The organism is Nostoc sp. (assembly GCF_036917675.1).
GTDB lineage: Bacteria > Cyanobacteriota > Cyanobacteriia > Cyanobacteriales > Nostocaceae > Nostoc.
Window position 1 is genome coordinate 1 of the sequence record NZ_JBALCT010000030.1, and the last position, 57,671, is coordinate 57,671.

General features: G+C 43.1%; 46 protein-coding genes and 1 pseudogene (1 of these 47 running past the window's edge). 21 read left to right on the top strand and 26 right to left on the bottom strand.

Going from position 1 to position 57,671, the window contains the following annotated elements; all coding sequences use genetic code 11:
- Window positions 1-159 precede the first annotated feature (159 nt).
- The 6 genes from V7K31_RS10130 (at window position 160) to V7K31_RS10155 (ending at window position 5,596) form a co-directional block, all read left to right on the top strand.
- Window positions 160-1,629 (top strand): aminotransferase class I/II-fold pyridoxal phosphate-dependent enzyme, encoded by a 1,470-nt coding sequence (locus V7K31_RS10130; protein ID WP_335094127.1) that lies wholly within the window; start codon window positions 160-162, stop codon window positions 1,627-1,629.
- 233 nt (window positions 1,630-1,862) lie between these two features.
- A complete protein-coding gene (locus V7K31_RS10135) occupies window positions 1,863-2,606 on the top strand; it encodes a hypothetical protein (protein WP_335094129.1) in 744 nt (247 codons plus the stop codon).
- Between the two features lie 407 nt (window positions 2,607-3,013).
- Window positions 3,014-4,033, top strand: coding sequence for an ABC transporter ATP-binding protein (locus V7K31_RS10140; RefSeq protein ID WP_335094131.1), 1,020 nt, complete (start codon window positions 3,014-3,016; stop codon window positions 4,031-4,033).
- 112 nt (window positions 4,034-4,145) lie between these two features.
- Entirely contained in the window at window positions 4,146-4,277 is a 132-nt protein-coding gene (locus V7K31_RS10145; RefSeq protein ID WP_335094133.1) for a hypothetical protein, read from the top strand.
- Window positions 4,274-5,161, top strand: coding sequence for an ABC transporter permease (locus V7K31_RS10150; protein WP_335094135.1), 888 nt, complete (start codon window positions 4,274-4,276; stop codon window positions 5,159-5,161). Before V7K31_RS10145 ends, V7K31_RS10150 begins: the two co-directional genes overlap by 4 nt.
- A gap of 33 nt (window positions 5,162-5,194) precedes the next feature.
- Window positions 5,195-5,596, top strand: coding sequence for a hypothetical protein (locus tag V7K31_RS10155; RefSeq protein ID WP_335094137.1), 402 nt, complete (start codon window positions 5,195-5,197; stop codon window positions 5,594-5,596).
- 77 nt (window positions 5,597-5,673) lie between these two features.
- Here V7K31_RS10155 and V7K31_RS10160 read toward each other — a convergent pair whose 3' ends face one another.
- Complete coding sequence (locus V7K31_RS10160) at window positions 5,674-6,111, bottom strand: peroxiredoxin (RefSeq protein WP_335094139.1); 438 nt, start codon at window positions 6,109-6,111, stop codon at window positions 5,674-5,676.
- Between the two features lie 214 nt (window positions 6,112-6,325).
- On the opposite strand from V7K31_RS10160, the gene V7K31_RS10165 reads away from it, so the two are divergent.
- The 3 genes from V7K31_RS10165 (at window position 6,326) to V7K31_RS10175 (ending at window position 8,838) form a co-directional block, all read left to right on the top strand.
- Window positions 6,326-6,730, top strand: a complete 405-nt coding sequence (locus V7K31_RS10165) for an Npun_F0494 family protein (protein ID WP_335094141.1) — start codon at window positions 6,326-6,328, stop codon at window positions 6,728-6,730.
- Window positions 6,731-6,991: 261 nt separating this feature from the next.
- A complete protein-coding gene (gene cobQ / locus V7K31_RS10170) occupies window positions 6,992-8,476 on the top strand; it encodes a cobyric acid synthase CobQ (protein WP_335094143.1) in 1,485 nt (494 codons plus the stop codon).
- A 125-nt stretch (window positions 8,477-8,601) separates the two neighbouring features.
- Window positions 8,602-8,838, top strand: a complete 237-nt coding sequence (locus V7K31_RS10175) for a 2Fe-2S iron-sulfur cluster-binding protein (RefSeq protein WP_334823399.1) — start codon at window positions 8,602-8,604, stop codon at window positions 8,836-8,838.
- Window positions 8,839-8,848: 10 nt separating this feature from the next.
- Here the strand turns inward: V7K31_RS10175 and V7K31_RS10180 are convergent, their stop codons facing one another.
- From V7K31_RS10180 to V7K31_RS10225, 10 genes are all read right to left on the bottom strand, one after another.
- Entirely contained in the window at window positions 8,849-10,462 is a 1,614-nt protein-coding gene (locus V7K31_RS10180; protein ID WP_335094145.1) for an iron uptake porin, read from the bottom strand.
- Between the two features lie 336 nt (window positions 10,463-10,798).
- Window positions 10,799-11,845 carry a Gfo/Idh/MocA family oxidoreductase gene (locus V7K31_RS10185; protein WP_335094146.1) on the bottom strand — a complete coding sequence of 349 codons (1,047 nt, stop codon included), beginning with the start codon at window positions 11,843-11,845 and terminating at the stop codon, window positions 10,799-10,801.
- Between the two features lie 384 nt (window positions 11,846-12,229).
- Window positions 12,230-13,630, bottom strand: coding sequence for a sugar porter family MFS transporter (locus V7K31_RS10190; RefSeq protein ID WP_335094148.1), 1,401 nt, complete (start codon window positions 13,628-13,630; stop codon window positions 12,230-12,232).
- The gene (locus V7K31_RS10195) at window positions 13,605-13,730 is read right to left on the bottom strand and encodes a hypothetical protein (RefSeq protein WP_335094149.1); all 126 of its coding nucleotides are present in this window, start codon (window positions 13,728-13,730) and stop codon (window positions 13,605-13,607) included. The genes V7K31_RS10190 and V7K31_RS10195 overlap by 26 nt, the downstream gene beginning before the upstream one ends.
- A gap of 170 nt (window positions 13,731-13,900) precedes the next feature.
- The gene (locus V7K31_RS10200) at window positions 13,901-14,896 is read right to left on the bottom strand and encodes an ABC transporter permease subunit (RefSeq protein WP_335094151.1); all 996 of its coding nucleotides are present in this window, start codon (window positions 14,894-14,896) and stop codon (window positions 13,901-13,903) included.
- Window positions 14,893-16,449, bottom strand: a complete 1,557-nt coding sequence (locus tag V7K31_RS10205) for a sugar ABC transporter ATP-binding protein (protein WP_335094153.1) — start codon at window positions 16,447-16,449, stop codon at window positions 14,893-14,895. The genes V7K31_RS10200 and V7K31_RS10205 overlap by 4 nt, the downstream gene beginning before the upstream one ends.
- Window positions 16,450-16,882: 433 nt before the next feature.
- Entirely contained in the window at window positions 16,883-17,935 is a 1,053-nt protein-coding gene (locus V7K31_RS10210) for an ABC transporter substrate-binding protein (protein WP_335094154.1), read from the bottom strand.
- Window positions 17,936-18,066: 131 nt separating this feature from the next.
- On the bottom strand, window positions 18,067-19,053 hold the full coding sequence (locus tag V7K31_RS10215) for an ABC transporter substrate-binding protein (protein WP_335094156.1): 987 nt from the start codon (window positions 19,051-19,053) through the stop codon (window positions 18,067-18,069).
- A 619-nt stretch (window positions 19,054-19,672) separates the two neighbouring features.
- Window positions 19,673-20,569: an inositol oxygenase family protein gene (locus V7K31_RS10220; protein ID WP_335094158.1), complete on the bottom strand. Its 897-nt coding sequence runs from the start codon at window positions 20,567-20,569 to the stop codon at window positions 19,673-19,675.
- A gap of 181 nt (window positions 20,570-20,750) precedes the next feature.
- Window positions 20,751-21,239, bottom strand: a complete 489-nt coding sequence (locus V7K31_RS10225) for a gluconokinase (protein ID WP_335094160.1) — start codon at window positions 21,237-21,239, stop codon at window positions 20,751-20,753.
- Window positions 21,240-21,529: 290 nt separating this feature from the next.
- On the opposite strand from V7K31_RS10225, the gene V7K31_RS10230 reads away from it, so the two are divergent.
- The 4 genes from V7K31_RS10230 to V7K31_RS10245 all read left to right on the top strand — a co-directional run bounded on the left by V7K31_RS10230 (window position 21,530) and on the right by V7K31_RS10245 (window position 26,675).
- The gene (locus tag V7K31_RS10230; RefSeq protein ID WP_335094161.1) at window positions 21,530-22,558 is read left to right on the top strand and encodes a LacI family DNA-binding transcriptional regulator; all 1,029 of its coding nucleotides are present in this window, start codon (window positions 21,530-21,532) and stop codon (window positions 22,556-22,558) included.
- Window positions 22,559-22,650: 92 nt separating this feature from the next.
- On the top strand, window positions 22,651-24,072 hold the full coding sequence (gene uxaC / locus V7K31_RS10235) for a glucuronate isomerase (RefSeq protein WP_335094162.1): 1,422 nt from the start codon (window positions 22,651-22,653) through the stop codon (window positions 24,070-24,072).
- Between the two features lie 456 nt (window positions 24,073-24,528).
- Window positions 24,529-25,365 (top strand): SDR family oxidoreductase, encoded by an 837-nt coding sequence (locus V7K31_RS10240; RefSeq protein WP_335094163.1) that lies wholly within the window; start codon window positions 24,529-24,531, stop codon window positions 25,363-25,365.
- A 2-nt stretch (window positions 25,366-25,367) separates the two neighbouring features.
- Window positions 25,368-26,675, top strand: a complete 1,308-nt coding sequence (locus V7K31_RS10245) for a lactate racemase domain-containing protein (protein WP_335094164.1) — start codon at window positions 25,368-25,370, stop codon at window positions 26,673-26,675.
- Here V7K31_RS10245 and V7K31_RS10250 read toward each other — a convergent pair.
- From V7K31_RS10250 to V7K31_RS10260, 3 genes are all read right to left on the bottom strand, one after another.
- Window positions 26,617-29,136 (bottom strand): CHAT domain-containing protein, encoded by a 2,520-nt coding sequence (locus V7K31_RS10250; RefSeq protein ID WP_442941252.1) that lies wholly within the window; start codon window positions 29,134-29,136, stop codon window positions 26,617-26,619. The genes V7K31_RS10245 and V7K31_RS10250 overlap by 59 nt on opposite strands.
- A 306-nt stretch (window positions 29,137-29,442) precedes the next feature.
- On the bottom strand, window positions 29,443-29,844 hold the full coding sequence (locus V7K31_RS10255; protein WP_335094166.1) for an S-layer family protein: 402 nt from the start codon (window positions 29,842-29,844) through the stop codon (window positions 29,443-29,445).
- Window positions 29,822-30,073 (bottom strand): hypothetical protein, encoded by a 252-nt coding sequence (locus tag V7K31_RS10260; protein ID WP_335094167.1) that lies wholly within the window; start codon window positions 30,071-30,073, stop codon window positions 29,822-29,824. Before V7K31_RS10260 ends, V7K31_RS10255 begins: the two co-directional genes overlap by 23 nt.
- Before the next feature lie 48 nt (window positions 30,074-30,121).
- On the opposite strand from V7K31_RS10260, the gene V7K31_RS10265 reads away from it, so the two are divergent.
- From V7K31_RS10265 to V7K31_RS10275, 3 genes are all read left to right on the top strand, one after another.
- Complete coding sequence (locus tag V7K31_RS10265; RefSeq protein WP_335094168.1) at window positions 30,122-30,496, top strand: hypothetical protein; 375 nt, start codon at window positions 30,122-30,124, stop codon at window positions 30,494-30,496.
- Window positions 30,497-30,734: 238 nt separating this feature from the next.
- The gene (locus V7K31_RS10270; RefSeq protein WP_335094169.1) at window positions 30,735-31,163 is read left to right on the top strand and encodes a hypothetical protein; all 429 of its coding nucleotides are present in this window, start codon (window positions 30,735-30,737) and stop codon (window positions 31,161-31,163) included.
- A 381-nt stretch (window positions 31,164-31,544) separates the two neighbouring features.
- Window positions 31,545-32,999, top strand: coding sequence for an SIMPL domain-containing protein (locus V7K31_RS10275; protein WP_335094171.1), 1,455 nt, complete (start codon window positions 31,545-31,547; stop codon window positions 32,997-32,999).
- A 601-nt stretch (window positions 33,000-33,600) separates the two neighbouring features.
- On the opposite strand, the gene V7K31_RS10280 is transcribed toward V7K31_RS10275, so the two are convergent.
- The 5 genes from V7K31_RS10280 to V7K31_RS10300 all read right to left on the bottom strand — a co-directional run bounded on the left by V7K31_RS10280 (window position 33,601) and on the right by V7K31_RS10300 (window position 44,115).
- On the bottom strand, window positions 33,601-38,991 hold the full coding sequence (locus V7K31_RS10280) for a beta strand repeat-containing protein (RefSeq protein WP_335094173.1): 5,391 nt from the start codon (window positions 38,989-38,991) through the stop codon (window positions 33,601-33,603).
- 26 nt (window positions 38,992-39,017) lie between these two features.
- Window positions 39,018-39,416, bottom strand: coding sequence for a hypothetical protein (locus V7K31_RS10285; RefSeq protein WP_335094176.1), 399 nt, complete (start codon window positions 39,414-39,416; stop codon window positions 39,018-39,020).
- Between the two features lie 233 nt (window positions 39,417-39,649).
- Window positions 39,650-41,173: an HlyD family efflux transporter periplasmic adaptor subunit gene (locus tag V7K31_RS10290; protein WP_335094178.1), complete on the bottom strand. Its 1,524-nt coding sequence runs from the start codon at window positions 41,171-41,173 to the stop codon at window positions 39,650-39,652.
- A gap of 185 nt (window positions 41,174-41,358) precedes the next feature.
- Window positions 41,359-43,578, bottom strand: coding sequence for a peptidase domain-containing ABC transporter (locus V7K31_RS10295; RefSeq protein ID WP_335094179.1), 2,220 nt, complete (start codon window positions 43,576-43,578; stop codon window positions 41,359-41,361).
- A gap of 126 nt (window positions 43,579-43,704) precedes the next feature.
- Window positions 43,705-44,115, bottom strand: a complete 411-nt coding sequence (locus tag V7K31_RS10300; RefSeq protein WP_335094181.1) for a hypothetical protein — start codon at window positions 44,113-44,115, stop codon at window positions 43,705-43,707.
- 344 nt (window positions 44,116-44,459) lie between these two features.
- Between V7K31_RS10300 and V7K31_RS10305 the strand changes: the two genes are divergently transcribed.
- On the top strand, window positions 44,460-44,789 hold the full coding sequence (locus V7K31_RS10305) for a hypothetical protein (protein WP_335094182.1): 330 nt from the start codon (window positions 44,460-44,462) through the stop codon (window positions 44,787-44,789).
- Between the two features lie 184 nt (window positions 44,790-44,973).
- Here the strand turns inward: V7K31_RS10305 and V7K31_RS10310 are convergent, their stop codons facing one another.
- Entirely contained in the window at window positions 44,974-45,363 is a 390-nt protein-coding gene (locus V7K31_RS10310) for a hypothetical protein (protein ID WP_335094184.1), read from the bottom strand.
- Window positions 45,364-45,707: 344 nt separating this feature from the next.
- On the opposite strand from V7K31_RS10310, the gene V7K31_RS10315 reads away from it, so the two are divergent.
- The 4 genes from V7K31_RS10315 to V7K31_RS10330 all read left to right on the top strand — a co-directional run bounded on the left by V7K31_RS10315 (window position 45,708) and on the right by V7K31_RS10330 (window position 51,744).
- Window positions 45,708-46,895 carry a sigma-70 family RNA polymerase sigma factor gene (locus V7K31_RS10315; RefSeq protein WP_335094186.1) on the top strand — a complete coding sequence of 396 codons (1,188 nt, stop codon included), beginning with the start codon at window positions 45,708-45,710 and terminating at the stop codon, window positions 46,893-46,895.
- 69 nt (window positions 46,896-46,964) lie between these two features.
- Complete coding sequence (locus tag V7K31_RS10320) at window positions 46,965-48,116, top strand: DUF1822 family protein (RefSeq protein WP_335094187.1); 1,152 nt, start codon at window positions 46,965-46,967, stop codon at window positions 48,114-48,116.
- 273 nt (window positions 48,117-48,389) lie between these two features.
- Window positions 48,390-50,747, top strand: a complete 2,358-nt coding sequence (locus V7K31_RS10325; RefSeq protein WP_335094188.1) for a CHASE2 domain-containing protein — start codon at window positions 48,390-48,392, stop codon at window positions 50,745-50,747.
- A gap of 181 nt (window positions 50,748-50,928) precedes the next feature.
- Window positions 50,929-51,744, top strand: coding sequence for a DUF928 domain-containing protein (locus V7K31_RS10330; protein ID WP_335094190.1), 816 nt, complete (start codon window positions 50,929-50,931; stop codon window positions 51,742-51,744).
- Between the two features lie 169 nt (window positions 51,745-51,913).
- Here the strand turns inward: V7K31_RS10330 and V7K31_RS10335 are convergent, their stop codons facing one another.
- From V7K31_RS10335 to V7K31_RS10360, 6 genes and pseudogenes are all read right to left on the bottom strand, one after another.
- On the bottom strand, window positions 51,914-53,482 hold the full coding sequence (locus tag V7K31_RS10335; RefSeq protein WP_335094191.1) for a hydantoinase B/oxoprolinase family protein: 1,569 nt from the start codon (window positions 53,480-53,482) through the stop codon (window positions 51,914-51,916).
- A gap of 80 nt (window positions 53,483-53,562) precedes the next feature.
- Window positions 53,563-54,375 (bottom strand): alpha/beta fold hydrolase, encoded by an 813-nt coding sequence (locus V7K31_RS10340; RefSeq protein WP_335094221.1) that lies wholly within the window; start codon window positions 54,373-54,375, stop codon window positions 53,563-53,565.
- Between the two features lie 453 nt (window positions 54,376-54,828).
- Window positions 54,829-56,097, bottom strand: a complete 1,269-nt coding sequence (locus tag V7K31_RS10345; protein ID WP_335094193.1) for an MFS transporter — start codon at window positions 56,095-56,097, stop codon at window positions 54,829-54,831.
- Window positions 56,063-56,536 (bottom strand): MarR family winged helix-turn-helix transcriptional regulator, encoded by a 474-nt coding sequence (locus V7K31_RS10350; protein ID WP_335094195.1) that lies wholly within the window; start codon window positions 56,534-56,536, stop codon window positions 56,063-56,065. Before V7K31_RS10350 ends, V7K31_RS10345 begins: the two co-directional genes overlap by 35 nt.
- Window positions 56,537-56,555: 19 nt before the next feature.
- Window positions 56,556-56,672: pseudogene (locus V7K31_RS31840) on the bottom strand (ABC transporter permease); the annotation flags it as partial.
- 376 nt (window positions 56,673-57,048) lie between these two features.
- Window positions 57,049-57,671 carry the 3' portion of an ABC transporter permease gene (locus tag V7K31_RS10360; protein WP_335094197.1) on the bottom strand. It continues 232 nt past the right edge of the window, so 623 of the gene's 855 nt are visible here — the last part of the coding sequence; its start codon lies off the right edge, out of view — the gene reads right to left on this strand; its stop codon occupies window positions 57,049-57,051.

The window sequence follows — 57,671 nt, forward strand, 5'->3', positions numbered from 1 at the left end:
CCTCTGAGACTTTTATTTATATTGCGATGATACGTATTATGGTCAGGCGACTTGCATAATTTTTGACCCGCTTCAACTTTTAAAACATCCTCTTATAAAGGAGAGGGAAGCTAGAGATAGGATGAGGTTTTGTATTTTATTTAATCCGCGTTCCTTAGTATGCTCAATCAAAACCAAACACCTTTATTAAATGCTTTAAAAGCCAATGCAGCAAGACCCCATGCGCCTTTTTACACCCCAGGACATAAACAAGGTGAGGGAATTTCTCAACCTTTAACTGATTTACTTGGCAAAGCTGTCTTTCGCGCTGATTTAACCGAATTGGCAGATTTAGATAATCTCTTTGCACCCCAAGGCGTTATTCAAGAAGCACAACAACTGGCGGCTGAGGCTTTTGGCGCTTCGCAAACATGGTTTCTTGTCAATGGTTCTACCTGTGGTGTTGAAGCAGCAATTCTCGCTACCTGTGGCACGGGCGATAAAATCATTTTGCCTCGGAATGTGCATTCTTCGGCGATCGCTGGTTTAATTCTCTCCGGTGCAATACCGATTTTTCTCAATCCTGAATATGATCCAGTTTTAGATATTGCCCACAGCATCACGCCTAATGCTGTAGAATCTGCACTCCAACAGCATCCCGACGCTAAAGCAGTGTTGACAGTTTACCCCACATATTACGGCGTTTGTGGAAATTTGAATGCGATCGCCAACGTTACTCATCAATATAATATCCCTCTACTCGTAGATGAAGCACACGGCGCACACTTTGCCTTTCATCCAGAATTCCCCACTCCAGCTTTAGCCGCAGGTGCCGATTTAACTGTACAATCCATCCACAAAGTACTCGGTGCGATGACACAGGCATCAATGCTGCACGTCAAAGGTAATAGGATAGATGGCGATCGCATCAGTAAAGCTTTGCAACTTGTACAGTCTACTAGTCCTAGTTATTTACTTTTAGCTTCTTTAGATGCAGCGCGTCAGCAAATGGCACTCCACGGAAAAATGCTGATGTCTCGCACTTTGCAACTTGCTGAGGAAGCTAGAACCAGAATCGGCGAAATTCCGGGATTATCAGTTTTCCAAATGCCTCGGTTGGGCGAATCTCCCGGCTTTGTGGCTTTAGATAAAACGCGGCTAACTGTCACAGTTTATGGTTTAGGCTTAACCGGATTTGCAGCAGATGAAATTCTGGATCAGAAATTTGCTGTCACTGCTGAATTCGCCTCACTACAACATCTCACCTTGATCATTAGTTTGGGCAACACCCCAGCCGATATTGAGCAATTAGTCCAAGGTTTTACCACCCTTGCCAAAGAATATCGCCGAACCAACTTGACTATTAATAACAATATCTGGCAAAATATTTTAAGTAAAGTGAGTCATCCTTTACATTTTTCCCCCCGTGAAGCCTTTTTTGCTGTTAGTGAAACATTGCCTCTAGCACAAACAAGCGATCGCATCTGTGCCGAAATAGTCTGTCCCTATCCCCCAGGAATTCCCGTGTTAATGCCGGGAGAAGCGATCGCCAAACCCGTCCTTGACTATTTGCAACAAATTCAGGCGATGGGAGGATTTATCAGTGGTTGCAATGACACAAGCCTCAAAACCTTGAAAGTTGTGAAATAAGGTAATTATATAACATGACCGTTAGGCGCTGTTGCTCGGCACTGGTAGGTGACGCTAGCAACCACTTCCTTTAGTTTTATGAAAAACTTAAGTAATTTAATTATAGAAATTTTATCAATATTAATACGGTAATCTTCCCAAAATACTTAAATTTTAATAAGTAAAAATCACCAAGTAAACTGTTACTAATGTATACTATAGTACTAAATGGAGCTTAGGAATTATTTAGGAATATGTCAGATATCAGTAGCTCAGGTAAAAAGCTTTACAGCATTCTTAAAGAAGCTTGGAATGAAGATGGAGAGAAACATATAGTGAATGTCTGGGTTAAAGTGCTAGGAGGAGACGCTTCTAATCTTGCTGACATATCCGTGAAACTTGGACAATTAATAGTACTTTTGAATGAGGTAAGAAATGACATTAAGGATTTAGAAATTTCCAATATTGATAAATTTCTAAAGGCGCTTGATAAAATCCAAATAGTTATCTTAAGTAACCAAATATTTAGTGTTAAATGGGGAATTCTTAAAGCACAGATAACAGAAGAAACCTTAGACTTAATAGATGCTTGTGGAGATTTATTAGCAGCCACAGCTAAGGGTCTTAGAGAAGTTTCACCCATTGAATTAGAAGAACTGCAAGAAGAAATTAGAGATTTACAAGATGAGATTCGTGATTCAGATATAGAGAAAGAAACCAAAATCTTTCTTATTAATAAACTTAGAAAAATTGAAGAATTAATTCTCAACTATCGAATTAGAGGGTCAAGTGGTCTGGCAAAAGTCAGCGAAGAAGTAAGTGGAGGAATACTTATAAAGTGGGCTCAAATGTCAGAAAAAGCCAGAGAATGGGCAGGAAAAGTTATAACTGTGGCAATAAAAACTAATAGTATGATTAGTGTAGCTGAAAGATTCTCTAAGCTACCTGAAGGCTTAAAGGAAATTCTGCCACTTTTACTACCAGGAAATGGTAGATAAAGCTAACTTAAGTTGACAATACATAGATTTTTTTGAAGATAAGATTGTACTCAAACCCAAGATTAGTTTTAATCAATCCACTGTGTAAATACTTAGATTTACACAAAAATAAACTTAATGATGATCTGCCGAATCTCCCAACTCAGTACTGCACTAAGCCTCCCACTCATACTCAGGTTTCAGAGCCTGCAAATCTTTCAGGTTTAGGATTAATTGCTGTAGTATTTGGTTTATTTCGCCACAAATGTAATCAAGCAACTTGCTTAAAATAATCAGAAATTTTTGCCAGCATGGCGTATGACGCGAACTTGTTTACAGATTTTCGCTCATGCGCTCTTTCCTTACTTCCTACCTTCTACAATAAAGATAGACTTTATTGAGATTTGTATAGTTGGGGATTAGCTGTCATGGCTCCCGCCGTTTTAATTCAGAATCTGCAAAAACGTTACGGTACAGTGGTTGCCGTCCAGGATGTTTCTTTTCAGGTAGAATCAGGAGAAATCTTTGGTTTACTTGGCCCGAACGGTGCTGGTAAAACTACTACCTTGCGTGCTTTATGTACACTTACCACACCTGATGCTGGCAAAATCGAAGTATCTGGCATCTCTGTATTAGATAATCCGAGACGGGCAAGACAACGACTAGGTTATGTAGCTCAGGAAGTCGCTATAGATAAGGTGCTGACTGGAAAAGAACTTCTGCAATTACAAGCAGCACTTTATCACCTCCCAGGTGCGATCGCCAAACAGCGCATTCAGACGGTATTAGATTTACTCGGTTTGCAAGAATACGCTCACAAAAAGACAGGAACCTACTCTGGCGGTTTACGCAAGCGCCTAGACTTGGCTGCTGGGTTACTCCATTCGCCAGATGTTTTGGTGTTGGATGAACCAACTGTGGGACTTGACATAGAAACCCGTTTTGTGGTATGGGAATTCCTGAGAAAATTACGCGCCTCTGGGACGACGGTAGTAATTACCAGCCATTACTTAGAAGAGATTGACGCTTTAGCCGATCGCGTGGCAATTATAGATCGGGGCGTGGTAATTGCCTCTGGGACACCTTCACAATTAAAAGATCAAGTCGGGGGCGATCGCATCACCTTGCGAATTCGGGAATTTTCCCCCATAGAGGAAGCTGAAAAAGCTAAAAACCTGTTGCAACCTTTGCCATTTGTACAAGAAGCGATCGTCAACAGCGCTCAAGGTAATTCCCTCAACTTGGTGGTGACACCTCAGAATGATGTTCTGATTAACATACAGCAAGCGCTGAATGCTGCTGGCTTGCCCATATTTGGCATCGCCCAATCTCGCCCCAGCCTAGATGACGTTTATCTCGCCGCTACAGGACGCACACTGATGGATGCAGAACTCGCAGCTGTTGCCATCCGCGATCCCAAGGCTGAGAAAAAGCAGAATATGAGATAGGGGCATGGCGAATGGGGCATGGGGCATGGCGAATGAAAATAATTACAATGCCCCTCATCAGTGCTAAGTTTTGATTGCTGTTAACGGATAGCTATGGTTTAGCCCGTGGTGAGTGGGAAATCTCACTTCTTTACTGGGAAAAGAGGAACTCGGAACTGTTTTGCCCAATGCCCAATGCCCAATCCCCAATGCCCAATCCCCAATGCCCAATCCCCAATCCCCAATTAATCCCAAATTGCTATGAGTGTTACTCCTAAATCTGATCTAAATTGGCAGCCAGCGATATTACCACAAATTGACGCTAATACTGCACCTAACTTTTTCGGTGATTTGGTACAAGAGACGTTGGCTTTAACTCGTCGCTTGTTCATTCAATTGCAACGCCGTCCCTCATCTTTGATTGCTGGAATTATTCAGCCAGTGATGTGGTTAGTACTATTTGGGGCTTTGTTCCAAAATGCTCCCAAAGGTATATTTGGCAATACGACAAATTACGGGCAATTTTTGGCTGCCGGCATAATAGTGTTTACAGCCTTTGCTGGGGCGCTGAATGCTGGTTTACCCATAATGTTTGACCGCGAGTTCGGCTTTTTGAATCGTTTGCTAGTAGCACCCTTAGCATCGCGGTTTTCCATCGTCTTTGCTTCGGCAATCTTCATCATCAGCCAAAGTTTGCTGCAAGCAGCAGTGATTGTAGCGGCGGCGGCTTTCTTGGGCGCTGGACTACCAGATGCAGCTGGCTTGGGTGCGATCGCTCTAATTGTCTTTCTCTTAGCTTTGGGTGTAACAGCCATCTCCCTCGGTTTAGCTTTTACCCTACCCGGACACATTGAATTGATTGCAGTGATTTTTGTGACTAACCTGCCATTGTTGTTTGCTAGTACTGCTTTGGCACCTCTATCCTTCATGCCTCAGTGGTTGCAGGTTGTGGCTACCCTGAATCCTCTCAGCTATGCGATCGAACCAATTCGCTATCTCTATCTTCACAATAGTTGGGGATTAGGTAGTGTAGTGATGCAGGCTCCTTGGGGTAATGTTACCTTTGGGGGAGCGTTGCTGGTGTTGTTTGGCTTTGCCCTTGTCGCCTTACTGAGTATTCAACCCCAACTGCGTCGAAGTCTTGTTTAAGATAAAATAGAGCAATTTTAGGGTAAAAATACCATGAAAAAACCATTTTTACAAATTACTAGACTCTTTGTAGCTACCGTAGCAGGAATTAGCTTTGCTTCCTTGCTGATGGCTCAACCCAGTTCGGCTCAAGTCAGCCCAGCAGATGCTTTTCCGAGTACGAGTACAACAGACCAAAATACCGATCCTTTCTCCCGTTCAAACTCAGACAATTTCAACATGTTTGACCTGATTCATCGGGCAAATTTCGGAACTCTCAACTGGAATTCTGACCAACAGAACGAAGAACTAGACTCAGCAGCCGCAGCCTTTAAAGCAAGGCAACAAAAACTAATTCCAGATCGACAACAAGCAACTCCCGGTTCGCCATCTGTTACACTACCATCACTTACACCACGTACACCACGATCAGTTACATTACCATCAGGTAACTGAATTCAAACAAAGAACCCCAAACCTCTAGGGTTTGGGGTTCAAACTATTTAAAAAATCTTTAATTATCAGGTAAAAAACTACAGCCCAAGTGAAGCTAAAAGATCGCTAGCATGGGTGGTAGTATTTACAGCACTGTCAACATGGATAATTTTGCCGTTGGGGTCAATTACGTAGGTAACACGCTTGGCATAACCACCGCCATCCACATCAAAAGCTTTGATGAGAGATTTGTCGCTGTCAGCCAGTAAGGGAAAATTCAAATTATATTTTTGGGTAAATGCCTGATGAGAGACTTGATCATCTGCACTGACTCCCAAGATGACAATATCTTTACCTTGATATTGAGACTGGGCATCCCGAAAACTACAGGCTTGTTTGGTGCATCCCGGCGTGTCATCTTTGGGGTAAAAATACAAAACGACCGTTTTCCCGGCAAAATCAGATGACGACACTGTATTACCGTTTGTATCTTTGGCGGTAAATGCAGGTGCATTCGTACCAACTGGTAGAGACATAATTAACCTTTCCTATTTCAGATTGTTGATGCACTTGAAATTTTACATTAATTTATATTGATTAAATATAATTAAGTAGGTAGGCGTAATTAAATATAAGATCAAACCTCACCCTCAATCCCTCTCGGTGAGTTCAAAGAGGGAAGCCGGAGGCAGGGTGAGGTTTTATATTTAAAATAAATCTTTATTAGAAAAAAATTTATCCCCATACACAATGGCTGCTGTTGATTCCCAAAACCCAAATATTTTTGTCTATCCTCAAAGCACAGTAGCAAGAGCCGAGCGATCGCTAGTCTGTTCACCCTTTAATCTATCTTTATTTGAAGTCATGGGACACCAGAGCGTGTCATTGAGTGCGATCGCTCTGGAAAATGGACTCAAGCAAGGCTATACTAAACGCCCTTTATCAGAATTAACGTGTGACAACTCGTTGGGCTGGCTGATCCAAGTGGGTGTATTGCGGCGAGAAGTTGATGGGCAGGGGATTACAGATGGTTTTCGCCTCACTCCCTTGGGACGGCAGTTAGTGGAGCAATATCAGGGAAAAAATTGGCGGACTCCTTCATGGCGCGATCGTTTATCCGATGCTGTGATTCGTTGGTTACGGATACCTTTTTAGAATAAAAAACCAAAGAGTTAGGATTAGGCAATCAAAGGGAACAATATATACGGAAACATCACATCTTTTCATGAAGTCTTTACCATAACCATTTAACTGAAATTTGTGATGCTGGGCATTGGGCAATTCAATTTTGGATTTTGGATTTTAAATTTTGGATTAAATTTCAATCTAAAATCTAAAATTCTTGCTCCCCCTGCTCCCCTGTTGTTTGCTCCTAAAAATTCAGCCTGTATCTGGAAAAACTAACTAATAGCGACTATGAAATCAATTATGGTGGTGGGGACAACATCCCATGCAGGGAAATCACTTTTAACTACAGCTATTTGTCGCATTCTGTCGCGGCGTGGCTGGCGAGTGGCTCCTTTTAAAGGTCAAAACATGGCTTTAAATGCTTATGTCACTGCCAGTGGTGGAGAAATTGGCTATGCCCAAGCAGTGCAAGCTTGGGCGGCGGGAGTCGTGCCTTGGGTAGAAATGAACCCAATTTTACTTAAACCTCAAGGGGATATGACTTCCCAAGTAATTATCAAAGGTAGGTCTGTAGGTAAAGTGAGTGCCTCAGATTACTACGAGCAATATTTTGACCTGGGGTGGCGGACAATTGAAGAATCCCTACAGCATTTAGCAACAGAATTTGACATGGTGGTTTGTGAAGGTGCTGGTAGTCCAGCAGAAATTAACCTCAAACACCGCGACTTAACTAATATGCGGGTGGCAAAATATTTGAATGCGCCAACGATGTTAGTGGTTGATATTGATCGGGGTGGTGCTTTTGCCCATGTAGTTGGAACCTTAGAGTTATTAGAACCAGATGAACGCGCCTTAATTAAGGGTGTAGTAATTAATAAATTTCGAGGACAGCGATCGCTCCTAGATCCGGGAATAAAATGGCTAGAAGAACGTACAGGTATCCCCGTTATCGGTGTTATACCTTACTTACAAGAAGTCTTTCCAGCAGAAGACTCCCTTGACCTGCTAGAACGTCAATCGTCGTCTAATAAACCCCAAACTGATCTCAACATTGCCGTCATCCGCTTACCCAGAATTGCCAACTTCACCGACTTTGACCCACTGGAATCAGAAAGTACAGTTTCAGTGAGATACCTCAGCCCTAAGCAAGATTTGGGACATCCTGATGCCGTGATTCTCCCTGGTACAAAAACTACAATTGCTGATTTGCTACTGCTGCAAAAAAGCGGTATGGCAGAAGCTATCCAACACTATGCTGCCTCCGGTGGCACGGTTTTAGGTATTTGCGGCGGCTATCAAATGCTCGGTCAAATCATCGCTGATCCAGAAGGGATAGAAGGACAAGCTGGGAGATTTCAGGGGTTAAATCTTTTACCAATCAGAACTGTAATTACAGGCCAAAAAATTGCCCGCCAGCGCCAAGTTACCTCAAATTATCCGCAACAGGGCTTGCCAGTCAATGGCTTTGAAATCCACCAAGGGCGATCGCGCATCGAACAGCAAGGTATAGATCCCGAATCCTACCATGCTCTATTTGACGATATTAATTTAGGGTTAGTGGATAGTTGTCAATCAGTCTGGGGAAGTTACCTGCACGGGCTTTTTGACAATGGTCCTTGGCGACGGGCTTGGTTAAATCGCCTTCGTCAACAACGGGGTTTAAAATCTTTACCCACAGGTGTTGCTAACTACCGGGAACAGCGAGAGCAGATTTTGGACTCCCTAGCCACCGAAGTTGAAAGCCATTTAGACTTAAGTCTGTTTTTGTCTTAAGCTAAAATACATAAAAAGCGCACATTTTTTCGTTCAAACTGTCATTTGTCTTTGGTCTTTGGTCATTAGTCATTTACAATTGGACTTTGGACAAATGACAAGACTAAATTGAATGCGTAACATTAATGATTGTTCGTGTCCGTTTTTTACCAGATGATGTCACAGTAGATGCCGAAGTGGGAGAAGCCCTCTTAGATGTAGCAGATCGGGCTGGGGTATTTATTCCCACAGGTTGTCTCATGGGATCTTGTCACGCTTGCACTGTCGAATTAGAGGATGGAGAGATCGTCCGCGCTTGTATCACAGCAGTACCGCCACGCCAAGAATTGACGATTAATTTATTTAGTGACCCAACTTGGTAATGTCGCCTTTTTAAAAATCAAAGGTTGTGCGAATCACGCCCACATACTGTGTATCATTTCTGTTATCGTTTTCCGGGTTGAGAATCACCCAAAAACCAGGAGTCACTGAGATGTTATCATTTAGTCGGTAGCGATAGAATGCTTCGATATGGTAAGCGTTGTCTCGGTCTTGACGGACATCACTGTTAGAGACACGCGGCGGTATACCAAAGAGAATTCCCGGCAAGTTACCCCTACCCCCCACATCTGGAAACGACATCCCAATTGCCCCAAACCAGACATTGGCATTGTCGCCACTGTTCACAAATAGAGAATCTGTTCCACCTCTACCATTGGAAATATCACTCAAACCAGAGTTCTTGGCATTTGCCCAGATATATCCACCCCAAGCGTGGATTTGGAAATTCGGGGAGAAGCGATAGAATCCCTGTGCGCCGACAATATCGTTGGCAGTAGCAATGTTGTTGCCAAAGGGAGCGTTTGACAGGGCGCTACCCGTCCCAGCCGCGACATCGACTACTCCAGCAGGGCTATAGCCATGAGAGTAGGCCACACCAATAGCTCCTTGCTTACCATAATAGGCTAAGTGCGCCAGGGCGTTGTAGCCACCATCAAACAAGCCGTTACTAGCCGACGGGACATTGGGACTGCTTGCTAAATAGCCCAAGGTGAGAATCAAGTCTTTGGTAATGTTCCAGTTAGCGGCTGCACCGCCGCCACCTCGCCGGAATAAGGGACTATATGACCCAAAAAGTGAGAGAACCCCATTGCCGTCATCAGCGATTGTGGGGGGAGTGACTGTGGTGGAAATGTCGGTGTAACCAATGCCTGTGGGACCAACAACGAAGTTAAGAGAATCACTGACTGGGAAGTAGTAACGGATGTGGGGAACAAAAAGTGTATTGTTGCTGTCATAATCGAAGTTCAGGCGGGTCATCCCTGTGCCTGTGGCTGCGGCAATTTGGCTTGTACCATTAGAATTCGTAAAGTTACCAAATTCTAGCCGGACTCGCAACAAATCTTTGCCTGTGAAACTGCTCTCAAAGTTGAGACGACCACGGTTTGCAAAGTAGATACGGGATTCATCGCGTTCGCCACCCACTCTATTACCAAAAGTATCACTAATAGCGGTAATAATTTGAGCATTCAACCTGGTAGTAGTAGAAAATTGCTGCCCCTCCAGCGTTGCTGTATGTGCCTCCAGCGTATCCACCCGTCCACGCAGAGTTGTTAATTCTGCTGCAAAATCTGTTTGCAATTTTTCCAGCACTGCCAAATCTTCTTTCTTGACTAAATCATTAGTACCCGCAGCAATTAATTCATTCACCCGGTCTAAGCAGGCATTTAAACCAGCTGCAAACTCATAACGACTCAAAGCACGGTTGCCGCGATAGGTTGCGTCAGGATAACCTGCAATACAGCCATAACGTTCCACTAGCGATTGCAGTGCCTGAAATGCCCAATCGCTCGGTTTAATATCAGAAAACTGGGAAACAGAATTGACTTGTCCCTCCAAATTTCTATTAGCATCTGCTGCATTAGAATTATCTTCTGGAGGTGCTGCCCAAACTGCTGGAACTGCAAAAAATAGGAGGAAAAAGCTATGAAAAATAATTTTTAGCATTGATTTATTAGTTGAAAATGGTTGAATTTTTACTTTGTAAATCAAGAGATTACACTCGAACGAAAAAGCTACAAGAACCCCACCCCCAACCCCCTCCTCGCTTGCGGGGAGGGGGCTATGATGCAATACGCTTGGGTTAAGGCCAAAACTTTGTTATCAAAGTCAATTTTTTAACGAACCGCTATCGCGCAGCGTCTCCAAGAGTTGGCGCGGAGGACGCAAAGAGAAGAAAGAAATTCTTAACCAAGCGTATTGGGCTATGATGTAGCTCATGTGATTAGGAAACGCTATAAGCATCATTAAAGTTACATATTTTGAGTTTAAGTTTTAGGTTGCTTAAAGCAACGCTATGACTTTTTGCTCATTGCTGCTTTTAATCGCCGCTTCTATAATCCGCATTACATTAATTCCGTCATCGGCAGTAACAGCAATTGGCTGATTATTAACAATGGATTTGTATACCGCATCGTAATAACCTAAATAACTGCCCTGTGAACTTTTTACTTTTTCCCGAATTACTTTTGTGTCTTTTTCTGTATGAAGCAAGCCATATTCACTTTCCGGCTCTGTATACCAATCAAGTGCATTAGGCTTCATCCCCGCTACTAAATACTCTTCTTGTTTATCGGCTCTGCTTTTGAGAAAAGAACCTTTAGTGCCATGTATGATGTAGGCGGGTGCAGGTTCACGCACAAGAAAACTTGCTTTTAATTTGACGCGCAGTTTGTCGTAGTATAATATCAACTCAAAATAATCATCTACCTGCGATCGCAGCCTAGTTATGCGGATGTCTGCAAAAATAGCATCAGGCATCCCAAATAAATCCAAAGCCTGGTCTATTAAGTGCGGCCCTAAATTGTTTAATGTTCCTGCCCCTGGACTTGGAACTTCTACGTGTTGTTTATGGCTGAGGGTTGGTTTATATTTTTGAATTTGAAATTCTGCTTCAATAATATCACCCAGCAAGCCTTTCTGTACAATTTTTTTAACTGTTTTAAAATCACTATCCCATCTGCGATTTTGATATACAGATAATTTTTTCTCCTGTTTTTGGGCTAATTCTTTCAGCTTTTTGGCTTCTGCAACTGTTGTGGTGAATGCTTTTTCTACCACTACATGTTTGTCTGCAAGCAAAGCCTGTTTAGTATAATCGTAATGGGTATAAGTGGGGGTATTTACCACCACTAACATTACTTTATCGTCTGCTAGCAATGCTGACAAAGAAGGATAGCTTTTTACCCCAGGATAATGTTCCTGTATCAGCTTTTTACTTCTTTCCCAAGAACCGGCTAATTTAAATCCGGGATGCAAATCAATAAACGGCGCATGAAATATCATGCCGGACACACCATAAGAACAAAGAGCCGTATTGATAGTTTCCATCTTTTTAGTGATTTACTGAAGCGAGAGTTTGTATTTAGTTGTCCACATAAAGTTTGGATAATCAGGGCGCTCATGTTGGCCAACCCACAAAATTTATAGCAATCCCAATACGGTTCGGTTAAGGTTATTTGATGAAAATAATATAGCAGTCCTAAATCATTTGTGAAAATTTTTGTAGATTCCTCTCTCTGCGCTCTCTGCGCCTCTGCGGTTCGTTAAAACAGTAATTTTCACAACTCAGATAGGATTGCTATAGCTCCCAAAGACGTGATAAATCGCCAGATTCCAAAGACGCGATAAATCGCTGTCAGGACGAAGGACTGATTATTGTAAAGACGGCGATTTATCGCGTCTCTTGCCTTAACCGAATAGTATTGATGCCAATTACATATCTTCTAACTCAATTCCTTTGGTTTCTTTAATAAAAAAGAGAATGAAAAAGAATGAGGTAGCCGCAGCAATTGTATAGAGTCCATAGGCAGAACCTAGACCGAAATATTGCAGTATGGGAGGAAATGTTGTGGAAATGATGAAATTGGCAACCCATTGCATGGCAGCAGCAACTGAAAGTGCAGCAGCTCGAATTTTGTTATTAAACATTTCTCCCAACAGCACCCAAACTACTGGCCCCCAGGAGAAACCGAAGCAAAACACATAGAGGTTGGCTGCAATCAGAGCCATAGTACCTACGCTTCCGGTGAGAGCGGGATTCCCAGCAGCATCTACCGGAGCAGTACCAAAAATAGAAGCCATCGTCCCCAAAGTCAAGGTCATGCCAATCGACCCTAGTATGAGCAAGGGCTTGCGACCAAATTTATCTACGAAGGCGATCGCAATCAGTGTTGTAATAATATTTACGGCTCCTGTAATCACCGTGATTGTTAGGGAATCTTTTTCGGAAAACCCGACTGCCCGCCATAAAACGCTGCTGTAATAGAAGATTACATTAATACCAACGAATTGCTGGAGTACAGATAAGCCTATTCCTATCCAAACAATGGGGAGGAGTCCGCCACTTCTACCCAACAGGTCAGAAAACTTAGGCTGGCGTTCACGAAGCACTGTCTGCCGAATTTCTTCAATTTTTGGCAGCACATCACCCCCCAAAATCTTAGTCAGAACGTTAGCAGCTTCTGGCTCCCGTCCTTTGGCAACTAAGTAACGGGGGGATTCAGGAATTGTTAAAGCCACCATCCCGTAGAATATCGCTGGTGGGACTGCTGTCCAAAACATCCAGCGCCAAGCTGCAACCCCAAACAAAAACGGCAAGTCTGCTGAACCTGCTGACACAGCGATAAAGTAGTCGCTCAATAAGGCGACGAAAATTCCCACTACGATCGCTAATTGTTGCAGAGATCCTAACCTTCCCCGCAAATGGGTGGGAGAACATTCCGCAATGTAAGCTGGAGCAATGACGCTAGCAACGCCGATTCCAATCCCACCCAATAATCGCCAAAAGATAAAATCCCAGATAGTAAAGGCAAGCCCAGAGCCAATGGCACTGATAGTAAACAACACCGAAGCGACCACCATTGCCTTAACTCGACCATAACGGTCTGCAATCTGTCCGGCAAAGAAGGCTCCGACAGCAGAACCCAGCAACGCTAGGGACACTGCTAGCCCAGTCAGCCAACTACTGGTGTTAAAAGCTTTTGATAGAGATAAAACCGCGCCGTTGATTACAGCAGTATCAAAACCGAACAGAAAGCCGCCGAGGGCAGCAGCACCAGCAATCAAAACAACATATAACGTGTTGGATTTACGACGAGCAGTAGTGGAAGACATAGTTTATATATTGGGCATTGGGCATTGGGCATTGGGCATTGGGCATTGGGCATTGGGCATTGGGCATTGGGCATTGGGCATTAGTTACCGCAATGTGCAACTTATTTTTAAAACCCCACTTCCATTCCTCTCCCCCACAGGGAGAGAGGCTTTGATTCTTGCTCCCCTTCCCTTGTAGGGAAGGGGTTGGGGGTTAGGTTTGAGAGAAAGTTGCACACGGCGTTAGTTAGTTATTCTCCGCGTTTCCCCAGTACCCATCCCCTTAATTCTTCAACGTCTGGAACGTCTGCGTAAGCGGTCAATCATTACTGCCAAAATAATTACTAGTCCTTTGACGACTAGTTGCCAGAAGTAAGAGAGGTTTAACAGGGTTAAACCATTGTTGAGAATAGCAATGATTAATGCACCGAGAAGGGTGCCGCCAATGGTACCAATACCACCTGTGAAGCTGGTTCCACCAAGAATAACAGCTGCGATCGCATCTAATTCATAACCCTGACCTAATACGCCACTAGCACTATAGAGACGGCTAGCACTCATTATTCCGGCTAAACCTGCTAGTAATCCACTAATACCATAGACGAATAGCAAGACATGATTAACTTTAATCCCAGTTAATCTGGCTGCCCGCTCGTTACCACCGACGGCATATATCTGCACTCCTAAAACAGTTTGCCGCAACACAAACCAGCTAGCGATTACGGTCAGTAGCGCAATGATTACTAGGCACGGCAGAGGACCGACATAACTGTTACCTACCCAAGCAAAATTGATATCCCGGTTAATCAGCGTTGTCCCCTTGGCAACCAAAAAGGCTACACCCCGTAAGGCAGTTAGTGAACCTAACGTGACAATAAAAGGTGGCACATCTAAAAAGGTGATGAGAGCGCCATTGAGTAAGCCCAAAAACAATCCTGCAAGCAAGGCAGCAGGTACGGCCGCCCAACTTAAAGCCGGTAGTAGCGATACCAGCAGGGCAACTACGGCAGAAACAGCTAAAATTGACCCAACTGAAAGGTCAATACCTCCGGTGAGAATCACAAAGGTCATTCCGGTCGCCAGCACAATATTGATTGATGCCTGACGCAAGATATTAACGATGTTACCGCCGGTGAGGAAGTTGGGAGAAAGGAATGCAAATAAGATGCAGATAATTACTAAGATTGGCAGAATACCCGCAACTTCTAATAGAGTGCTAATTGATTTCCGGTTGCGGGATACGGGATTGTTGGCTAATTTATTGGGAGGTCTGACTGTCTGACTCATGATGCTAATACCTCCGATGCTCCAGTTGCATAGTGCATAATCTTTTCTTGGGTAATTTCTTTACCAAAACTGCCATCCAGTTCGCCTACCAATTGGCCTTCTCGCATCACTAAGACGCGATCGCTCATGCCGACAATCTCCGATAGTTCGCTGGAAACCATTAAAATAGCAACACCTTGCGCTGCCAATTCGCTCATAATTCGGTAAATTTCGCTTTTGGCACCGATATCTACGCCGCGTGTTGGCTCATCTAACATCAGGACTCTCGGCTTAATGGCTAACCAACGCGCTAGGAGTAGCTTCTGTTGATTACCACCAGAAAGATCCAGCGCTCTAATTTCCAAATTGGCTAGGCGGATATTAAAGTTTTCCACCGCGTCTGTTGACAGACGATTCACTGAACCCCAGTTAACAATTCCAACCTTTGCATCCTGCTTGAGTGTGTTGATGGCAATATTCTTCCGGGCGCTCATCTCCAGAAATAAACCTTGGTCTTTGCGGTCTTCTGGAACGTAGCCAATTCCCGCAGCAATGGCATCACTGGGCGTATTAATTTCCAGTTTTTTACCATTCAAAAATACTTCACCACTAGCTTTACGGTCTGCACCAAAAATCAGCCGCGATAGTTCTGTGCGTCCTGCACCAACCAGTCCCGCTAAACCAAGAATTTCTCCAGCATGAAGTTGAAAACTAGCCGGCTCAATCTTCTTGCGGGCGTCGCTCATATTTCTGACTTCCAGCACCACTGGGCCAGGATTCATTTGCCGTTGATGTTCATAAAAGTCTTGCATGGAGCGACCGACCATCATCTGCACCAATCGCTGTGGAGAAATTTCACTGCGGGTGAGACTACCAATATATTGACCATCACGCAGTACACTAATCCGGTCAGCTAAGGCATAGATTTCTTCCATCCGATGGCTGATGTAAATAATCGCAATGCCATCATTCCGCAGTTTGCGAATTACCTCAAATAAATGCTCAGTCTCGCGGTCAGATAGGGCTGCGGTTGGCTCATCCATCACCAAAACGCGGCTTTTGTCCTTCAGCGCTCGTGCAATTTCCACTTGTTGCTGTTCTGCGATCGACAAGGTACCAACTACAGTCTGCGCTGTAAAATTGGCTCCAAGGCTTTCCAGTACTTCCTCGGCTTCAAGTTGCATCCCTTTGCGGTCTAAAAACTGACCTCGCCGCAACTCGCTACCCATAAACATATTTTCGGTAACGGTTAAATTGGGTGCAACATTGAGTTCTTGATAAATGAGATTAATCCCTGACTTGCGTGCTGTGGCCGGATCGGTAATTTTCAGGGGTTGACCATTGATGCGAATTTCTCCTTCATCGGCAATGTAAGCCCCAGCCAGGATTTTCATCAATGTGCTTTTGCCTGCTCCGTTTTCACCCATGAGGGCGTGGACTTCTCCCGGATAAATCGTCAGATTAACATTTTGGAGCGCAGATACACCATGAAATCGTTTCGTAATCCCTTGCATTTCTAACACCGGGGTGCTAGTTGGTGCATCAGGAAATGAGGTTTCAGTAGTTGTTGTCATGGACATCTCCTGTAAAAAAAATTTAAAATTCGCAATTGTGAATTAGAAATTAATCAACTCATACCTAATCACAAAATCATGTTTTAAAAGCTGACCACTAGTTTGAAAAGAACAACTTGAGAAAATATATTTTCATACTTTGTTATTAACGTTAGTTGATGAAGACTGTCTAGGGAATTTCTGAGTACTATAAATGGGAACTCAGACTTTCCGCTAATGCACATACATAGCGGTTTTCGATTGGGTGTAATAAAGTTTTAACCTCTCTCCAAATCGATCTTTTGTCAGGGAAAAGCAAGGAACTGGATATGAGATGTCTATTAATTTAAGTGAAAACCGCCGGACATTATAGGTATGTGCAAAAACTTTACAAACGCATCAAAGGATTCAGATTAGGCATAATTTCCAATTGCAAATTCACAATTTTTATTATTTACCAGCCTTTTTCTGTACTAACATTGTCTTTTGTGATCAACTTAACTGGAATCAAAATGGTAGAACTACTTGGTTTTTTACCATTTAAGATATCATTGCCAACTTGAACTGCTTTTTGGGCCATCCCTCGCGGATTTTGAGTAGCAGTCGCCGCATATAAACCATCTTTAGCAGCGATCGCAGTTATAGCTTCTGGCGCACCATCAACCCCGACAATAAAGAAATCTTTACGTTGTGCTTGGTTAGCTGCTAGTTCTGCGCCGACTCCACTCGGATCATTGATGGCAAAAACCGCATCAATTTTCGGAAAGGTTGTCAGCAAATCAGTCATAACTCTAAGTCCTCCATCCCGACTACCCTCTGCATTCTGGTTTTTAGAGAGTATTTTGATATCGGGATATTTTGAGAATACATTCTCACAGCCACTAACTCGTTGAATCACCGAGTCCACTGGCGGTCCGTTAACTATTACTACATTGCCTTTACCTTTGAGGCGGTCAGCAATATATTTGCAACTAACTTCTCCAGCTTGGACATTATTAGTAGTAATGGTGGCATCCACACCTCCTTCAGCACCTGTATCTACGGCAATGACAATTCTACCTGCAAGTTTTGCTTTTTCAATCGCTGGCTTAATGCCACTTTTATCAGCAGCATTGACGATAATGATATCAGTATTGGCAGCAGTGAAATTTTCAATTTGATTAGCTTGTTGATTGAGGTCATAGGCACTTGAAACTACGCTAACATTGACATCCTTACCGCCAATTTTCTTCGCTTCTGCCTCAGTTGCTTGTCCCATGAGGACGAAGAAAGGATTACTTAAATCACCAACAGTGAAGGCAACTGATCGTAATTTTGTATTCCCAGTGGCAGTTTTATTCTCTGCACTTATATTGGTAGCCGGTTTTGGATCAGTGTTAGTAGCAGTGTTGCGATCGGGAGGAGTATTTGTACAGCCAACAAGACTACCACTGATAATACCTAATATGCTAGCTGCAATTACACGAACCGTAACACCAGAGGTAAACGCAATCCTTTTCATATTCATATATCTCCTAGAAGTCATTCTTCCTTACACCAAATTTGGAAACGATCTATTTAAAAAACAGGGTAAAGTATTGTAATCCTCGTGTATCAAGCCTTTTTCTGTGTGTCCTAATTACGAATTACGAATTAGTATTACCAGCCTTTGTAGCTGCTGAGGTTCTCTCTAGTAACCAACTTGACTGGAATCAGAATGTTAGGTGACTCAGGTTTTTTGCCCTGAATGATATCATTGCCAATCTGAACCGCTTTTTGAGCCATCTCTGAGGGATTTTGAGCAGCAGTTGCAGAAAATACACCATCTTTATCTTCCATTGCTTTGGTTGCATCTGGTGATCCGTCAACCCCAACAATAAAAAATTCTTTACGTCTGGCTTGTCTAGCAGCTAAATCTGCACCAACACCGCTTTGATCGTTCGTGGCAAAAACGGCATCAATTTTGGGAAAGGTTGTGAGCAAATCGCTCATCACTCTCAGTCCTCCATCCCTAGTCCCTTCGGCGTTTTGGTCTTTAGAGATGAGTTTGATATTCGGATATTTAGACAATGACTCAAGGCAGCCACTCACTCGCTGATTGATTGAGTCCATCGGAGTACCGTTGAGGATGACTACACTACCTTGACCTTTGATGCGATCGGCAATATATTGGCAACCAATCTCTCCCGCTTGGGTATTGTTGGAGCTAATCATCGCATCCACATCTGCATCAACGGCTGAATCTACTGCAATCACAATTTTACCTGCAAGTCTTGCTTGGTCAATAACTGGTTTAACTCCTTTTTTGTCAACAGCGCTGAGGATAATTAGATCAGTATTTGCAGCCGTAAAATTTTCGATTTGGTTGGTTTGTTGATTAAGGTCAAAGCCACTGGAAACCGCATTAACTCTAATATTATCTCCGATTTTCTTGGCTTCTATCTCAGCCCCCTTCTGCACTGCATTATAGAAAGGATTGCCCAAATCACCAAGAGCAACGCCGATTGTTTGCAATTTTCTATTTGGAGCATTTACCTGACTCTCTAAACTAGTGTTGGTAACAGTATTAGTAGCAATATTGTCAGTTCGAGAGCCATTTGTACAACCAACAACAGCGAAACCTAATATGCCAACGATAAGGGACATTCTCTTCATATTCATCTATTTCTAACAACGGAATTTAAATTTGAAAAAGGTCAGGAGAAGAAAGATTTGCCAAGCTATCACAATATAAGCTATGTCTGAAGTTTTCAGACATAACCTACCATTACTGCTGGTTTTGATAATTTAAATTATTCTCAAAGGTCTTATATTGTTACCTGATTTGAGTTAGTGCTGTGAATTGCCCTAAATTTAGATGTTTTGTTTCTTAAAGCAAAACTATGAACATTACGCTGCATCAAAAAATCACATTTTATTTGTGAAACTACATTTGGAATTGCCAGCGCTAAAAATAGCGTTTAAGTAAAATTATTAGAACCTAATGTTATCAAGGTTGCGAATTTGTATTTGGTTTTACATTAATTTTAGTTTAACCTGCATTATTCCAAATATGAGCGCCGTTTATCGAACTTTACAAAGTCAAGAAAACTGTTCCATCTTTATCTAGTTTAAACTTTTTGTTTGTCCTGGAGCATTTGCGAAAATTAAGTAGTTTTCAGCTTAAATAGAGTTTAAAAAACTTAATATATTTCACTTAAGTTTAATTGAGAAAACTTAATACTCTAGGAGGGGAATGGTTTCTTTGAAATCTATTAGCGGAGATTTATAATTTTAAAGTTGTGGGTAAATATTTAGCCACTAAATCTTCATAGTAAGGCTTTAATTTTTGCCAATCAGGAGGATTAGGGTTCTTTGAATATAGATCGTAGGGATTGAATAACTTCACCCATTGAAACATTTCTTTATCGTGTTTATCCATCAAATGCTCGTAAGCATTTTCTCGATGTTGAGGATAAAATGAGTGATAGCGGAGGATATACAATGCAGATTCGGGCAAATAGTTTTTCATCATGTAATATACATACTCATCATGCCCCCATGACATCTGTACATTACTCAAGCCACAATTCGGCTCGTACACACCATATACAGAATTATATATAGGGTTATTGTAATCAGGATTTTCTTTAAAAAATTCCGAGAAAACAATTTTATCAGAAAATGCACAACCCACAGGATAAGTATCGCCTACTGTTGCCCATTGGGGTTCACCAAATAAGCAAAGTACCTTCCCCATATCGTGAAACAAACCAGTAAGTACCATCCAGTCTGGGTGGCCATCGGCGCGAATAGCTTCTGATGTTTGCAATAGGTGCTGTAACTGATCTAAGTCTGTATCAGGATCGGAATCATCAACCAATTGATTCAAAAATTCCAATGCATCCCAGACAGACATTTCTTTCTTATCCAACTTCAGAAAGTATTCTTTTTTCTCTAATACAAAATCATAGGTTTGATTGATATGATTTAACCGATAGAATTCTTTCACCGTGTCTCTAGTAGGCGCTTCGTAATTCCTGTACTCTTCGGTGGTTTTACCTTCTTTAACTATGCTGTGCGGATCGGGATAGCGATTAAGTAAGTCTTCTTCCCATTCTTCTAGCGAATGTAAAGGATTGTTTTGAGTTTGAGCAATGGCATTATTTAGAGTTTGAGACATATCTTTTGACTTGTCGATATTGATTTGTTAAATGGTACTTTCCCTCTATGCACAGGTGTGCAAAAACTCTATTGAACTTATCTTTGCACACCTGTGCATGAACGTGTGTTAAGTTTCATTTCGTCTTTGAGGTTTTCGTAGAGACGTGATTAATCTTAATCTTACGGTTGTCACCAATAAGCTAAATTCCCAAAGCCGTTCTAATGTTTTGGACAATTATCTGGGGTGGCTGTGCAATATCCATAGATATGGTATCCAATGGTTCTTCAAGAGTATTAAACTGACTGTTGAGGAGTTTTTCGCTCATGTAATGATTACTACGCTCTTTCAACCGCATTTGAATCAACTCATAAGACCCTTTGAGGTAAACTAGCTTGATGCGATGATCGCTATCAAATACCAGAAATTGCCGATAGCTATCTTTTAAAGCCGAACACGCCAGCACCACATTTTGATTTTCTTCTAGCCAGTGTTTAATAGCTGTTTGCAAATCTTGCAACCAAGGCATCCTGTCAGCTTCACTCAGAGGAATACCGCGCCGCATTTTCTCAATATTCTCTGGCGAGTGGAAAGTATCAGCGTCGCTAAACTCCCAGTCTAAGGAATCTGCTAGCAGTTTTCCTATCGTAGTTTTGCCAGAACCAGATACACCCATGAGGATAATTATCATTTTTTTCTTAAGAAAAGTTAAGTTATTGAAACGAAGATAGAATTCAGGACTCCTAAGTAGGTGGGTTCCATGCAAAATGTGAGTTGTATTAAATCTCTTGACAAATAACGATTATTTTCTATAATACATATTAATGCACAGGTGTGCATCAAGTAGTAGGCGTAATTAAATATAAGATCAAACCTCACCCTCAATCCCTCTCCTTATTAAGGAGAGGGAAGCCGGAGGCAGGGTGAGGTTTTATATTTAATTTGACCCACTTACTTAATATAAAAGAATGAAAATGGAAAATGAATAAACGAAGAATTTCAATTGAAGATATTGCTCAAAGAGCAGGTGTTTCTCATTCTACAGTTTCACGCGCTTTGCGAGATAACGCTCTAATTAGCCCGAAAGTGCGAGAAGAAATTAAGCAACTGGCGCGGGAGATGAACTATGTACCGAATGCTATTGCTCAAAGCTTGCAAAATAAACGCACCAATACCATTGGTGTAGTAGTAACTTCCATTGCAGATCCCTTTTTTGCTGAGGTTGTAGAGGGAATCGAGAAGATAGCCAGACCAGCAGGCTTGAGTGTTTTGTTAAGTGCTTCACACCGAGATTTTGAGCAGGAAATAGCAGCTATTGATACTTTTCATCGCCGGAGAGTAGACGGGATATTAGTAGCCGACTCACGAATTAGTAAACAGCATACCAAACAACTAACGCAAATTGCTGTGCCCACAGTTCTGATTAATAGCCAGACCGAAGATCAATCCGAAATATTTCATTCAGTGGCAATAGACGATCGCTTAGGTGCTAAATTAGCCGTAGAGCATCTAATAAGTCTGGGACACACCGCTATTGGTTATCTGGGTGTAGGCGATCGCAGCAGGTCGAATCAGCAGCGCCTAGAAGGATATCGAATGGCTCTGGCTGAAGCTGGTTTCCCACAAAATACTGATTGGATCGCAATTAGTGACGAATATGATACCAGAATCAGCGATGTTGCTACCGGACAAAATATGCTTGCTAAACTATTGACTGCTGAAGTGACAGGCATATTTTGTTACAACGATATGGTGGCGGTTGGCGCTCTGTTAGCCTGCCAAGAATTAGGTATTTTAGTACCGCGAAGTTTAAGTCTCGTCGGATTTGATGGTATTGCTTTAGGCTGTTATGTAACGCCAGCACTGACCACAGTCAGCCAGCCAATGTTAGAAATTGGTGGCTATGCCATGCAAATGTTACTAGATTTATTAGAAGAAAAAACTGTAGAAAACCGCGTTTTATCTCCTTTTTTAGTACAGCGTGGTAGTAGTGCAGCATTAAGTAAGTAATCTTAAAATGTACGAGGTTTATCTGCGTCTGGGCGTGAGGCAAATTCATATTTTCACTCAGCACAACTAAAAATTTTAACCAAACAAAAATTATGTTAACCAAAAAACCTACTTTATCTCCCGATCGCTGCTTTTCTCCAGAACCAGTTCAAAGACGACTAGCCCATCAATTTTTTGACAGCATATCTGCGCTACCCTTGGTCTGCCCACACGGTCACGTAGATCCAGCCTTATTAGCTAATCCAGCAGCCCGTTTTGGTTCACCGACCGAATTATTTATTATCCCTGACCACTACCTTTTGCGGATGCTCTATAGTCGGGGCGTACCTCTGCAAGCTTTGGGCATACCTACCAGTGATGGTTCACCGCCAGAAACTGACCACCGCAAAATCTGGCAATTGTTCGCCGAACATTTTTATCTATTCCAGGGTACTCCGTCCGGGTTGTGGCTGAAAGAGGAACTAACTAACGTCTTTGGCGTAGATGAACCTTTAAACTCTCACAATGCTGGACATATCTATGATCACCTGGAAGGTCTGTTAGCTTTGCCTGAGTTCTCCCCTCGTGCTTTATTCAAACGCTTTAACATCGAAGTGCTTTGTACTACCGATGCAGCCAGTGATAGCCTAGAGAATCAGCGATCGCTCCACGAAGAAGGTTTTACTCAAATCAGACCAACTTTTCGACCAGATGCAGTAGTTAACTTGGATGCTCCTGGTTGGCGCGAAAATCTTACCAAATTGGAAAGCGCTGTTGGTAGAGAAATTAATACTTACGCTGCTTTTGTGCAAGCTTTAGAAGAACGTCGAGCTTTCTTTAAAAAAATGGGTGCGACAGCTACCGATCAAGGTGCAGCTACACCTTATACCACCCGCCTTTCCGACCAAGAAGCAGAAGCTATCTTTGCTAGAGCATTAACCGGCAAGCTCAATCCAGGAGATGTAGAACATTTTACGGGTAATATGTTCATAGAAATGGCTCGGATGAGTGTGGAAGATGGCTTAGTGATGCAAATGCATTGTGGTGTGATGCGTAACCATAACGCCGCTTTATTTGAGAGATTTGGATCTGATAAAGGTGCTGATATTCCGCTAAAAATAGAATGGACTCAAAATCTGCGCCCATTGTTATCAGCTTACGGAAATGACAAGCGCTTTAGCTTAATTCTTTTTGGCATGGATGAAAGCACCCTGAGCCGAGAATTGGCTCCCTTAGCCGGTCATTATCCCACCATACTGCTCGGGCCGCCTTGGTGGTTTCACGACAGCGTAAATGGCATGGAGCGCTACTTCAATCAGGTAATGGAAACTGCCGGACTTTATAATACTGCCGGGTTTAATGATGATACCCGCGCTTTCGTATCTATTCCCGCTCGTCACAATGTCTGGCGGCGAGTAGCTTGTAACTGGTTAGCCGGATTGGTAACACGGGGACTGCTAGAAGAAGAAGAAGCCTACAACATGGCCCGCGCTTTAGCCTACGACCTCGCAAAAGTTGCTTACAAACTAAACTAATACCAATTCTCCCAAATCAAGCCATTAGATTACCCCTTTCAACGTCACTCATAAAATCTCTTTTTCCTCCCTCCATCTAGAAATTCTCCGCGTACCTTTGCGCTTCCCTCTGCGCTACTTTGCGTTTAAATTTCACCCCTCAATTCGCTCCCAGATTAAATATAGGGGTTCTCAGTTGAGTAGGTACTGAACCCCACCCCCAACCCCCTCCCCGCAAGCGATGAGGGGGCTATGATGTAACTCATTTGATTAGGAAAAGCTATAGGATTACTATTTGATTTTTGAACAAAATTAGGTATTGTAGAGTGTGTTAGAACGGAGTTCGTAACGCACCATTATCGAGGGTTTGGTGCCGTACTCTCCCCTAACACACCCTACGTGTATTTCAAAAATCAAATACTAGTCCTATATATTGACATTTTTAATTATAAATTGAACTAAGCAGGAGAATCATCAATGCCAGACTGCATTTTAAATAAACTTTTTAGCCTCAAAGAGCAGGTAGTAGTAGTCACAGGCGGTTCTGGTGTGCTTGGTGCGGCTATGGCAAAGGGTTTGTCCCTTGCTGGAGCGCGAGTCGCCGTTTTGGGTCGCAATGAAGCACGGGCGGGTGCGGTAATGGCTGAAATTACCGCTAACGGTGGAGAAAGCATAGCTGTGCTGGCAGATGTTAGCGATCGCTCCCAATTAGAAATAGCCAGGGATGAAATTATACAGCATTGGGGACAAATAGACATCCTAGTAAACATGGCCGGTGGTAATATTTCGGCTGCCACAATTACCCCTGATGCGACTATTTTTGATCTGCCACACGCAGCTTTTGAGGAAGTAGTTAGCCTAAACTTACTCGGTACTCTACTCCCCAGCCAAGTTTTTGGTCAAGCAATGGTCGAAAAAAAACAGCCCCACGGTTGTATTGTGAATATCTCTTCCATGTCTGCCATTCGGGTGATTAGCCGTGTGGTTGGCTACTCAGCTGCGAAAGCCGGGATAGATAACTTTACTCGCTGGCTAGCCGTAGAACTCGCCCAAAAGTATGGCGATGGAATGCGAGTAAATGCGATCGCGCCAGGTTTTTTTATTGGAGAGCAAAATCGAGATTTACTCCTAAATTCAGATGGAAGCTTGACTATACGCGGACAAAAAATTATTGACCATACCCCCGCCGGACGTTTCGGAAAACCGGATGAATTACTCAGCACCTTAATTTGGTTATGCAGTTCTGGTTCTAGTTTTGTCAACGGGGTAGTGGTGCCGGTAGACGGTGGATTTAGTATCTACAGTGGAGTTTAAAAATGTATTCACTAGCTGTAACAAACGGGACACTTTCAGACAAGCAAGTTTCCGAACTAGTGCATCAAGCTTTGGCAGACCCTAAGTTAGATGGACAGCGTATCTTAATATTAATTCCAGATGGCACCCGCACTGCTCCCATACCTCAAATGTTTCGATTGCTTCATAATGAGTTGAGTAAGAGGGTTGCGGCTCTGGATTTTTTGATCGCTCTGGGTACACATAATCCCATGAGTGAGGAACAAATCAATCACTTGGTAGGAGTGACACCAGAGGAGCGAGAAACAACTTTTAAAAAAGTTCGCATCTTTAACCACCTTTGGAATCAGCCGGATACCTTTATTTCTTGTGGAGTGATTTCGGCAGATGAGATAGGAAAGATCAGCCGGGGAATGCTACATCAAGCAGTTGAAGTCCGTGTTAACAAGCTTGTAACAGAATACGATCTAATAATAATTTGCGGACCAGTCTTTCCCCACGAAGTTGTCGGTTTCTCTGGTGGAAATAAATACTTTTTTCCCGGTATTGGTGGTCAGGAAGTAATTGATATATCACACTGGTTAGGTGCTTTAATCACCTGTTACGAAATCATTGGTACACCGGGAATAACACCAGTTCGACGCTTGATTAACCGAGCCGCTAACCTGATTTATACCCCGAAGCTTTGCCTAGCGATGGTAGTCGCACCAAAAACGAATCAGCTAGCTGGACTATATATAGATAAACCAGAGTCAGCCTGGGAAAGTGCTGCAAAATTATCGGCCAAACTGCATATTAAATATGTCGATCAGCCATTTAAACAAGTGCTTTCAGTAATGCCTCAAATGTATGACGACATTTGGACAGCAGCTAAAGGAATGTACAAGCTAGAGCCAGTAGTGGCCGACGGAGGTGAAGTAATTATATATGCTCCTCACATTACCGAGTTTAGCTATACACACGGCGAAATTCTAGCCCAAATTGGCTATCATGTCCGGGATTACTTCCTCAAACAGTGGGATAAATTCCAAGCGTATCCCGGTGGAGTGCTAGCTCATAGTACTCACTTAAAAGGTATGGGTACTTTTGATCCTATAAAAGGGGAACAAGCGCGGATTCGCGTCACTTTAGCTACTGGTATTTCTGCTGAACGCTGTGCTGCTCATAACTTAAACTATCGTGATCCGGCTACCATTCGACCCACTGAATGGGCTAATCGTGAGGATGAAAGTATCTTGCTTGTGCCAAAGGCGGGCGAGATACTATATCGTGTTAAAGCCAGTTACCAACTAAAACATAAGGTGCCCAGTAACCAGGACGACTGTAATTAGGATAATCTTTTAACAACTTTACTTGGGCACGACGCAAGGCCTCAGCTTTTGTCACCTTAGTTTTAACTAACTCACGATAAAATTCACCAATTAAGATAGCAGTAGATTTATCACTGATATACCACAGTGAAGCTAAGGTACTACGGGCACCAGCTTTCACGGATGCTCCTGCTAGCCCTAGCGTGGCGCGATTGTCACCAGCAGCAGTTTCGCAAGCACTCAAAACCAGCAATTCCAAGGCTTCTGAGCGAGTTTCATCCCGACGGCGCAGCAGGCTATCAAATTGCGTGACGTTAATTGGACCATCAGCAGCAAGTATAAAAGTATTCTCAGCATTGGAGCTAAATTGACCGTGAGTTGCCAGATGTAACACATTAAATGGCACAGTATTGACCTTATTCTCTAGGTTTTTGCTGTTGAAGTCCCGATCTAGTAACTCCGTAGTAGACGCGATCGCTTGAGAAATAGAGTTAAATTCTGCTTTAATTTCTGGTAACGGTGGAAATTGCTGTTGAAAGCCTTGTGGTGGTTGCACTAACCCGGCAGCTAGGACGTTGAGTTTTGTTTCTGTCAAGGGTTTGGGTGCGAGTAACTGGAGTCCTAAGCTGAGTGCTACAGCATATTTTTCTACCAAATATTGCTGACCGTCATACAGTATAGCCATTGGCACGTTTCGCAATGTTCCATCCAGTACAAATACAAGGGTTTTGACTCCACTTTCTTTTAAATCTGACTCAATTTCTTTGATTAACCACCCATAGACTTCTTGTGACAGCGCCTGCACTTCCTCAGTCCTATCAGGTTCTAAAAGATACTCTCTGAGTTTTATTAGAGTCGCTTCTACTTCTTTCTGGGACTTTTTGACTGTATAATTACGCAGTGGCTTATTAGGAATTTTGACAATCACTTGAAGTTCAGAAGGCAGAATAATTGGATAAATGATTGCGGCTGTGGGATTATCTTTATCTACCACTGTGTCAAGCAAAACAGTTTTGGCATTAATGCAAGCTTCCCGGAAAAAGTTGTCTAATTCCGCCAGTTGCAATGCTTCAATCCTCTGTCTAGCTTTGTCTAGGTTTGCTTCGCTCGGATGAGTTTGCTGAGACTGCAACAGTAATTCTACTGACTCTCGATATACAGGTTCTACACTTTCTTTAAAGGAAAACTGGACATCTCGATTCACAACAACTAAGTCACTACGGAGAGTCTGCAACTCACTGACCGCAGTATCATAGGCAGCAATAGCGCCCTTAATCTCTCCTTGCTGTTTTAACAAGCGTCCCAACTGCCAATACCAACGATAAGCGATATCTGGGGCGTTGATTGTTTGGGCTATGATCAGTGCGCGTTGAGTGAGATTCTGAGCAATTGACCATTGTTTAGTTTGCTCGTATACACTGCCCAAAGTCCCAAGGGCAAAGCTCTCGGCTCGCGGATCTGCCAAATATTCAGCTTGTTGCAAAGCGATCGCGCAGATTTGAGCGATTGCTTGGGGTGGAGTCCCGAATTTCATCAAGCTTTGAGCTAGATTAATCCGGGCATAGATAGTTCTTACAGAAGGAGGTAGTTCTGCTAGTTGAGTTTGGATTTGTGGTAATAGTGTCTGCACGGCTGCTGTTTGTCCCGTGTTCACTAGCAAACTCAACTGATTAATTTCAGCCTGGACTTTGGTAATCGAGTTAGGAGCGATCGCAGCAGCTTGCTGATAGAATTCTATTGCCCCTTTAAAATCTTGCTCTACTTGTGCTGTGTTGCCTAAACTGAACAAAGCAGCGCTCACATCCTGGGGAGAATCCAATTTTTGGGCAATTTCCAAACTTTGCTGTAATACCTGACGGGATTGTTTCAAATCTCCGGCTAATTGCAGAGCATCACCGAAAGACCGTAATTGTACTGCTTTGGTGACTGAGTTAGGTTGTAATTGTAACTGCTGTTGCAATTGAGTCAAGATTGTCAAACCGCGACGATAAAACCCCAAAACTTGCCATGCTTGTGCTTGGTTGATGCGATCGCGGGTAATGCCATTGCGATCGCCTAATTTCTTATAGATTACTTCTGCACGTTGCCAGGTATTAAGTGCCTGTTCAGCTTGTCCTAAGTCTAGTTGAATACTGCCTTGAATATCTAGAATTGGAGCCAGAACCTGAAGATTTTGGGCAGTAGAAGATTTTTCGAGCAACTTCAAGCTATCTCTAATTGCCTGTTGCGCTTGTGTCAAATTACCCAGTTTTTGATCTGCCAATGCCAAATTACTTAATGCCACAGCTTGCCGCAATTCATTGCCTTGGCTGCCATAACTTTTAACTGCTTGTTGCAAAACTTTAACCGCTTCTGCAAACTTTCCTGTCTCATATAGCACTTTACCCTGTTGCAACAAGTCTGGTGTTTGTGCAGTCGGATTTTGGATTGACACTCCAACAGAAGCGATATGTTGTGGAGAGCATCTCAGTTTTGCAAACATACCAGATGAGAAACAAGATTCCTGCTCCCTCTCCTTGGTAAGGAGAGGGTTGGGGTGAGGTTTGACAAGGCTTTTTACGAAAGTGAAATGATCCCTATGTTGTGTCTTTATAGTTGCAGCAACCGGAAAAGCAATAACGCACAAAAAAGCTGTCACCAGAACCAAGAGAATGAAAACAGGCAACTCATGGATTTTAAAAAGACGAATCAACCATCTGTTACATCCGTTACATATCTGTTGCCACTGATTGTTTTTACAATTCTTGGGTTTCATGGGAATTCCTCCCCATACTCTTGGGGTAACGAATTATTGATTACAGGAAATGGCAGAGGGAATAGAAGAACTTTGCCCAGATTCAGCCACAAGGATAATATCACCGTTAGCATCGACAATCCATCCTTGAGCCTCCACAATTTGATTAATAGATTTGGTAACAGATGTAGTAGGTTTTTTATCTGTGATTCTGGGTATTGCTTGTGGGGGCAAATCTACCCAACCTGTAATCACTGCTCGTCCTCGCAACGGTTCATTAGGACTTTGGGGTAATCCACCGCGTCCTGTAGCGATAAAACGACTAGCGGTTTGTCCTCTTTTGGGTGTGCAACCTTGGGCGATTTGTTGGGATGCATCTACGAGGTTAGAGGGTAGTTGAATTAAGCCGTGACTAGGGTCTACATCAAGGGTTTTAATGGTTAATGTACCACTCACTCCCAATTGGGAACTCGCTGTAATGTCGCTCTTTTCGGTTGGGCTTTTTTGCGGGACATACCGAAAAGTCCGTCTGATGTAATGTCAATTCTACCACCAGTTCCAGCGATCGCAATATCACTGCAAGCGTTTTCTTGTTAGACGCAATCAAAGCCGCACTTGGCAAACCAACAACTAGCACACCCACTGATGCACCGTCTCTAGAGTCTATTCTGGCGGAGATAGACAAGATTTTAGACAGTAAGTTAGACGAACGCCTGGGGGAGTTGAACGGCGGTTGCTAGAACAATTTAGACAAGAGGATAGACAGCAACCGCCAGAAGAATTAATCGAAATTAGACCAGAGGATAGACAAGAAACTAGACCGCCAGATTATCAGGCAGTGCGGGATCGTGTTTTAAAAACTTTCACTACAGGGCGTGGGAGAATCGCCAGCACCTCACCTCAATATAAAAGTGCAGCCAAGGCGTTAGACAGATTTATTGCTGAAATAGAAGTTGTCACGCAATCGCAAAAATTGAAAGAACATATTGAAGAGGCAGTCCCAGAAGCTGAAATATCCCCAGCCGTTGAACCACCAAAAGAAAATAGCGAAACTTCCAAAAAGCGTGGTCGCCCAAAAAAACAGAGCGCTGATAATGGGGGTAAATGAGTAATCGTACAGAAAGTTACGCGCTTGGCATCGCGCTCACTACCCCTGCCGCAATCCCCTACGAATTTATCCTCAAAGATGTATTGACAAAATTCACTTATTTTTAACTGGTGACAATTGGGGGATGTGTGGGGATATGTTTCTATTGAGTGCATAAATCAGAAAAGGCATCGTACTAAACAATATGGGATGAATAAATCCCTAGCATTGGATATTGTATTTAATTGGAGTATCACGTATGAATTCTCAACACTCGCAATTTAGTTCAGACAATAAAACAGATTTAGAAGCTCTAGGTTTACTCAAAGAGTTAGATAATGAAACCTCTCAAGTTATTAGCGGTGGAGCCTCATTGACCCCACAACTCGCAGCCAATCCAACAATCATACCCAATCCGACCTTACCCCCGACGACAAATCAACTTGACATATACAATGGAACTTCTTCTCCGCTCTCTTTTGATGTAAACTTTGGTAGTACAATTTCGCAAAATCTTCAACTTAAACCCGGTAATGCAATAGACTTTTCAGACCCAGCAGCAACAGCTGATGTTAGGTTTGATGGAGATTTGAGCAAAGCTGGTATTCAACTAAATAAAACTACCGTCAACGCTCCTGGAAATTATGCTTTTGTCTTAGATCCCACTGGGATACTAAATCTCGTCTAATGCAACGCTTCTTAGTTGCAAATATGTTTTAAAATACTAGTCTGCCATGATTTGTTCTATGAAAAAATTATGGCAGACAGCATGAAAACAAGAAATTGCAGCAGTGCTTATAATAGCTTAATTTGTACATTGAGAATTGCCAAAAATATTGATTGAGAGAACGCTTATCCAGTAAGGGTTACAGCTAAGTTGTCAAAAGTGGGCTTAATTATTAGGTAAATTCAATTATCAAACGAGGTAATGAAAAGTTTGGTTTTTTACCATGCCCAAAGTATTTTTTCTACTGACAGGATACCGTTGAGTGGGCTTTCTTAGTTTTCAGACATCTTGTTAGATAAAAACATCAACAGGTTTCAAACATCATTTAAGCAAGGAGATAAGATGGCTAACACAAATAATCTCACAGTAGTGAGTGGGCAGGTTCCTGCGATCGTCGATCCCCTGACTGGTAGCACTAATCCAAACACTGCTCAGATATTGAAAGTTACTGGTCAAGGAGAAGTCACCGTTCCCACTACTTTAACTGAGGTGCAATTGGGGATTCAAGTAGACGGAAAAACCTCAACCGAAGTTCAACAAAAAACTGCTCAACGTTCAACAGCAGTAGTTGATGCGCTGCAAAAGCTTGGGGCGCAAGAACTTCAAACTACATCTATTCAACTAAATCCCGTCTATAATGATAGCCAAATCCTAACTGGCTTTACAGAACTCAACACACTTCAGTTTGAGTTACCAACAGCTCGAGCTGGGGCAGCAATTGACACAGCTATCCAAGCAGGAGCGAATTTAATACAGAATATAAGCTTCACTGCCTCAGACCAAGCATTGCAGCAGGCACGTTTGCAGGTTCTAAGCGAAGCGGTTAAAGATGCCCAAGCTCAGGCTCAGGCTGTTTTTAGTACCTTGAAGTTAACCTCCGGAAAGATTATTGACATTAATATTAACTCGGCTGACAATCCTAGCCCATCTCCTTTGCTGTTTAATCCAACAAATAACGCTGTTGCAAAGATTCCTACAACTCCTATAATTGGTAGTCCTCAGACGATAGAAGGTAGTGTTTCTCTAGATATCGGTTATTCTCCAAATTCAGCAGCTACTCTCGCTTCGGCTACTGATAATCTCACAGTAGTGAGTGGGCAGGCTCCTGCGAACGTCGATCCCCTGACTGGTAGCACTAATCCAAACACTGCTCAGATATTAAAAGTTACTGGTCAAGGAGAAGTCACCGTTCCCACTACTTTAACTGAGGTGCAATTGGGGATTCAAGTAGACGGAAAAACCGCAACCGAAGTTCAACAAAAAACTGCTCAACGTTCAACAGCAGTAGTTGATGCGCTGCAAAAGCTTGGGGCGCAAGAACTTCAAACTACATCTATTCAACTAAATCCCGTCTATAATGATAGCCAAATCCTAACTGGCTTTACAGAACTCAACACACTTCAGTTTGAGTTACCAACAGCTCGAGCTGGGGCAGCAATTGACACAGCTATCCAAGCAGGAGCGAATTTAATACAGAATATAAGCTTCACTGCCTCAGACCAAGCATTGCAGCAGGCACGTTTGCAGGTTCTAAGCGAAGCGGTTAAAGATGCCCAAGCTCAGGCTCAGGCTGTTTTTAGTACCTTGAAGTTAACCTCCGGAAAGATTATTGACATTAATATTAACTCGGCTGACAATCCTAGCCCATCTCCTTTGCTGTTTAATGCAACAAATAACGCTTTTGCAACAGGTACTAGAACTCCTTTAATTGGTGGCACTCAGACGATAGAAGGTAGTGTTTCTTTAGATATAGCTTATTCTCCAAATTCAGCAGGTACTCTCCGATCTAGCTCTTAATGGATTGCAGCGATCTGCTTAATCAGGACTTACGCAACTGTCACAAGCCTGACTTTTCACGGTATCTGGAAACCTCACTTCTATTTCTCTCTCCTAAGATGAGAGAGACTTTGAATTTTCCCCCTTAGAGCGTCGGGAAGGGGGTTAGGTGTTTCGTGGTTTTTCCACATAACGTGAAAAGTCAGATGGACAAAATTAAAAATATTTTGAGTATTTTAACTGATTGACAAAAGGTATTTTATCTTAAACTCTCACAGATGCCCAACCTACGATCACCAAAAGTGTATATGACCCTACATTATAGCAACCGCCAAGGCGGTTGCTATAAAACCTGGGGTGAGAGGAATATTGTTTAATTTGGACAGTTTCATCGCACAAGGCGCAATCAAGCTAAAACCATTACTAGATAAGGTTTACAGCCTATTTGCAGCTAATGTGGTTTCAAAATTATGTTTGCGGTTCGTTTGCAAATAATGTGGTTTCATTTGCAATTATTGTGGTTTTGAGACCCCCTTTATTTGCAGTTAATGTAGTTTCAAAAATGCCTTGTTTGCGGTTTGAAGCGTTTATGTTTGCAGTTCGCTACACTTAGAGTAACGAATTATTGACTACAGGAAATGGCAGAGGGAATAGAAGAACTTTGCCCAGATTCAGCCACAAGGATAATATCACCGTTAGCATCAACAATCCATCCTTGAGCCTCCACAATCTGATTAGTAGATTTGGTAACAGATGTAGTAGATAATTTCTCCGTGACTCTGGGTGTTGCTTGTGGGGGCAAATCTACCCAACCTGTAATCACTGCTCGTCCTCGCAACGGTTCATTAGGACTTTGGGGTAATCCACCGCGTCCTGTAGCGATAAAGTGACTGGCGGTTTGTCCTCTTTTGGGAGTGCAACCTTGGGCGATTTGTTGGGATGCATCTACGAGGTTAGAGGGTAGTTGAATTAAGCCGCGAGAAGGGTCTACATCAGGGGTGTTAATGGTTACTGTACCACTCACTCCCAATTGGGAACTCGCTGTAATGTCGCTCTTTTCGGTTGGGCTTTTTTGCGGGACAATACCGAAAAGCCCGTCTGATTTAATGTCAACTCTACCACCTTTACCAGTGAAGGCGTTAGCCCTAATATCGCTATTTTCTTTGGGAACTGCAACGAGAAATCTTGAGTTGATTTTGATGTTACCGCCATCGCCACCTTTTTCGGCTGTACCTGCATTGGTGGAGATTTGACTGTTGCGACGGAGTAAGAGTAAGTCACTATTGAGGTTGATATCACCACCGTTACCAGATGCAGATTCGGCGTTGAGTTTACCTTGGTTGTCTAAGGTAATGTTAGGTGAGTTGATTTCGATGTCGCCTGTGATTCCTGAGCCTGTGGAACTGACAAATAAGCCACTGTTAGCGCCGATATTTACTACGTTGTCAGGAAAGTTAGTAATGCGATCGCTGTAACTAGGGTCAATACCGCTAATTATTAGCTTATTGTCAGCGTTGACAGTAATTTTACCTGCACGTCCATTGCTTGAGGTAGTGGTGGTGAGTTGTCCGCCGTTGAGTGCTTCAAAGACATTTGCATTTACCGTAATATCGCCACCCTTTTGATTATTTCTAGTGCGTGCATCTAGTAAAGCGCCGTCTGATAGGCGAAAGATATTGGTGTTTACGCTAATATCGCCACCAATGCCAGTGGAAGTAGAATTAGTAAATGTGAATAAAGCACTAGAAAATCCACTCTCTTGACTAGTTCCAGAAACAGTTATCGCATCTTTTGCATTGATGCGAATATTCCCAGCATTCCCCACTCCAGAAGTTGAGGCAGAAAGTTGAGCGCCATCACTTAGAGAGAAGTCACCAGAATCGATAAAAATGTTACCCCCATTCCCAACAGTCCCCGTTTCCACACTGCTGAGAATCCCACTGAGAAAACCGTTTTTTTCCCCAGCAATATCAACAGCACCTGTTACCAAAACATTGACATTGCCTGCATCCCCTCTTCCTGCTGGTTGGGTAGCAGATGCTCCACGAGTAATGGTTAGCAGTTGAGCGCCATCAGTGAGTGACAGTGTTGTTGCATTGATGTGGATATTGCCTCCTTTTCCTACGCCTCCTGCTTCTACTGCACTGAGGATGGCAGTTGGTTGATTTGCAAGAGAAACAGCATTTTTTGCACCTACTGTCACATTCCCCGCATTCCCCACTCCTGAAGTTGAGGCAGAAAGTTGAGCGCCGTCTCGTAATGAGAAGTCACCAGAATCGAGAAAAATGTTACCCCCATTCCCAACTGTTGCTGTGTCCACATTGCTGAAAATCCCACTGGAAATATGGTTTTTCTCCCCAGCAATATCAACAGCACCTGTTACCAAAACATTGACATTCCCCGCATCCCCCCGTCCTGCTGGTTGGGTAGCAGATGCTCCACGAGTAATGGTTAGCAGTTGAGCGCCATCAGTGAGTGACAGTGTTGTTGCATTGATATCGATATTCCCTCCTTTACCTACGCCTCCTGCTTCCACTGTGCTTAAAATGTAAGCGTTACCTGCAAGGTCAATAGCATTTTTTGCACCCACTGTCACATTCCCTGCATTCCCCACTCCTGAAGTTGAGGCTGCAAGTTGAGCGCCGTCTGCTAATAAGAAGTCACCAGAATCGATAAAAATGTTACCCCCATTCCCAACAGTCCCTGTTCCCACATTGCTGAGAATCGCACTGGAAATATGGTTTTTCTCCCCAGCAATATCAACAGCACCTGTTACCAAAACATTGACATTCCCCGCATCCCCCCGTCCTGCTGGTTGGGTAGCAGATGCTCCACGAGTAATGGTTAGCAGTTGAGCGCCATCAGTAAGTGACAGTGTTGTTGCATTGATGTCGATATTGCCTCCTTTACCTACGCCTCCTGCTTCTACGGTGCTTAAAATGTTCCCATTTGCAAGGTCAACAGCATTTTTTGCACCTACTGTCACATTCCCCGCATTCCCCACTCCTGAAGTTGAGGCTTCAAGTTGAGCGCCGTCAGTGAGTGAGAAGTCACCAGAAGCGATAAAAATGTTACCCCCATTCCCAACAGTCTCCGTTCCCACATTGCTGAAAATCCCACTGGAAATATGGTTTTTCTTCCCAGCAATATCAACAGCACCTGTTACCAAAACATTGACATTCCCCGCATCCCCCCGTCCTGCTGGTTGGGTAGCAGATGCTCCACGAGTAATGGTTAGCAGTTGAGCGCCATCAGTGAGTGACAGTGTTGTAGCATTGATGTCGATATTGCCTCCTTTACCAACGCCTCCTGCTTCCACGGTGCTTAAAATGTTCCCATTTGCAAGGTCAACAGCATTTTTTGCACCTACTGTCACATTCCCTGCATTCCCCACTCCTGAAGTTGAGGCAGAAAGTTGAGCGCCATCAGTGAGTGAGAAGTCACCAGAAGCGATAAAAATGTTACCCCCATTCCCAACAGTCCCCGTTTGCACACTGCTGAGAATCCCACTAGAAAAAGAAAACCCACTAGAAAAAGAAAAATCGTTTTTCTCCCCAGCAATATCAACAGCACCTGTTACCTTAAGATAGACATTGCCTGCATCCCCCCGTCCTGCTGGTTGAGTGGCAGATGCACCACGAGTAATGGTTTGCAGTTGAGCGTCATCAGTGAGTGAGAGTGTTGTTGCATTGATATGGATATTGCCTCCTTTACCTACGCCTCCTGCTTCTACAGTGCTGAAAATGTTCCCATTTGCAAGGTCAACAGCATTTTTTGCACCTACTGTCACATTCCCTGCATTCCCCACTCCTGAAGTTGAGGCTTCAAGTTGAGCGCTATCAGTGAGTGAGAAGTCACCAGAATCGATAAAAATGTTACCCCCATTCCCAACAGTCCCCGTTTGCACACTGCTGAGAATCCCACTAGAAAAAGAAAAATCGTTTTTCTCCCCAGCAATATCAACAGCACCTGTTACCTTAAGATTGACATTGCCTGCATTCCCCCGTCCTGCTGGTTGAGTGGCAGATGCACCACGAGTAATGGTTTGCAGTTGAGCGTCATCAGTGAGTGACAGTGTTGTTGCATTGATGTGGATATTGCCACCCTTACCTACACCTCCTGCTTCTACAGTGCTAAGGATGGAAGCGTTACCTGCAAGGTCAACAGCATCTTTTGCACCCACTGTCACATTCCCCGCATTCCCCTGTCCATAAGTTGAGGCAGCAAGTTGAGCGCCGTCTCCTAATGAGAAGTTACCAGAATCGATAAAAATGTTACCCCCATTCCCAACAGTCCCCGTTTCCACCAAGCTCTGAATCCCACTGGGAAAATTGTTTTTCTCTGTAGCAATATGAATAGCACCTGCTAGCAAAAGATTGACATTGCCTGCATCCCCCCGTCCTGCTGGTTGGATAGCAAATGCTCGACGAGTAATGGTTGGCAGTCGAGCGAGTTGAGCGTCATGAGTGAGTGACGGTGTTGTTATAAAAGAGACAATATTGCCTTCATAACCTCCAATGGTGATACTACCTCCAGCGCCTCCATTACCTCCAGTGCCTTCATTGGGGATAAAAATAGCGCCTCCATTACCTCCAATACCTCCACCGGAAAAATTGTTTTTCTCTCCAGCAATATCAACAGCACCTGTTACCTTAAGATTGACATTGCCTGCATCTCCCCGTCCTGCTGGTTGGGTAGCAGATGCACCACGAGTAATGGTTAGCAGTTGAGCGCCATCAGTGAGTGACAGTGTTGTAGCATTAACATCGATATTGCCTCCTTTACCTACGCCTCCTGCTTCTACTGCACTGAGAATGTTACTATTTGCAAGGTCAACAGCATTTTTTGCACCCACTGTCACATTCCCCGCTTTTCCCACTCCTGAAGTTGAGGCTTCAAGTTGAGCGCCATCAGTGAGTGAGAAGTCACCAGAATCGATAGTAATGTTACCGCCATTGCCTTTTGAATCCTCACTCACAAGATTGCTAATCGTACTCCCAGAGTCAGCAACTTTGATTTCCCCCGTAGCATTAAGCGTAATATTCCCCGCAGTCGCCTCTGGTTTCCCTAAACCTTCAGCGATACCAGCATTCAGCAGACTCCCTCCCAAAATATCTATGTTGCGCGCATTAACCGCAATATCACCGCCATCAGCAGCTTCTACATACACAAACGCTTGATTCGTAAGCGATACCGAAGCACGAGTCACATTTTGAGGAAATTTCAAGCTGAGATTATCCCGATTAAAAAGAAGATTGACATTTCCAGGTGCTGCTAACCCTCCTAACTCAACTCTCCCACCATAAGCATTTAACTGGCCGCCATCCATGCTGACATTACCGCCCACTAGCAGCAAACTTTTACCATCAGCTACTCGTAAACCAAATGCTTTCACACCTGATGGGTCTATTCCTGCTGATGCAATTGACCTGTTTTCAATGCTACCAGCCTGAAGTTGATTAAAAAACAACGCCGAAGGATTAACTGTTAGTAATGCAGAAGGAGTCTGAGGATTAGTTGTACTAAATTCCAACCCATTACCAAACACAAATGAATTCGCCGTAGTCGCTATAAAGGAACCGCTCACATCCAAACGCGCATTCTGTCCAAAAATCATGCCATTGGGATTGAGAAAAAACAAATTTGCACTACCATCTACCCCCAAAGTGCCGAGAATATTTGAGACATTGCTCCCCGTCACCCGTGTGAGAATATTGGAGATTCCCGTGGGATTGGCAAAATAAACACGCTGCAACTCTCCCACATTGAATTCCTGGAAACTATGGAACAGGTTTGCACCGCGAATTGCTCCGCCATCAATCCGGTCAGCCGGAAGTCGTTTAATATTGACATTGGGAGTGATTCTTGAAGAATTAGCGCCCAATGTTCCATCAGGGGTAATCTGGGCTAAGGCGTGATTTTCAGAATCAAATATGACATGAGTAACCACTCCAATAATACTAAATACTCCTAATAAACCTGAGCGCCAATTCCTATCTCCACAGATTGCCATATCAGAACCAGCCTCACCTGCTCATTTCATACCTGTAAATATACAATTAATCTATAGCGCTTCTGCGTTGAGTTCAATACAGACCTAACCCCCAGCCCCTTCCCTACAAGGGAAGGGGAGTAAGATTCAAAAGACTTGTGTTCTGAACCAAAAAACTTGTGTTCTGAACCAACGCACTTGTATTCTGAACCAACGCACTTGTATTCTGAACCAACGCACTTGTATTCTGAACCAACAGACTTGTGTTCTGAACCAACAGACTTGTGTTCTGAACCAACAGACTTGTGTTCTGAACCAACAGACTTGTGTTCTGAACCAACGCACTTGTGTTCTGAACCAACAGACTTGTGTTCTGAACCAACGCACTTGTATTCTGAACTAACAGACTTGTGTTCTGAACCAATCGTTATGCAAATAATAGCCAAATTATATAGTGCGTAAGTCCTAAATTAATTTCAGCAGATATTGTAACTAGATGAGAGTGAAGTTTCTAAAACTTTACGTTAGGAATAAGAATTAAATAACATACAATTTATGTGCCTGGTTTACCTCACCCTCAATCCCTCTCCTTATAAAGGAGAGGGAAGCTGGAGACAGGATGAAGTTTTGCATTTTATTTAATCCATGTTTCTTAGGTAATGCTTACCAAAAGAAAAAGTTACAAATCACTCATCAACCTCGCCTTACGGAGAAAGAATTGCAGCACCGTTTCTTCACGAGAAATAATATCAACCCTACCCTCCATGCCTAATTGAATGTGACACTGGTTTTTCCCTTTACCTAAAACCAGAGTTTCCGGTTCAATAGTCACTTCATAGAAAGCACCAGGCGCAGCAGCTTTTGGACTAGTCGTATTAGACATAGATGCATTTGTCCCATTATTTTGAGGTGCGTTGGCGTAGCCCGCCGCAGGCATCGCATCTGGAGAAATTGTCTGTACTTTCCCATTGAGAGTACCATAATCTGGGTAGGGGCAAGCGCTGACCCGCATTTGGACTTTCTGACCAATTTTTAACTTACTTTGATTTTCAGATGCCACCGCAGCTTTCAAAACCTGAGGCGCATTAGTGGGGACAATTTGCACCACTTCTTCGCCAGCACGCACAGTTTGACCTGGATTTCGCAAATTGAGTTGAGATATTATCCCATCGGCGGTAGCTGCGATCGTGGTTTGAGCTAAATCTATTTCCCCTTGTTTGAGTTCGCTAGTATCACGCTCTAGCTGCTTTTCAATTTCAATCCGTTGCTTAATTAGGGCTTGACGTTCCTTTTCTGAAGTCGCCTTGTTGCTTTCCCCTCCGGCTTTTTCTTGAGCGATGCGCTCAGTAGCAACAGTCACTTCTGCATTACTTGGATTTACGGATGCTTGGGTGCGTTGTCTTCTCGCAATGGCAGCAGATATAGCTTGTTGTAACCGTTGAATTGTTTCTGTTTGTGCCTCCACTGCTGCTTGTTGCGCCTTTACCGCTTGCTCTTGCTGTTTAGCAGCTAATTGTGCTTCTTCCAATTGATCCTTAGATAGCGCTCCTTGGGCGGCTGCACTGTCATATCGGTTCTGTTTTGACTGAGCTACACCCAAGGCAGCTTCAGTAGCAAGGAGATTTGCTTGTGCTGTTTTTAGCTGTGCTTTCCCAGCCTGCAATTCTGACTCAGCAATTCTGACGTTAGCATCAGCTTCTTGGAATTCGGAAACAGTGGTAAGATTTTTATCTCGATATTCTCGACGGCGACCGCTCAATTCGGCTTGAGCGCCTGTAATAATCCGGTTTACGCGGTCACTTTCGGCTCGAATCTGGCTGTTAAGGGCATTAATCTGGGCATTCATTTGCACTAGCTGTAACTTAGATTGTTGAATACTAGTTTGCAATTGGCTATTTTTGGTTTGCAGACGGGAGTCGTCGATAGTTGCGATCGCATCTCCTTTTTTGATAACTTGATTTTCTTGAACATAAATATGCATTACCTGACCTTCAATCGCCGCTTGCACAATTCGCAATTCACCCGCCGGACGCACAACCGCCTGTCCTTGGACGGTAACTTTATATTTAGTAACAGCAGCAACTGGAACAGCTAGTCCTAGAACGCAGAGAATAAACATTCCGCCAAAGGTTGTCCAACGATTAATTGGTGGGAGAAATTCGTTTGTTTCAATTGGGGGTAAAAAATTTGTGTTGCTAACCATGATGTAATATAAATAAAGGGCAGAGAAAACAGAGATTTTTACAACTGAATTTAGGAAATATTCTCTCTAACCTAACCCCCAGCCCCTTCCCTACAAGGGAAGGGGAGCTAGAATCAAAGCCTCTCGACCTTTCGGGGAGAGGAATGGAAGTGGGGTTTCAAGAATAAGTCGCACATCGCGTTATCTTAATTAATGACAGCAGTCTTGCCGTTACGATGAGCCGGGGAAGCTGTTAGTGCCAACGTATCGTGACACGGGATAATATTATCTAGGAAGTCTAAATGTTCACCGGGTAATTTCCGCAATTCTTCTGGTGTACCTTGAATTTTTAAGCGTCCTTGTTCTAAAAGTACAATCCAATCTGCTCGCCGTATGACCTTGGGACGATGACTAATTAGAATAGTCGTTTTATCATGACGATGGGATAAAAGTCTATCTAGAACTTGTGTTTCACTTACTGGGTCGAGTGCGCCCGTGGATTCATCTAAAATTAAGACAGGTGGCTCAGTAACTATTGCTCTAGCTATGGCTAATCTTTGGCGTTGTCCACCGGAAAGATTTGCACCAAATTCTCCTAAGACAGTTTGATATTTATCGGGTAGTTTGCTAATAAATTCATCTGCACCAGCAATTTGACAAGCTCTGACAATTTCTTCAAAACTAATATGGGGATAGCTAAAGTGGAAGTTATCAATAATAGAACGACTCCAGAAGTGGGGTTCTTGTGGGACTAATACCACTTGTTGTCGCAGACATTCTAAAGACAGGTCTTGCTGATTATAAAAACCATAACGAATATTGCCAGACTGAAGTTTATATAAGCCAGTCATCACTTTCGCAAGGGTACTTTTACCACACCCAGATTTACCAATTAAAGCAATGACTTGACCGCCAGGAATAGTTAAAGAAAAATCTTGTAGGAGGTCAATTCTACCTGCGTGATGAAAGTTAAGTTCAGTGCAGGTAATATCTACATTACCAGGAATTTCTACCCAAGGCTTTTTAAAATCATTTTCGTCTTCTGGGGTAGCATCAATAACTTCTGTCAGGCGTTGAATGACTATCTGGGCAGTGATAAACTGATCTACTAAGGCGATCGCTGCACTTAGGAAGCCAAGAAAATTGCCACTCATGCCGTTATACGCCATCAATTGACCAATTGTTAAGGTGCGATTAATGACTAAATAGCTACCCATCCAGAGGACGCCAATACTAATGAAAGTGGAAAGAATGCCAGTAACTGTACTGCTATAAAGTCCCAGCTTCATCACACTCCAGCCTAAGTTGGCAAGACGACCATAATTCCCTTGGTATTCTTCCCAAGCTTGGGGAGTAGCTTGGGTAGTTTTTAATACTTGAACGCCGCGAAATGTTTCCACCAAAAAGCCTTGGTTTTCCGTACCAGAAACAATCATCTTGCGGGTTTTCTGGCGCATTGCTGGTAAGAAAAGCAAGTTGACAGCCGTGACAATAATAAATGCAACTATGGAAGCTAGAGTTAGTTCCCAACTGTAAAAGAGCATAAAGCCCAAGGAAATTACAGCGATAAAAAATTGGCTGGGTAATCCGAGGACGATTTGGGAAACTAAGTTATGGATGGCGTTGACATCAGCAATGCGACTGACAACTTCTCCACTGCGTCGTCCTTCAAAGTAGGAGAGGGGTAAATGTAAGAGTTTGCGTCCGTATTCTAGGATTAGTCCTAATTGCAATTTTTGACCAAAGTGACCGATGAGGTGAGATTGAACTAAACTAATGGCGCTTCTAATTAAGTTCATGGCGATAACGCCAATTGCCACAGTAGTTAGTAGTTGGGTATCACCTCGGACTAAGACATCATCGGTGAGGAGTTGCATCATAAAGGGAGATGCTAAAGAAAGCAGTCCAATGGCGATGTTAATAGCGATCGCTTGAGCGAGAATAGAGCGATAAGTCCAAACCCTTTGCATATAACGCCCAAGACCGCCAATTTTATCTGATTCTTGTTGATAAAAGCGGCTTTCGTCAGGAGTCAGTAGTAACATCACGCCATTACCCCAACCTGCAACTAACTCCTGACGGGTAAGATAACGGATACCAACACCAGGGTCAGCAATGACATATTTTTTACCTTTTTGTCCATATAAAACTACCCAGTGGTAGCCTTTCCAGTGAATAATGACTGGTAGGGATATTTGGTGTAATTGGTCGATTATTTGTGGGTTAGCTTTTACTTGACGGGCATTGAATCCTAGTACTTCTGCACCCCGACTTAAGCCCAGCAGAGATGTTCCTCTGGAACCAGTGCCTACGGCTTCCCGGACGCGGTTGAGGGTAAATGTGCGTCCGTAGTGTTTGGCAATGGTTGCTAGGGACGCTGCACCACAGTCTTCTTCAGTGTGTTGGAGGACTATTTGGTATTTCATTTTCTGGTGTGATGATTGGCAAGAAAATACAATCGGGTATTGTGACCCGACTGTATTGAGTGTTTAGTTTGTCATATTCGACTTTTGACTGCTTGGCTGACGCAGTAAAACGTCAATGCGCTTAGGCTAGAACACAGCCCTATTGACAGCATTGGCAACTGGACCATTACCAATACCACCAAGAGGACTAGATTGAGTTAAGATAAAATTAGTGCCACCATTTGCAACATCAAAAACATTTTGTCCTGGATCTGAAACTAGTTTTTGGGAAACTGGAACATAGCCAGGTCCAATCTGTGAGTCGTAGCTAACAGTTGGTGCTGTAGAGTAAGAATATGGCTTTACGTCACCAGGATTCAAAAAGTCACTTACTCCGTTAATATCATAGTTGATGGGAATACCCGAATTATTGCTGAGATCGTAGGTAAGACCACCTTGGATCGCAGCTCCTTCTTCGAGAGTTAATTCGGTGAACAGTTGTTCTTGACCAACAGCAGAATAGTTAGAAGTAGAAGTGAGCTTGTTGATATTTGACATGGTTTTTCTCCTTTTTTAATTAGGTCATGCAAAAACAATTAGGTAAGTTTTAAGAAGTTGCATATTTGCGGGATGAATTGGCGGCTGTAACCATCGAAATTTTGTTATATATTTGACGAAATTATCGAATGATTCAGCTAGTCCCCAAATTTGCATCTTTTTCGTGATACTTACTAAATGAACTTCTCTGCATATCACTCTTTACGACGACTTTTAGTTTTTATGCACTTAGAGCAGAAGTTTTTTTTAAAATCTTTAAAATCCTTACGCAGCAAGGAATTAGCTTTTGTCCCTATGGCTGTATAATTGAAATCAGCTATGGTTCAAACAACGGCAAGTATTCCATGCAACCCCGACAGGGCATTGTTGAAATCTTTTCTACCTTTGTGCAATTTGATGTAGATCAATTTAGTGGTTGGGCAACAGATGCCAAACTGCGACGCAGTATGAAAGTTTGCCTGGAGTCGTCGTCAACTGAGCAATCAGATACCTTTTGGGCAATTTACTGGTATAGAGTTTGGCAGACTGAATCTAGTACTGTGGCGATCGCACATCTTTCTGCTTACTTACAAGAGGTGTGCTATTGGGTTGCGAGAAAATTCAGCCTTAAGTTTCCCACACAATTGTCTCTAGCAGACTGTTTTTTGAGGATTTTATTTTTTGGAAGTCCCTAACCCTCTTCCATCACTCTCTCCAGAGTAAAAAACAATAATCCTTGCTACATAAAACTTTCAGGCAAAACTGATGATTTTAGCCATAATGTTAGAAAATAAAACTCCAAACCCAGTTTCTGTCTATTGTTTAAAACTTGGCTGAGATTTTTCTTTGACCAGAGTGATGGAAGAGCGCTAAAATGGTCTAGGGACTGAACCATGTTGCCTGGCTACTAGGATTGGTCTCATCGTAAGAGATGCCGGCTACTGTCCCTTGGTCATTGACCGTACCTTGATATACGCCTATACTTCCATAGTTCCAAAATATCCTGAAAAAAAACTGGTTTCCGTTCAACGTGCCTTCCCCCGTGCCGACAGATGACCCGGTACTTCCGCTTCCTACAATCTTTGTGCCAAGCTGTCGTGTGTTAAAGCTCACTATAGCACTATTACTTTGGTAAGCATTCCACTGTCCATTGAAATTAACACTACCACTTATGGTGGCTCCTTCTTCGGGAGTTAATTCGGTCAAGAGTTGTTCTTGACCAGCAACAGAATAGTTAAAAGTAGAAGCTATCTTGTCGATATTTGACATTGTTTTTCTGCTTGATTGTAATTGGCTGGAATTTCTGGAAAGATTTTTCCAGATAGACTTGTGACTTCGAGGTTCAAAATCAAACTTGGCTCAATGACTATTGCGAACACTCATCTTGCCAAAATTTTAAGTCAGTTTTCATTCACCTTGGTTGCATCTTTTTCGTAATACTTACTAAATAAATCTCTCTGCATATCACTCTCTACGACGACTTTTAGTTTTTATGCACTTAGATTAGAAGTTTTTTTAAAATCTGTAAAATCCTTACGCAGCAAGGAATTAGCTTTTGTCCCTACGGCTGTATAATTGAAATCAGCTATGGTTCAAACAACGGCAAGTATTCCATGCAACCCCGACAGGGCATTGTTGAAATCTTTTCCACCTTTGTGCAATTTGATGTAGACCAATTTAATGGTTGGGCAACAGATGCCAAACTGCGACGCAGTATGAAAGTTTGCCTGGAGTCGTCGTCAACTGAGCAATCAGATACCTTTTGGGCAATTTACTGGTATAGAGTTTGGCAGACTGAATCTAGTACTGTGGCGATCGCACATATTTCTGCTTATTTACAAGAAGTGTCCTATTGGGCTGCAAGAAAATTTGCTCGAAACTTTTCTACTCAGTCCTCTGTAGGAGACTGTTTTCAGATGGCGATCGCTCGTGTCGATAAAATATTAAAAAGATTCAATCCTGAATACAGCTCCAATTTGAAGGGCTATGCTGAACTTGCCTTTGAAAGTATCATCAAGGACGTGCTGCGCGAACGCAGAGAAGCAGACATTTGCTCAGACTGGGCATTATTACACAAACTCAGCCACAAAAGACTAGTGCAGTCATTACAAAATGCCGGATTTAACGATCACTGCATCGAGAGTTATGTTTTAGCGTGGGAATGCTTTAAGGAACTCTACACAGGTGAGAACAAAAAAATTCGCCAGCTTACCAAACCAGATGCTGTGATCTGGGAAGCTATTACTAATCTTTATAATGCAGAACGTTTAAGCCGATTGAGTTCACCCACTGCCGCAGTCAACCAGCAAACCATAGAAAACTGGGTATTATCTTCTGCTAAAGCTGCTCGTAATTTCCTCTATCCCAAGGTTGTTTCGGCAGACGCTCCCCTCAAAGAAGATGATGGTAATTTATTAGAGATATTGCCTGCAAATTTGCAAACATCTTTACTAACGGAAATTATTGAGCAGGAAGAAGCTGCGAATGCACGAAATCAGCAAGCTCAGTTAAACCAATTTTTGCACCAAGCGATCGCGGCAATGGATGCAAAGTCACAACAACTACTACAAGTTTACTACGGTCAGAAGCTTACTCAAACAGAAGTTGCTGCACACTTAGAAATTAAGCAATATACTGTTTCCCGTCGCCTTAGCAGCATTAAAAAGTCATTGCTACTGAATTTAACGCAGTGGAGTCAAAACACCTTGCATATTTCTCCTAAATCCGACGTAATAGATGCCATAAACACAAGCTTAGAGGAATGGCTCAAAGTCCAATATAGCCATACCTTCAAGGAGTAGAGAGAATTTTCTCTCCCCTGTCTCCCTTAACTTTTTAATATGGTCTTTATATCGAGCCATTCTAAAATTATGTTTCACGCACCTCCCCCATTCACAATTGACTCACGGCAGTTATATTTAGAAATTCCCCAATCTCCAGAGGTGCAAGAAGAAGCATACTCTACAGCTGGTGCTTCTCAACGTGGGTGGATAAATCAAACTTGCTTGCAAGCATTTTTGCCTTGGTTCAAAGAGGAAATTGCCCCCACCGCCAGGGTTTATCCCAACAGTGCGGCATTACCGAGTTTTTGGGAAGTAGTTAATGGCACAGCTATTACTTTTGATTGCGATCGCCTTGTATTAATTCCCACCCTCGCTATGGATGACGATGAGTTGCGCGTACCGCAGGAATGGGTAGATATACCAGAGTGGGTTGCTGACTACTACATAGCACTACAGGTCAATCCCGATGATGGCTGGATAAAAATTTTTGGCTACACAACCCATCAAATTCTGAAAACAAAAGGGGTTTATGATCCTGAAGACCGTACTTACAGCTTGGAAAGTGAAGATTTAATTGCAGATATCAATGTGTTGTGGGTTACACGCCAACTTAATGATCCAGAAGCCTTACGCGCCGAGATTGCACCTTTAGCTCCTATTGCCAAAACTCAGGCCGAAAACCTCTTAGAAAGGTTGGGTGATCCCGATGTGAAATTCCCGCGTTTGGCAGTTCCATTTTCACTGTGGGGTGCGCTCCTGGCACATAGCGGTTGGCGAAAGAAATTGTATGAACTGCGTCAGGGTTTACTCATCCAGTCGTCAATTCCACAATGGTTGCAGACAGGAGTAGCCAATTTAGCTCAACAGTGGGGATGGGAAAAAAGCGAATTCGTCGTGGTGCCTGGGGGAATGCGGAGTGCAGAAACATTTCTCGGCTTATCTCGGCAAATAATAGTTGCAGAGAATAGATACGAGTTACGTATTTTCCCAAAAAGCGCTTCTGAGGAATATGTTTGGCGCTTTGAATTGCGAAGTGCAACTCCTAGTGGTCAAATTCCTGCTGGGTTTAAGCTCCGATTATTAACGGAAGACTTACAACCTTTTGAGAATAATGAAGATACGGCAACAACTCCTGTAGATATGTTGTATTTGGAAGTAATTTTGGAACTAGGAGAAGGATTAGTTTGGGAAATAGAACCCGCACCTGAAGATTATGACCGAGAGATTTTGCGGTTTTAAGAGAGAGTTAACAAAGTCCTCTAAAACCTCACCCTGTTCTATCTTTAATCCCTCTCCTTACTAAGGAGAGGCACAGGTTTTACGTAATCAAACCAGGGTGAGGTATTTCAGGGACTATGAGACTTAACCGGAAATGTCCTCACCAAAGACTTCTGTATACACCGTAGCGCAAGCGGGGAGGGGTTCTTTTGTTATGGGTAATTTGGCGGACATGATATTAAACCCTTTAATTCACGATAATAGATACAACTCAGCATCTGTGGAGAACTAGCTGTGGGCAAGTTAATCATCTTAAAGTTAGGGGAGGGAAACTTTGAACAAGGGTTTCCGGTGACACTACAGATTGGCGAAGAAAATGTCCGCCCTAGTGTGGAAATCACGGGTGCGCTTCCCCCCAACCCAGAAATTCTCCGCGATTATTACCGTTGGCAATCTATTTATCGTAATTTAAGGTTGCCATCTCGTCCTATTGGTTTACCCAAGGAACTTAAGCAAGCCCCCAACTTAGAAGACTGCCAGCAGGTGACTGAGGAATTTAAAATACGTTTTAATACTTGGCTTGCCTCCGATTCCTTTCGTCCTATCCGCGAGAAATGGTTGGAAAAACTCATGCCTGCGGATAATATCCGTGTGCTTTTACAAACCAAAGACCTCCGATTACAGAAACTCCCCTGGCATCTTTGGGATTTGCTAGAACGCTATCCCCAGGCGGAAATAGCCCTGAGCGCTCCCGCCTACGAACAAATCAACCGAACCGCAACCACATACGACAAAATAAAAATCTTAGCGATTTTGGGTAACAGTCAAGGAATTGATACCAACGCAGACCGGGCGCTGCTTAATTCGTTACCCAATACAGACATCACTTTTTTAGTTGAACCACAATGCCAAGACCTGACTGAGCAGCTATGGGAGCAGCATTGGCAGATTCTATTTTTCGCCGGACACAGTTCTACTCACCAAACGAATGAAATAGGAAAAATCTACATCAATCAAACTGAAAATCTAACAATTAGCCAGTTAAAGTATGCGCTGAAAAAGGCAGTGGAAGGAGGATTACAACTGGCGATTTTCAATTCCTGTGATGGCTTGGGATTGGCACGGGAGTTTGCAGATTTGTATATTCCCGAAATCATCGTGATGCGAGAGCCTGTACCCGATCGGGTGGCGCAGCAGTTTTTAAAGTATTTTTTGTCAGCCTTCGCACAGGGAAACTCGTTGTATTTAGCTGTCAGGGAAGCACGAGAAAGGTTACAGGGGCTAGAAAATCAATTTCCCTGTGCGACATGGTTGCCTGTGATCTGTCAAAATCCCGCAGAGATGCCGTTGAATTGGGGGGAATTATTTAGAAATACACCTAATCTTCCAACATCTTTGTCTAAAACCACGGCTGTTAAAACAATCACAAATCGGCTTGGTTTCTCATTGCTCTTACTGACGAGCATGGTAATGACTGGAATATTAACAGGGGTACGGTATTTGGGTGTGATGCAACCATTAGAATTAAGTGCGTTTGACCAACTGTTACGCTTGCGTCCTCCTGAGAAACCAGACTCACGCCTATTGATTGTCACTGTGACTGAAGAAGATGTGCAGGCGCAAAAACAGGAAAAACCTCAAGGTTCCTTGTCAGACAAATCACTTGCTCAACTGTTAGAAAAATTAGAGACATATCAACCACAAGTTATTGGTTTGGATATATATCGAGATTATCCAGTAAGTAAGGATTATCCAGCATTGGCAGAACGAATGCGAAAAAGCGATCGCTTTGTGGGGGTGTGTCAACTCAGCGATTCCCAAGCCGGAAAAGTAGGTGTGAAACCACCACCAGAAGCTTCTCCAGAAGGTCTAGGTTTTAGCGATATTGCCATAGATTCAGATAATGTCGTGCGTCGCCATCTGTTAGCGTTAACTCCCTCACCCTCATCTCCTTGTACTGCTTCCTATGCCCTGAGTGTTCAACTTGCACTGCGTTACCTCTGGGCAAAGGGAATTCAGTTGCAATTTACCCCTGATGGGGCGTGGCAATTAGGGAAGCAGGGATTTAAACCAATAGAAGCTCATGCCGGAGGTTATCAAGGGATTGACGCTTTTGGACACCAAATTTTGTTAAATTATCGTTCCTCTGGTTCCCTAGATGCGATCGCACCACATATTACTTTGGGACAAGTGCTAATGGGTAAACTGAATGCCAATACAGTCAAAGGCAGGATAGTTATTATTGGCACAACAGCAGAAACTTTTGGTGATTACTGGTTAACTCCCTACACCACTCCTCAAGGGAAATTACAGGCAATACCAGGAGTATTTTTACAAGCCGAGATGGTCAGCCAACTGCTCAGTGCTGCAATGGAAGGACAACCTTTGTTGTGGACTTGGCCATTTTGGGGTGAAGTAATTTGGGTTTGGGGCTGGTGTTTTTTAGGCGGTTTACTTACTGCTTATCTGCACCGATTCACTTACTTAAGCTTGGCAGCAGGGATAGCTATTATAAGTCTATACGGTAGCTGCTTTATATTTTTTATTGCATATAGCTGTTGGGTTCCCCTCATTCCTGCTATGTTGGCTTTAGGAGGTAATATTTTAATAGTTACAACTTACTTAAACATCAAATTTCAAAATAAATTTTGAACAGGATTGCTGTATAAGTTTTGCATAAGTAAGTGAGTCAAATTAAATATAAAACCTCACCCTGCCTCCGGCTTCCCTCTCCAAAGCATCCCAGAGGGATTGAGGATGAGGTTTGATCTTATATTTAATTACGTCTACCTACATAATCCAGAATCCCAAATTGTGTAACTCCTAATTTTCTATGAAAAACTATTGCACAAAAATACAATTAATCGCCACATTCGGGATGACTTTGTTGGGAATTCTTGGCTATTATCCCATGATTTGGATCACACCATCTGCTGCCGCCCCTGTGACATTTTCGCCTCCTCCACCTCCTCCAGACAGGGGTGCAACAGGCGATCGCGGAGGAGCTGCAAGTCGTGGCTGTGGTGTTAGTAATCAGTCTATCATTGCACTTGTACCTGTATACAAACAGACACTAAAGCAAGGACAAACAGAAACAGTTTCTGTTACTAAAGTTTGGGGTTTGACGAGTGAGGAATATCCAACTTTTTGGTTTTTTGTCCCCTATAAAAAATCTACAATTAATTCCCTTGAATTTGTTCTCAAAGATGAGTCAACTAAACTCAGTCAAACTCTTTATCGAACAACAGTAACAATACCAGAAGAACCAGGAATTATTAGTATTCGCTTAAGCGCAACTACTCCCCCATTGCAAGTAGACAAAATGTATCACTGGTTTTTCAAGATGAAAATCATTTGCAATCCCCAACAACCTCCAGAACAGGAGTATGTGGAAGGATGGGTGCAACGGGTGAATCTAAATCCTAAATTAGTAGATAGCCCGAAGCAAGCAACTCCTCAGCAACGGCTAAGGCTTTATGCCCAGAATGGCATTTGGTATGATGCCTTGACTACTCTGGCTGAATTACGTCTTGCCAAACCTCAAGATCCAACTTTAGCAGTGGAGTGGATGAATTTGCTTAAATCCGTAGATTTAGAGAATTTAGCTAAACAACCACTTTTAAAATGTTGTCAAGCTAATGCAAAGTAGCATAACAATTCTTATTAGGGACTGACAATAAATAAAATATCCAATCTTGTGGGGTGGGCGTCTCGCCCGCCCTACAAGAAGTAGTTGAGTATTTTTTTATTTGTCAGTCCCTTATAATATGATACCCTCGCGCTTTGGCAGTGGATAGCGATCGCAGATGTCCTAGTTGTCATCCTCGCTTTTTACCAAATCCACCTCCTCCAGGAGTTTCGATCACAAAAACATCCCCAGATTTCATCTCTACTGTTGCTGTGCTGTCTAAATTCTCTTCAATTCCATTCTGACGTTGTATCCAGTTGCGTCCGACAATTCCGGCTTCCCCACCATTTAATCCAAAGGGAGGGACAACCCGATGACCAGAGAGAATATTAGCTGTCATCGGTTCTAGAAAACGGATGCGGCGAACAACTCCATTACCACCGGAATATTTTCCTTTACCACCGCTATCGGGACGAAGACTAAAGCTTTCTAAAAGTACAGGATAACGAGTTTCTAAAACTTCTGGATCGGTCAAGCGGGAGTTAGTCATGTGAGAATGAACACCATCAGTTCCATCAAAATCAATTCCTGCCCCAGAGCCGCCGCAGATAGTTTCATAATATTGATATTGCTCATTACCAAAAGTAAAATTATTCATCGTTCCTTGAGAAGCAGCCATCACACCCAAAGCACCATATAAAGCATCAACAATAGTTTGAGAAGTTTCCACATTACCCGCTACTACTGCTGCTGGATAAATTGGATTCAGCATACAGCCGACAGGTATAATAATTTCTAGAGGGTTAAGACACCCGGCATTCAGAGGAATATGATCATCAACCAAAGTCCGAAAGACATATAAGACTGCTGCTTGAGTTACCGCTTTCGGAGCATTAAAATTACTATTTAGTTGCCGAGAAGTCCCAGTAAAATCAATGGTTGCACTACGACTTTCTTGGTGAATCGTCACTTTAACTTGAATTATTGCGCCATTATCCATTTCATAAATAAATGCGCCATCTTTGAGAAGATTGATCACCTTTCTCACCGACTCCTCAGCATTAGCTTGCACAAATTTCATATAACCTTGGACAGTCTCAAGTCCGTATTGTGAAACCATTTTACGGAGTTCTTGAACTCCCCTTTCATTCGCGGCAATTTGTGCTTTTAAATCAGCGATATTTTGCTCCGGGTTACGGGCAGGATAAATATGATTTGAGAGGTGCTGTCTGACTGCGGTTTCTTGAAATTTTCCCTCTTCAACTAAGAGAAAATTATCAAAAATAATTCCTTCTTCTTCTACTGTGGTACTGTGGGGAGGCATTGAACCAGGAGTAATTCCACCGATATCGGCTTGATGTCCACGAGACGCGACGTAAAAAATGGGAGTAAGGGGTGTAGTATTTTCCTCACTTTTCAGAAATACAGGGGTAATTGCAGTGACATCAGGAAGGTGAGTTCCGCCATTATAGGGGTTATTAGATAAATAGACATTTCCTGGTTTGAGAGTATCGCTTTGATCATTAATTAAGCTGCGGACACTTTCACTCATTGAGCCTAAATGTACAGGAATGTGGGGAGCATTAGCGACTAATAATCCCGATGAGTCAAAAATAGCACAGGAGAAATCGAGCCTCTCTTTGATATTCACTGATGTCGCCGTGTTTTGTAACACAATTCCCATTTGCTCGGCGATAAATTGATAGAGATTTTTGAATATTTCCAAGCGGACGGGATCAGGTTGAGTTGTTGTGTACATTTTGGATTCTTGTTTATTTAACTATTTTGCACCCTCGTCGCCACCATCATTTGGTACTTCAAATCAGTGTATGGCGGATGTCAGATAGTGTAAGTTGGCTTTAATTTCCGCAGGAAGTTAAGCATAGCTGAAACCACAGCATCCGGCGACTCAATTAAGAAGCCATGGCCACCACGATCGAGGACTAAAACTTCAGCGTTGGGAATGCCTTGAGCAAGTTGTTGGGAAAACTTTAGCGGGGTGAGAATGTCTTGTTTACCAACTATAACTAGGGTAGGACAATGAATTTGTTGAAGACGATCTGTTGTGTCAAAGTCAAGCATGGCTCGGCTGTGATGATAAAGTGAATGAGCCGCAGGGAAGAAAGGATATTTGATTGCAAATTCGATCAGACCTTCGATCATCCCAGGAATCGAGTAGAACGTATCTGTAAATATCCACGGTAATACAACTTTTTCATAAAGTTTCAGGTCTACATTACCGCAGAGGTCGCCCCAAGTCTCAATAATACTGTTGAATAATCCATCACCCTTTGCTAGCGATGAAAGTAACATCAGACTTTGTACCTTTTCCGGATGTGCTAACACTAGCTCTTGAGCTATTTGACCACCCATTGAATGACCTGCTAGATGCACCTTATCCATCGCAATGTGATCAAGCAATGCTGCAACGTCACTAGCCATCTGTTTGAGACTATAGGGGCTTTCGGGAGCAGAACTTCGCCCCATACCTCGGTTGTCCAAGCGAATAACTTGATACTGCGAAATTAGCGATCGCATAATCAGCGACCAATAGGCATGATCACAAAGGAAGCCAGCTATTAATAGCAAAGGCTCACCGCTTCCTTTAATGTCGTAGAACAAATCAATCCCGTTAATCTCAACCTTGGGCATAGTCATTAACAATTCAAAATTCACAATTAAAGACATTATCAGACGGGGACTGTTCGCCCGACTGTAGCAAGATCCCGCAGGGTAACTGATGCTACGTGTAGATGTAGAGGTCTTATATCATGTCCGCTTGATTACTTAATTAAACTTCAAGAACCCCACCCCGCCAAAGCTACGCTTTGTCTCCCTGCCGCTAATCCCCAGAGGGGGCTCCGAGTTCCCCGCAAGCGAAGAGGGGATTAAGGAGAGGGGTGCAATGACTGTGGGAATCATAACTAATTACCCGGACATGATATTAAACCCTTTAATTTACAATAATTCTGCTAAACCTTATTTTTAAGCAGGGATAGACCAAGCTCATGTGTGTCAATTTAACGTTAAAAGGACGGTTATAACCGCCTTTTTAACGAAATTTTTTGAAATTACCCTGACTTTTCAAATAATTGTTCAGTACTTCTATTTATATTCCTGCAAAGCCCCTAACTTCCGAATTCCTGGCCAAATCATAGCCGTAGCAATCACTACTACAATGGTACCAATTCCACCACCTACAACCGAAATCACTGGGCCAAACAAGGCAGCAGTCAAGCCTGACTCAAAGCCCCCTAATTCATTCGAGGCACTAATAAACACGCTATTAATAGCAGCAACCCGACCACGCAAATGATCCGGTGTTCTGATTTGAACTAATGTATGGCGAATCACTACACTAATACTATCTAGTGCGCCACCAAGGGTCAGCATCAACATAGATAGCCAAAACGAATGAGAAAGTCCAAAGATAATTGTCACAACACCAAAGCCAACCACTGACCATAATAAGGCTGGGCCGGCTTTGCGTAATGGTGGTAAATACACCAGCGTAATCGTCATTGTCAAAGCACCGATGGAGTGTCCTGCCTGGAGATATCCCAACTCCACTGGTCCCACATGTAAAATATCTTTGGCAAAGATGGGAAGGAGCGCGATCGCACCACCTAACAATACAGCAAACATATCCAATGTAATCGCTGCTAAAATCAACTGATTCTGCCAGACAAATTTAGCACCAGCTGACAGCGCTTTGAGTGAGATTGGCTCAGTTGTGCGGATACCTTTTTGCTCTTTTATCGGCAGGGTTAAAATAAAACAGAGCAACGCGGCGATCGCTGCTATCACATATACGCCTGTAGCACTTCCCAACAGCGCAATCCCGAATCCTCCGAAGGCTGGGCCGATGACTGCGGCTAACTGAAAGCTACTACTATTCCAAGTTGCTGCATTGGTAAAAGCGCTGACAGGTATCAACTGCCACATTAAGGCATCACTAGCAGGTCTGAGGAATGCCCTAGCGACACCTGTTAATACCAAGCAGGCGTAAATTAGAAAAATTGCACCTTGGGTATAGGAAAGCACTGCCAAAGCCAGCGAACAGAGAGCTAGTAGCATCACTGACAGTAACATAATCAGTTTGCGATCGCGGCGATCGGCCACATGTCCGACAATCAAGGTGAGAGCAATCATCGGCAAGACTTGCGCCAGTCCCACACCACCTAGAATTATCGCTGAGTTAGTCCGCTCATAGAGTTCCCAGCCGATGGCTACAGTTTGCATTTGCGACCCCACGGACAGCACCAGCCGTCCAATGGTAAATAGCCGATAGTCTCGAAACTTCAAGGCTGCAAAGGGATCGTGCTGTGCAACCTCAGAGTTATGGGGATTTGAGTTCTGTTTGCTCGAAGACATTTTTTAGTAGAGTTAAGCCTTCTTCAATGTTGGAAATTTGCTCTTCTGTAAGACCTTTCAATAGGTCGGTAATATGAGCGCGAGTTTGATCTTGGGATTGCTTGAGATGATGCCTTCCATCTTCAGTTAGATTGAGCAGCACCCGCCGCCGCTCTTGAGGATGAGCGCAGCGTTTGACGAAATCGCGTTGGACTAAGCGTTCTATAGTTGCTGATGCTGTGGCAGAGGTGACACCTAAATGCTCTGCCAATTCAGATAATGAAGCCCCAGGATTCCGGTTGATAAATGCTAGCGATCGCAACTGAGGTATAGATAAAAAAGCAGCGCTGTGGGCACGCATATCCGCTCGGATAAACCGCATCATTAATGGAACTGTGTCCATTACCCTAGCGGCACATTCTTCGGAAGTTGCACCTTTAGTAGGTTTATCCAAGGTCATGGGACTGTTATTCTCCTAATTACATTGCCATCCGTGGATCAAGTTTTCCACCAATGATGGTTAAGATTATTAACCTTAATAAGAGAATTGTACAATCCAGACCAAAGCCATAGACGCTAGAACCATTGCGGATTACCAAAATAATGGGTCTAAAGCCCCGCCCATCTAGGGCGGATTTTGGTATAATAGCGATAGTGGGCAAGGTAATCAACCACTGAAAAAACCTTGTTGTCGAAAGACACGCTGCACCTTGAAAATTGAATCTAAGCGGTTCTACTGCATTTTTCTAGACTCCACCTCGCAGTAGGTAAAAGATTCAGAGGAGCTAGACGAAGAGCATTTTGGGGCAATTGTCTCCAAATCTAAACAGAACTCGCGGCAACGCGAATAGGGTAGGGCATACCCGAATTAACGCTTGGGGAGAATCCCACCTCTGAGTTAGATGACGCAAGGACTCTAATTTAAGTGGTTTCGGTGAGCCAAGAATCCCCGTCTCTTTAGAGCGGGGAGTGTCAAATTGCTACCCGTGGATAAAGTCGTCCACCGATGACCGCCAAAACTGTTACTGTTAATGAGAGAATTGCCAAATCCCAACCAAAGCCATAAACGCTGATTCCATCCACCAGCATGGCGCTGCGTAAAGCGTCAACCTGATAAGTTAAGGGATTCAAGTGGGAAACAATCTTTAACCAGTCGGGCATCATTGAGATCGGATAAATAGCATTGCTGGCAAAAAATAACGGCATGGTTAACATTTGGCCAATTCCGGTCATCCGCTCTCTGGTTTTTGCCAAACAGCCAATAATTAATGAAAAAAGACAAAAGCAAGCCCCCCCCAGCATCACTACCAGTAGCACTTGCCCAAAAGCTAGAGGATGGAAATTTAATTTTACACCTAAGAAAAAAGCCAATACATAAATTACTGCTACCTGTGATAAACACCGTACCCCACATGCTAGAGCTTTGCCCAAGACCATTGCTATACGGGGTGTAGGACTAGCAAGAAATTTATGTACAATCCCTAAATCTCGCTCCCAAATTAGTGTGATTCCACCGGTGAAAATGGCCACATTCAACACGCTTTGAGCGAGAATGCCAGCAGCCATGAAGTCTAAATATGGTAAGTTCCCTGTAT

Excerpts from the sequence above, each read along its gene's own strand:
- cobQ (WP_335094143.1), top strand. The coding sequence starts at position 6,992 with ATGAAATCAATTATGGTGGTGGGGACAACATCCCATGCAGGGAAATCA.
- V7K31_RS10345 (WP_335094193.1), bottom strand. The coding sequence starts at position 56,097 with ATGTCTTCGAGCAAACAGAACTCAAATCCCCATAACTCTGAGGTTGCA.
- V7K31_RS10150 (WP_335094135.1), top strand. The coding sequence starts at position 4,274 with ATGAGTGTTACTCCTAAATCTGATCTAAATTGGCAGCCAGCGATATTA.
- V7K31_RS10270 (WP_335094169.1), top strand. The coding sequence starts at position 30,735 with ATGAATTCTCAACACTCGCAATTTAGTTCAGACAATAAAACAGATTTA.
- V7K31_RS10275 (WP_335094171.1), top strand. The coding sequence starts at position 31,545 with ATGGCTAACACAAATAATCTCACAGTAGTGAGTGGGCAGGTTCCTGCG.
- V7K31_RS10130 (WP_335094127.1), top strand. The coding sequence starts at position 160 with ATGCTCAATCAAAACCAAACACCTTTATTAAATGCTTTAAAAGCCAAT.
- V7K31_RS10330 (WP_335094190.1), top strand. The coding sequence starts at position 50,929 with ATGAAAAACTATTGCACAAAAATACAATTAATCGCCACATTCGGGATG.
- V7K31_RS10140 (WP_335094131.1), top strand. The coding sequence starts at position 3,014 with ATGGCTCCCGCCGTTTTAATTCAGAATCTGCAAAAACGTTACGGTACA.
- V7K31_RS10305 (WP_335094182.1), top strand. The coding sequence starts at position 44,460 with ATGCAACCCCGACAGGGCATTGTTGAAATCTTTTCTACCTTTGTGCAA.
- V7K31_RS10290 (WP_335094178.1), bottom strand. The coding sequence starts at position 41,173 with ATGGTTAGCAACACAAATTTTTTACCCCCAATTGAAACAAACGAATTT.
- V7K31_RS10245 (WP_335094164.1), top strand. The coding sequence starts at position 25,368 with ATGTATTCACTAGCTGTAACAAACGGGACACTTTCAGACAAGCAAGTT.
- V7K31_RS10295 (WP_335094179.1), bottom strand. The coding sequence starts at position 43,578 with ATGAAATACCAAATAGTCCTCCAACACACTGAAGAAGACTGTGGTGCA.
- V7K31_RS10220 (WP_335094158.1), bottom strand. The coding sequence starts at position 20,569 with ATGTCTCAAACTCTAAATAATGCCATTGCTCAAACTCAAAACAATCCT.
- V7K31_RS10190 (WP_335094148.1), bottom strand. The coding sequence starts at position 13,630 with ATGTCTTCCACTACTGCTCGTCGTAAATCCAACACGTTATATGTTGTT.
- V7K31_RS10215 (WP_335094156.1), bottom strand. The coding sequence starts at position 19,053 with ATGTCCCTTATCGTTGGCATATTAGGTTTCGCTGTTGTTGGTTGTACA.
- V7K31_RS10135 (WP_335094129.1), top strand. The coding sequence starts at position 1,863 with ATGTCAGATATCAGTAGCTCAGGTAAAAAGCTTTACAGCATTCTTAAA.
- V7K31_RS10340 (WP_335094221.1), bottom strand. The coding sequence starts at position 54,375 with ATGCCCAAGGTTGAGATTAACGGGATTGATTTGTTCTACGACATTAAA.
- V7K31_RS10315 (WP_335094186.1), top strand. The coding sequence starts at position 45,708 with ATGCAACCCCGACAGGGCATTGTTGAAATCTTTTCCACCTTTGTGCAA.
- V7K31_RS10185 (WP_335094146.1), bottom strand. The coding sequence starts at position 11,845 with ATGGAAACTATCAATACGGCTCTTTGTTCTTATGGTGTGTCCGGCATG.
- V7K31_RS10240 (WP_335094163.1), top strand. The coding sequence starts at position 24,529 with ATGCCAGACTGCATTTTAAATAAACTTTTTAGCCTCAAAGAGCAGGTA.
- V7K31_RS10230 (WP_335094161.1), top strand. The coding sequence starts at position 21,530 with ATGAATAAACGAAGAATTTCAATTGAAGATATTGCTCAAAGAGCAGGT.
- V7K31_RS10200 (WP_335094151.1), bottom strand. The coding sequence starts at position 14,896 with ATGAGTCAGACAGTCAGACCTCCCAATAAATTAGCCAACAATCCCGTA.
- V7K31_RS10165 (WP_335094141.1), top strand. The coding sequence starts at position 6,326 with ATGGCTGCTGTTGATTCCCAAAACCCAAATATTTTTGTCTATCCTCAA.
- V7K31_RS10225 (WP_335094160.1), bottom strand. The coding sequence starts at position 21,239 with ATGATAATTATCCTCATGGGTGTATCTGGTTCTGGCAAAACTACGATA.
- V7K31_RS10310 (WP_335094184.1), bottom strand. The coding sequence starts at position 45,363 with ATGTCAAATATCGACAAGATAGCTTCTACTTTTAACTATTCTGTTGCT.
- V7K31_RS10210 (WP_335094154.1), bottom strand. The coding sequence starts at position 17,935 with ATGAATATGAAAAGGATTGCGTTTACCTCTGGTGTTACGGTTCGTGTA.
- V7K31_RS10155 (WP_335094137.1), top strand. The coding sequence starts at position 5,195 with ATGAAAAAACCATTTTTACAAATTACTAGACTCTTTGTAGCTACCGTA.
- V7K31_RS10175 (WP_334823399.1), top strand. The coding sequence starts at position 8,602 with ATGATTGTTCGTGTCCGTTTTTTACCAGATGATGTCACAGTAGATGCC.
- V7K31_RS10350 (WP_335094195.1), bottom strand. The coding sequence starts at position 56,536 with ATGACCTTGGATAAACCTACTAAAGGTGCAACTTCCGAAGAATGTGCC.
- V7K31_RS10335 (WP_335094191.1), bottom strand. The coding sequence starts at position 53,482 with ATGTACACAACAACTCAACCTGATCCCGTCCGCTTGGAAATATTCAAA.
- V7K31_RS10320 (WP_335094187.1), top strand. The coding sequence starts at position 46,965 with ATGTTTCACGCACCTCCCCCATTCACAATTGACTCACGGCAGTTATAT.
- V7K31_RS10250 (WP_442941252.1), bottom strand. The coding sequence starts at position 29,136 with ATGTTTGCAAAACTGAGATGCTCTCCACAACATATCGCTTCTGTTGGA.
- V7K31_RS10205 (WP_335094153.1), bottom strand. The coding sequence starts at position 16,449 with ATGACAACAACTACTGAAACCTCATTTCCTGATGCACCAACTAGCACC.
- V7K31_RS10160 (WP_335094139.1), bottom strand. The coding sequence starts at position 6,111 with ATGTCTCTACCAGTTGGTACGAATGCACCTGCATTTACCGCCAAAGAT.
- V7K31_RS10280 (WP_335094173.1), bottom strand. The coding sequence starts at position 38,991 with ATGGCAATCTGTGGAGATAGGAATTGGCGCTCAGGTTTATTAGGAGTA.
- V7K31_RS10180 (WP_335094145.1), bottom strand. The coding sequence starts at position 10,462 with ATGCTAAAAATTATTTTTCATAGCTTTTTCCTCCTATTTTTTGCAGTT.
- uxaC (WP_335094162.1), top strand. The coding sequence starts at position 22,651 with ATGTTAACCAAAAAACCTACTTTATCTCCCGATCGCTGCTTTTCTCCA.
- V7K31_RS10300 (WP_335094181.1), bottom strand. The coding sequence starts at position 44,115 with ATGTCAAATATCAACAAGCTCACTTCTACTTCTAACTATTCTGCTGTT.